Below are 57,671 nucleotides of genomic sequence, written 5' to 3'. Positions count from 1 at the left end.
TCCCGCCCGGCGCAGACAGGCCCGGTCCAGCGCGTCGACAGCCCATTGCAGTTGTTCGGCGTCCGCCGTCCACCGGCCCGAGCGGGTCGCCAGGTCGATCATGACCGGGGTGGCCACGAGGCCGGGCCTGGCCGGCCGCGCCTCCGCGCAGCCGGCCAGGATCAGGCAGCCGATCAGGACGCCGACCGCCCGTCGCCTCACCTGGGCGAGCACCAGTGGTTGGAGCTGATCGCGTCGTTGAAGGACGCGTCGTTCCACCCGACGGCCATGTCGTTGACCCGGTCGCCGATACTCAGGCTGTGGTATCGGCCCTGATAGTTGGCGTCGGTCCAGAAGTAGACCGTGCACTGCCTGCCCTGGTTCTCGACCGAGCTTATGCAGTCGTTCCAGGTCCCCGGGTAGCGGGTGCAGCCGCTGCTGTTGGACAGGTTCCTGTAATTCTCGTTGTCACCGGAGACCTTGCCCATCGTGCCACCGCGGTAGTTGTTGACCCAGAAGCAGGCGTAGCCGCTGTCCACCGGGCACGTCTCGGCCTGAACCCCGGCGCTCGCCTGGGCGGCGGGCGCGGCTCCGAAGAAGGCGAGCGCGAGGGCGGAGGCGGTTCCCACCAGCGTTGCTGTGGTCTTCCCTATCAGTGCCATCAGGTCGGATTCCCTCTCGGTCTTCGGCGCGTGCCGCAGTGATCTTGCCGTGCCTGCGGCAAGGTCCCGTTCGCACGCCGTGTCGTCATTGGCGAGTCACACCTTCCTGTGCCGCCGGGCACCGGGTCGATCCATTCGGCCCACCCCGAAAGGTGAGGCGTGCAGGCCGGACCGTGCGACGCCAGGTCCCCGGATCGGCCCCAAGGGCACCCCCCCCCGTAAACCGGAACCAAGGCCGTACAGCCGCCGACGGTCCCCCTGTCCCGATCAGCTCGTCGGGGCGCGGGTGCGGTTGTGGCACGATGTGCAGACCGCCACCGGTGACGTGCAGCTCTCGAAGCCCTGTTTACCGCGCACGGCCTGGCCGAACCGCTGACGCGGTGCCCCTGGACCATCGCCGCAGCCGTCGCGCAGCAGTGGCTTCAGTGGACGGCGGCCGGGCTTGAGGACTTGTGCTTCAAGAGGCTCGATGAGCCCTACCTGCCCGTGCGCTTCGATCAGCCTGGCCTACTGCGCCGAAAGCGCCCTCGTACGCCGCGGCCTCGAGGCGGCCGCCGCCGACGCCCGATCCGCCCTGGACACCGCGCTCGCCACCGAAGCAAGCCGCTGCATCAAGCTCGTCAACGACGCCGCCAAACGGATCACCCCTTACACAAACTACCCGGCCGTGCGGGACCTGCAGGCCCACATCCAAGCCCTCCCCCAGGCCGTCTCCTGGTCGCAACCGGCCACTGGAGCGTGCGGTTGATGCACCGGTCGATGGTGCTGCGCTCCCCCGGTGTGCGCGGTCAGCGGGGATGCGGGCGCTGCCCGGCTGTTTGCGGACGCCGCCTGTGCAGATCGTGTGCGCACGCGTGACGCGCTGTCCGACCCGTAGTTGACCAGGGCATCGCGACACGTCCGTCCCCCGAGCGGATACGCGAACAGGGTGTCCGGCCTTACCTCGGTCCGCACTCTCCTGGCACAGCGCCCGGCTCCACCCGTCAGCGTGGAGCCGGGCGCACCCTGCCGGCCAGGTCCGTACCCGCGTCCTCGGCACGGTGGTCGGTCTCCAGCGGCACCGGCACACCGACCACCGGTGCTGGCGGGCGGCTCTGTGTCCTTCGAACGGGTGAAGGTCCTCATCCCGCGCAACCACCGGACCCGGCATGGGTGTCGTGCACCAGCGACACCACCCGCTCGACTATGAGGAGCCCGCTCTTGCGCAAGAGCGTCGTCACGGCGGCCGCTGTTGCGGCCGGCACCCTGACCGCCGTTCCCGCGCACGCCGCCGAGTACAGCTCGGCGCTGAAGATCCGCGGAGTACAGTACGACGCGCCCGGCCGGGACTCCAACAGCTGCTCCTCGGGCAACACCGACCAGGAGTACCTGACGGTGAAGAACTACTCCTCCCGGACGACGATCAACCTCAAGGGCTACGTCGTCAAGGACGCCACCGGCAACCGCTTCACCTTCACTGCCAACCACTACCTGCAGCCCGGCGACTACGTGAAGCTGCGCGGCGGCCACGGCACCGACTCCGACACCCACAACGTCGTCTACCGCGACAACTGCAACTTCCTGTGGAACAACGACAAGGACACCATCTACCTGTACAAGCCCTCAGGAAGCCGCGCCGACGTCCACGCCTACACCAAGTCCAGCAACGACCCCGACGGCAACGGCTACATCAGCTTCCACTGACACGAAAAAGGTCGGGGCCCCGGCATTCCGAACCGGGGCCCCGGCCTTCCGTGGGGAAGAGGACCGCTCAGGCCGCGAGAGGCGCCTTCCGCACCGTGCTGCGAAGCCCCAGGGCACAGGCGACGCCGGCGGTGAAGGCGAACAGCACCATCACCGCGTTGACCAGCACGTCCGGTCCGGGCATCCTGCGCCAGCGCGTTGGACGTCGCCGCCCACACGCCGAGCACCTGCGTGACAGCCACGAGGCCGAATCCAGCGGCACGCGCCCACGAGGGGCCCTTGTCCGCGAAGGTGGCGAGCCCGAGCCCGGCCGCTCCCCAGAGCAGCAGAAGGACCGTCAGCCCTTCGGCGGCGAGGAAGAGGACGCCGCCGAGACCGCCGTACCCCGCCTCGTCCGTGTGGTCACACCACGGTGCCGTGATTGCTTGCGCGACCTCGCATGCTGATCACAGCGGCAGTTGTATACCGAGTTCCTGCACGGCGAGCGAGGGCGGCCCGCCTTCGGAGCGTTCGGTCTTTGAGCCCTTGATGCGGGGTTCGAGGGTGCGGGGGCCGACGGCTTCGGCCGGGGCGCTGTTGGCGTACAGGCCGTCGGGCTGGCTGTCGCGGTCGTGGGGCAGGAGCCAGAAGACGCGGCGGCGGAAGGTGCCGGAGGCGCGGGAGGCTTTCGCGTCGGGGCCCAGGACGGCGTAGCCGACCATGCGACCGTCGCGGTGAGTTTGGCGTTGCCGCGGTCGGTGAGAGTGTCCGGGAGCAGGCCGTTGGCGGTGACTTCACCGAGCGGCCGCTCGGTAGCGGCCTGGGCGGGTACCGGCACAGTGGCGGCTTGGTTGCGGATCTGTGCGGCGACGGTTTCGGGGTCGAAGTCGAAGAGGGTCTCGTTGCGGGGCGACGTCACAGGCACCTCCCGCTGGCGTGGAGGGGCCGTTGCATGCCGGCGGCGAGGCCGCTGCGGATGATCTGCTGGATGCGCTGCTCCTGGCCCGGGCGGGCGGCGGCCGCGGTGTCCTTGAGAACCTGTTCGGCTTCCTCAGGCAGGCGGCCGGCGGCGATGAGGCCTCCGAGGGTGTAGGCGGCACGGTGGAGAGTGTCGGATAACCCTGCGCCTTCGGCGACTTGACTGCAGGCCTCCACGGGCGCCAGGAGGGCGGCAAGGGTGTTCCCGGCTTCTAGGCGACTGCCGCCGGCAGCGAGGACGGCCTGCTGGGCGCGTGGCGGCACGGGCCGGTGGGTCGGGGACGCTGGGTGCCGGCAGGTGCCCGGTGCGGTCGAGTTCCTGAGCCAGCCAGAGCGGGAGGGCGGCGGACTTCACGACGCCGACGCCCACGTTGGATAGGGCGGGCTGGATCCAGTTTGCGAGCACTGAGCGGATCCGCTCCTCACCGCGGCCCCGGACCGGCTCGACGGGCCAAGTCATGTGCGTGGTCCTGCTTGCCGTCGTCGACGCCGATCACGATCATGCCGTCGATAGTGGTGGAAGTTCTTCTTTCAATCGAGGTCGAGGTCTTTTCGGATCTGGTTGTCGACTGCACGTAGCAGATTGTCCTCGGTGAGGTCGTCGGGGTGTCGCCCTAAGGGGGCGGTAAGCCATGCGGGCAGAGCCACTGCACTCCGACTTGTTCACCACGTGCTGCTGACAATCGCCAGCCGCGATGTGCAGCAAGTACCCGCACGTCATCAGCAGCACGCGACCGCCACCCTCCGGCGGTCGCCCGGCGGTCGTCGTGTCGACCGCTTCCAGGTGCTGGCATATGCCAACTGGTATGGATCCGTGCTGGCTGGGCCGATGCCGCAGCGCTGGGCCCCGGGGCGCGGCACTGCGTTCCAGGGCAGGAACTGGCCTGGCCGGCGCGCGGTGCCCGCATGCGGCAACCGCGTCCGGGATCGTCCTGCTCACCAGTTCCCGGTGAAGAGGTGGGCGAGGGCCTGGGGCGAGTTCGACGCGTTGGCGGCGTTGGAAAAGGCGATGACGAGCGCAACAGCCGCCAAGAGCGCTGTGACAGCGGCGCCCGTGCTCGACGCCTTCTTGGGCTGCCCGTCCAAGGCCCTCGACCGCTTCCACAACATGATGCTTGTGCCGGCCGATACGCAGGTGATCACGCCTGCCATCGCGGCCAGTACGGCGTGATAGACGGCGAATTCCCTGACCATGAAGGCGAAGACCGGGGAGGCACCTAAATCAGCTTGTGTGTTTGCTTGTTGCTGGACCTGGGTGAGGGTGGCGGCAAGTTCACCATCCGCGCCGCCGGTGGTCAGCGTGGGCAGCAATGAGGCATAAGGTGCGGCCGCGCCTTGCAGGTTGGCCATCAGCGCCACCAGGGCGAAGAGTCCGAGCATTGCCACCGTGAGAAAGGACAGCCGGCGGCGGAGGCGGGCGGACCGCCCACCGGAACGCTGCCGGAGGTGCCGCCACAGAGCAATACCCAAAGCCGCGGTCACCGCAAGGAGCAGCGCGGAGATGCCGGCCTTGACCAGGTGGAAGCGGAACCAGAAAGCGACCGCGGTCTCCAGTTGAGAGGGTAGATCCTGGCTGCCGGACTGCCAGTGGACGACGAATCCGCGGCGGAAGGAATGACTGACGTTCGCCGTGTTGACCGACGTCCGGGACAAGGCGTTGGGGACGAAGAAGAAGGACAGGAGGGCCACCCCGGACAGTGCGGCCAAGACGCTGATCTTCCGCTGTGGTGAAACATTCGTCCGGGCGATGGCGTCGAAGCGTTTCATCAAGATCTCTCGAGTCTGTCGGAAGGCGTCGTCCGCCCGCCGTGGTCGCGGACCGGGGGGTTGTGTCAGGAAGTTTGCCTCTCGATTCCCCCGCTGTCGCTGTGGCCGGCCTCAGGCCAGGAGGTGGGGGTATCCCTACCAGGGGTGACGGCGCGTCGGCCGAACCCTGGATGTGGTCGGCGACAGCTTCAAGTGGTACTGCGATGCACCTATGGCGTCGCCCCCTGCCAACGCCAGGATGCTCCGTTCCTTGAATTGCTGTCGCTGTGCCAGTGGGCTCAAGCATCGCCCGTCAGCTGCCAATCTTCGGACAGGAGTGGGCGACAACCCATGTAGCTGATGGTGGCGTTGCCGGCCGGGTGCTGGAGACACCCGGGCACGGAACCGTACGGGAGCTTCGATCGTGGCCGTGGTCCCCGACGAGGACGTGATCGCCTCCCCGAGGCCGGACCAGCCCCTGCGAGCCGGAGACGTCCCGTTGATCATCGGCACTCGCGAGGGCATCGCCGGGGTCCAGCGCATCGAGGGCTGACCAGTGCACACACCCATCGCCCTGTTGCTGGAGCTCGGGGTCATCCTGGCCGCGCTGAGTGTCCTCGGCGCGGTGGCACGACGCTTCGCCCTGTCCCCCCGTGCCGCTGTACCTGGTGGCCGGACTGGTTCTCGGCGACGGCGGCCTCACCCGCGGCCACTAACCCCAACCCACCGACCAGGCAAAACGGCCCTGACCAGCACAAACACCAACCGAGCCTTTACACGCTAGGACTACCTACAACCCACCCCGCCACACTCCACACCCCACACATAACCCCAGCTCACACACCCCGCCCACCCCGACCCAACCGCCCACTCGACTTCTCAGCGAACCCTCAACACCCCAGGCCAGCAAGGACTCGGCACACCAACAAACCCCCTCCGAGCGTTAGGGGCGTTCCGGCTGTGCGTTGGTGGTCACTCCTTCGCTGGCGAGCTTGGCGAAGCGGTGGAACGCCGCGTTGCGATCCGCCTGCGCCGTCAGGGGGTAGGTGCCGTGGACGGCCGGAACCGCAGTCAGGCTGGCTCAGCCCGGGTAGTGGATCGCCGGGCCCTACGACGGTCCGCTCAGAGCGGTGTGTCCTCCCGAAGGACACTGCAGACCCAGGGAGATGGGGGTGCGCGGAAGCTGGGCGTGTCGTTCTTTCAGCGGGAGAGCTGTCCGAGTCACGGCAGGCTCTGGGGACGCCCACACGGGACAGGTTGTCGCCACCCCTTTCGACGTAGGAGGCCGCTGCGCCAGGGCGCGCTGCAGGTCCTCGATGTGGGCGCCGCGTTCTCTCAGGCGTGCCTCGAGGTGCCGGGCTTCGGTCTCGGCGAGCGGGCGCTGCGTTCCTCGGCGAGCGCCAGTGCGTGTGCGTGGCGCGGCCAGGATCGTCGTGGCTCTTCGGGTCGGTCAGGGCATGTCCATGGGACGTCGTCCTGGCCGTCTGTTGTTGCGTGTTTCAGGCGACGGGTTGACCGGATGCTGCCTCCGTTTTAATGTGGGCGCATACGGAGGCAGCGTCCGTTTTGAGTGGGTCCAGGGGCCGCAGTGGTCGGAGAGAAGAGTATGAGCGTCGAGGGTCAGGGCCGCAGGCCTCGTGCGGACGTTCAGCGCAACCGGGCGGCCCTTCTCGAAGCGGCGCAGCGCCACTTCCTGAAGTACGGGGTCGGGACGTCTTTGGAGGCGGTGGCCAAGGAGGCGGGCGTCGGGCCCGGCACGCTGTACCGGCACTTCCCCACCCGGGAGGCTCTACTGGCGGCCGTGCTGCAGACGCGCTCGGAGGAGCTGGTCGCCCGCCGGGAGGAGATCGCCCGGCTCGGCGACGCCGGCGAGGCGTTGCGGCAGTGGCTGCGGGCCGTCGAGGAGTACTTCAGCGCCTTCAACGGTCTGCCGGAACCGCTCATCACCGCCGCGAGGGCGCAGGAGCCGGGAAATCCGCTCACTCTTCCATGTGACCACCTCATCGCCACCACCGATGAGTACGTGCGGGCGGCGCAGCGCGCGGGGCAGGTACGCCCCTCGGTGACGGGCTTCGATCTGTTTCTCGCGGCGTCTTCCGTTGCCTGGCTGATGGGCACCGGTAGCACTGATGCGGAGTCGCTGGGGCGTCTGCGCGGGCTCGTCGAAAGCGGATACCGCCAGCGCGACGACGCGGAATAGACCAGCGGCCCGGTCCCACCGACGGACTTTCACCAACCACTCGCCCTCACCGGGTACGTCCTGGCCGCCTCTGCGGGTGTGCCCGCCCCGGTTGTCACACCTCACCGCTCTGCCGCCGTGACACGGTCCACCCCCTGGAGGGAGAAAGCATGAAACTTGCCATTATCGGAGCAGGAGGGACAGGGGCGACGCCGGCCCCCGAGCCGCGTCGCGCGCTCCCGGTCGTCCCCGACTGTGAGGAAGCACGACGGCCGGACATGCGCCCGGTGGACGACAGCGGCCTTGACGCTTATGACGCCGGCGTGCCGGCCGATTTCTGGCGCCGGCAGCCGATGACGCCCGTCTTCTGCACCGAGCTGACCTGGAAGGACCTGGCACCGGCCTCCGCGACAGCGGCCGGGGCGAGGCCCCGCGCCACCGCGACCGGCAGATGAAGCGTTCCGCCGCCCTCCGGATCGTGCCCGTGCCGGACGAGCCGGTCAAGCTCAACCGCCCCTTCCACCACTGGCCCCCGGCCCAGGCCCTGGCGCTGCACGCCGCAGCCGTGCGGCAAGGCCGCGACCGGGACGAGTGAACACCCTCGAAAGGAATGTCTTGTCCACCCCCACGGCTTCGTTCTTCACCGACCTTGCGCGCGCCAGGTACTCCCCCCGGCAGTTCCTGCCCACCCCGCTGCCCGCCGCGGACATCCGCGGTGTGCTGGAGGACGCGCAGAGCGCCCCCTCCAACAGCAACACCCAGCCGTGGACGGTGCACGTCGTCTCCGGCGCGGCGCGAGACGCCCTGAGCAAGGAACTGCTCAAGGCCTACAAGGAAGACCGACCCTCCCCCGACTTCACCGCCGACTACGGCCAGGGCATCCACTACGAACGGGCCTTCCAGTTCGGCGCGAAGCTCAACGGAACCCGGGGCATAGCGCGCGAGGACCATGAGGGCAGGAAGGAAGTGATCCGCGAGAACCTGCGCTTCTACGACGCCCCCCACGTGGCCCTGCTGTTCATGCCACTGTTCGGCGACGGCGTACGGACGGCCGGCGACATCGGCATGTACGCCCAGAACTTCCTGCTCTCCCTGACCGCCCGCGGATACCGCGGCATCCCCCAGACCATCCTCGGTATGTACGCCGACACCGTCCGCCAGACCCTGGGCGTGCCCGAGGACCTCAAGCTGTTGTTCGGCATCTCCTTCGGCACCGACGACCGCACCTCCCCCATGCACAACGTCGGCGCGGGCCGCGTCCCGCTGCACGAGAGCGTCGTCCTGCACGACACCCCCGGCGTCCTCGACCGGCAGTAGCCCCTCCACCGGCAGACGCACGCCCTGCGGCTGGTGACGTCTGCGGCGGCCCCGCGGCGGGCCGGCCGCTGCCCCGGCCCTCTTGCCGACCGGGGCAGCACAGAAGACAGCGGCGGCACCGCGTCCTCAAACCGTGCCGCGCGGTCCGCTCATGATGTCTACCGCGCACCAGAAGAGAAGCTCCACGCAGACCCCACCGCTCGCCGACGTACGCCGCACTTTCGGGGCCTGTCCCACCGGACTGGCGCTGATCGCCGCCGAGGTGGACGGCCACGACGAAGCCATGCTCGCCAACTCCTTCACCAGCATCTCGCTCGACCCGCCGCTGGACTCCATGGCGTTCCCCCACACCTCCACCACCTGGCCACAGCTACGCCAGGGGCAGGAACTGGGACGCGCCGATCGTGGTGCGGATCATGGACGGTGGGGCCGAGTCAGCGCGCGGGTCGCGGGACTCGCCTGGCACCGCTGGTACGCCGCGCTGCTGAGTTGCCGTCCCGAGGACCTGGGGCGGGGTTTCGCGCCGGTGCGGTGAGGTGAACTGTTTCGCCCGCTCGGGTCACAGAACACGGCCAGCTCGCGTATGACGTCTGCCGGGTCGTCGGCGGTGTGCAGCATCGTCAAGGCGCGGTTCGGGTTGCCCGCCACCGCCCGCGCCGCGCCCGTGCCGACGGTCCACACCACCATCAGCCCCGGCCCCGGCGCAGCGGCAGCGTCCAGCAGGCCCGAATATCTTCCACGTCGGTCACCGTTGGATCGGCCGACACGGACTGGACCTTGCCCGAACCGATGCTGACCGTGGGAGTGCACAACCCCACCGAATCGGGCTCGTCGAGGTGGACGGGGAAACCCGGCTCAGTGCGGCGACTGCCCGCAACCGTAGCCACCGACGAGCCCGAGATAGCCATCAGAAACGGCGCACTGACGATCCCTCGGCCGGTTCCGGCGGCCGCCGGAGGTCCAGCCATGGGCTTCCGCCCGCCCAGGACATGGGCCTGGCGCGCCTGGTGTGGTCCTTCCAACCCTCGGCCACTCCCCGCCCCCGGACCCAGGGCGGACGTGCTCGCCCGCGACCTGTTCGCGCACGCGCTCGGCACGCAGTTGTCGGAACCCTTGGCGGGCGAGGTCCAGTTCGGCGCGCAGAGTGACGATAGCCGCTAAGGGTGGTGCGTCTCGATTATGACGTGTCGGGTGTTCATCTGCCGCTCCTCTCGCTTGACATGTAGACGCGGCATCCGCGAGCACACGGCGCTGCGATCCTGGTCCGCCCGGCCTGCGCCTGCTTGCGCTTGAGTCCGCCGGCGTGCCCCGTCAGGGCCCCACCGGCACCGACGACGCGTCAGATGTCGATCGAGATCTCTTCCGCAGCAGCCCGCGGTCGAATGCGGCTACAGTCGCGATCGAAAAGCGAACTTTGCTGGCGCTGAGGCAGGTTGGCGCACGCGACCGTGCCGCCGAGGATCTCCGCGATCTCGGCGTACGCCAGTCCCGCCACGCAGCGTCCGTGCCGTCGCCTACCGACCCGACGGCACGGGGTCGACGAGCGGCGGCCGGTCCAAGGGATGGTTGAAGCGCTCGATCCCGCAGAACTCCAGCGCCTGGTCCTGGCCGCCGAGCGGCGGGCTTCCGGCCACTCGCCGCGCGGCCGGCGCGGCTGGAGCGGTGCGGGATCCGCGCGCTGTGGGCGTACATGTGCCGTTGGGCCACGGTGGAGCGGCTGATGCACTGATCCGCGGACGGCATCCGCGGCGCGATCACGGGTGGCACGGCACCGACTGCGCCGACACGGTGATCGCCCCGGCGGCCACGGCCTCTCCCCCGGCCTCCGGCGGGAGGGGCTACGTCGTCCACGAAGCCCGGCGGGGCCTTCATTGTTCTGCGGGCGGCCGCCCGTCCGGCTCCCACTTCGGCACCGACGGGCACAGAAACCGCCACAGGGCCGGGCGCCGGATCGGCCACCGTGAGCGGACCCGCGGCGTGGCGATCCGTCACGCCGAGCCCGCCGCGCGCTACGAGACGGCTGTGCGAATCGCCCTGATACGGCAGCCGCCGTGACATCCCAATCCGCGTTGCGAAGAGAATCTAGGTGTTTCCCTGAAGAAAGGGAGAACCGGGATAGCGCCGCTCCTGGACCACGTTTAGGGAATTTCCGCAACTTCCTCCCGGTGCTTCCGCGCGAGTGGAATCCGCCGCTCTCGGTGATGCATTCTCGGACGACGCCGAGCCCTGGGGCGGTGTTTTGTGGCAGACCGCCACCACGGCGTACGCAGAACTGAGGAAAGAGAGCAGCGACATGCACTGTGCGCGATGTCCGGCCGAGACGCTGCACGTCCGGCCGATGACGCCGAGCACCGCAGTGGTCTCCCGCGCTCGGCGCGATCGCCTCGGCGCGTGGGACCGCCGCGCAGGGTGCTCGACGCCCCCACCGGGGCGGATCCGTCACCGCGCACGTGTGCCGGCTGCGCGGGGACGGTGGGGGAACCGGCCGTGTCCGCCGGACGAGGCCGGGTCCGGGTGCGCCGCCGAGCCGCTGCCGGTGCAGGCCGCGGTGTCCTCACGGCTGATGGCGCACCGTCCCGCGAGGCGGTCGGTGCGGGCCTTGGCAACACCCCTCCCGGGAAGCAGGCGCCGACATTCCCGGTACGAACACGGACCAGGGGCTGGACCGCGAGCGCACAGCGGGGCTCATCCGGCCGGAGAAGCGGGGCGGATTCTCGACATGGACAGAGGTGGACATTTATGAGCATGGATTCGTGGCGGCGTATCAGCGAAGGCGACCCGAAGAAGACGATCCTCGCGGTCGATTTCGGATCGACGGCACGGTCGGAGGCGGACTTCCGCCAGTTCGCCGCGCTGCTGCAACCGAATCGTGAGATCTGGCAGAGCGTCCAGCCGGACGCGGCCGAGAACGAATTGCTGACCGCCGAGACGTATCTGCAGTGGTGGGAGTTGCCCGAGGAGGTGTACGGCCACGTGGACACCGTCATGGGCTACTGCGTGGGCGGCGTGTTCGCCTCGGCGCTGGCCGACAGGATCGCCGAGGACACGGGCACCCGGCCAGCTCTCCTGCTGTTCGATCCCGAGCCGGTGGACCGGTTGTCCCTCTACCGCGACTTCGAAAAGGCGGTCGGCACGATGTCGACCTTGTCCGAGGAGGAACGGGCCGGCCACGTCGCGGAGGTGCGGGCCCTGTGCGAGGCGGAGCAGGACGACTTCCACGCGGTCGCCACACAGGTGATCAAAGTTTACGAGACCGCCGTGGGCGTCGTCTTCGACCGGCTGGGCCTGGACGAGGAGGCGAGCGAGGATCTGCGGGGGGTCTTCCGCTCGTACGTGTCCTACCTGTTCGCCGCCCGGCAGCTGAGCCCGGAGGAGGGCTGGGCCACGGCCGGTGCGCTGACCTCGGCGCAGTCGAGCCCCGGTGCCCCGCACGCCCTCTGGGAGCAGAGCTTCCCCATCGGCACCGGAGACCTGCTGAGGAACCCGGACGTGGCCGACACCGTGCACCGTTTCCTCCAGAAGCGCGGTGCGTGATCGGGATGGAGGAGATCCGAACGGAACGGAGCACCACGGACGTGCTGGGCGTGGTAATGCCTCGCGAGATCCCCATCGAAGGCCTCCTTGAAGTCGCCTCGCCTGACTGGACCGACTTGGCGGTCGCCGCCGCGGCGGCCTATCGGCACCGGATGACGGCGGCCCGCGACATCGTGCTCGCCGTGGACTCGGTGCCCGTACGGCTGACCGTCGAGCCCTCGGCCACCGTTTCCGACCTGGTGGCCGAGGTACGGGAGCGCCGGTCGCAGGTCGGCGGGGGCGAGTCGCCGCAGCCGCCGGCGCGTGTCCGGGTCGTCTGCGTGGATGCCCCGGCGCCCCTGGACGACCTGGCCTTCGTGTTCGAACACCGCGGAGGGACGCTGCGAGCCCGGGCCGAGGGCGGTCCCAGCCGCTCGGACGACGGGCAGCTGGCCGAACACACCGAGCGCATCGGCCACTTCGCCCGTCGCCTGTTCGAGGCCGGCGCGGCCGCCGAGGTGGGCGAGGCGGACCTGCTCACCCCGGCGGAGTACCACCGAATCATGCACGAGTGGAACGCCACCGCTCACGAGGTCCCGCAGCTCACACTCCCGGAACTGGTGGAAGCGAATGCGGCCGCCCACCCGGACCGGCTCGCCATCAGCCACCACGACGAGCGGCTGACCTACGCGGAGCTGGACGCACGGGCGAACCGGATCGCCCGGCTGCTGATCGGCCGCGGCGCGGGCGCCGGGGACATCGTGGCGATGGTGCTGCCCCGTTCGATCGACTACGTCGTCACCGCGCTCGCCATCGTCAAGACGGGCGCGGCCTACCTGCCGGTGGACACCGGCTACCCGGTGCAGCGCATCGACCAGGTGCTATCCGACGCGGCCGTCTCGCACGTGGTGACCGTCACCCCGCTGTCGGACTCGCTCCGGGTGGGCGCCGCCCGGATCGTGCTCGACCAGGAGGCCACCCGGGCTCTCCTGGCAGACACCGACCCCAGCCGCCCGACCGATGCCGACCGGCGGGCGCCGCTCACTCCCGACGCCGCGGCCTACGTGTTGTACACCTCGGGCTCCACCGGTAGCCCGAAAGGGGTCGTGGTCGCCCACCGTGCGATCACCAACCGGCTGCACCACATGCAGCACCAGATACCGCTAGGACCGGACGACAGACTGCTGCAGAAGACTCCCGCCGGGTTCGACGTCACCGTGCGCGAGGTCTTCTGGCCGCTGCTGGCGGGGGCGTCGATCGTGGTCGCCGACCCCGACGGCCACCGCGACCCCGCCTACCTGGTCGAGACGATCGTGGCCGAGGACATCACCATCGCCCACTTCGTGCCGTCAGGGCTGAAGGTGTTCCTCCAGGAACCCGATGCGGCCAAGTGCGTCAGCCTGCGCCGTGTCGTGTGTGGCGGCGAGGCCCTGCCCGCCGACCTGCAGGCCTGGTTCGCCTCCGTGCTGGAGGCCGACCTGTTCAACGTGTACGGCCCCACCGAGGCCGCCGTGGACGTTTCGTCGATGCTGTGCCCGAGGAACCCCGAGCCGGGGCCGGTGCTGATCGGCCGTCCGGTGTGGAACACGAAGCTGTACGTCCTCGACGAGCAGCGCCGCATGCTGCCGCCCGGGGTGACCGGCGAGCTGTACATCGCCGGCGTGCAGCTCGCCGAGGGCTACCTGGGACAGCCCGAACTGACGGCCGACCGCTTCGTCAGTGATCCGTTCGGCGAGCCCGGCTCCCGTATGTACCGCTCCGGGGACGCGGCCCGCTGGCGTGCCGACGGCGTCGTCGAGTTCTTCGGCCGGCTCGACCACCAGGTGAAGATCCGCGGCTTCCGGGTCGAGCTCGGGGAGATCGAGTCGGTGCTGCTGCGGGACGGGCAGCTCAGCCAGGCCGTCTGCCTCGTACGCGAGGACGTGCCCGGCGATCAGCGGCTGGTGGCGTACGTCGTCCCGGTGCCGGGCAGCGTCCCGGACGTGGACAAGCTCCGCGCACATGCCGTGGCGACGCTGCCCGACTACATGGTGCCCACCGCGTTCGTCGTTCTGGACGAGCTGCCGCTCACCCCGAACGAGAAGCTGGATCGGAAGGCGCTGCCCAAGCCGCAGGCGCCGGTGCGACAGGCCGGCCGCGAGCCGTCCACGCCCGAGGAAGTCCTCGTGGCTGAGCTGTTCAGCGAGGTACTGGGGGTCTCTTCGGTCGGCGCCGACCAGGAGTTCTTCGAGCTGGGCGGCGACTCCCTGCTCGCCAGCCGGTTGATCAACGAGATCCACCGGCGTAGTGGCGTCCGGCTGCGGCTCAAGAAGATTCTCGAGGACTCGAGCGTGCGGGCGATCGCCGCGCTCATCACCGTGTAGCCCTCTCCGGAACCGCCGGCCCGGCGCGGCGTCCGCGCGCCGGGCCGGGACCTGCGCCACCTTCGCACGCACATCGACACGGGCCCTGAAGTGGAGTGGTCGGACATGCGCACGTTGAAAGCAGCGCTGCTTGGCTGCGGAACCGTCGGCAGCGACGTCGTCCGCTACATGACGAGGCATGGCGCCGACCTCACCGCCCGCATCGGGGCCCAAGTGGAGTTGGCCGGGATCGCGGTCCGCCGGACCGGCCTGCCGCGCCCCGGTGTGCCGGAGCACCTCATCACCACCGACGCGGACGCGCTGGTGCGGCGAGGCGACATCGATGTCGTGATCGAGGTCATCGGCGGGATCGACCGCGCCCGTGACCTGATCACGACCGCGTTCGAGTACGGCGCGTCCGTGGTCAGCGCCAACAAGGCGCTCATCGCCGCGGAAGGCGCCGCACTGCACGCCGCCGCCGCGGCACACGGCGTGGACCTCTACTACGAGGCCGCCGTGGCCGGCGCCATCCCGTTGCTGCGACCGCTGCGCGAGTTCCTGGCGGGAGACCGGGTCAACCGCGTCCTCGGCATCGTCAACGGCACCACCAACTTCATTCTCGACAAAATGCACTCCTCCGGCGCGGACTACCCCCAGGCGTTGAAGGAAGCCACCGCTCTGGGCTACGCAGAAGCCGACCCCACCGCCGACGTCGAGGGGCACGACGCCGCCGCCAAGGCCGCCATCCTCGCCGGTTTCGCCTTCGGCACCCGGGTGCGTGTCGAGGAGGTGCACCGCGAGGGCATCACCGCCATCACCTCGGCCGACATCGACAACGCCAAGGCCGCGGGCAGCGTGATCAAACTTGTGGCCGTCTGCGAACGCGGCGCCGACGGATGCTCCGTCAACGCCCGCGTTCACCCGGCGATGATCCCGTCGGGTCACCCGCTCGCGGCGGTGCGCGGCGCGTTCAACGCCGTCCTGGTGGAGGCCGACGCGGCAGGACAGCTGATGTTCCACGGCCCCGGCGCGGGCGGGGCGCCCACCGCCGGCGCCGTCCTGGGCGACCTGGTCGCGGTCTGCCGCAACAGGCTGGCCGGCGTCACAGGGCCCGGCGACGCGGTCCACAACCGGTTCGCCGTGTATCCCATGGCGGATGTCGTCACCCGGTACCACCTCGGCCTCGACACGACCGATCAGCCGGACGCCCCAGCCGAGGTAGCCGCCGTCCTCGGCCAGCAGGGTGTGTCCATAGCGACCCTCTCCCGGCAGCGCCGGGAGGGCGGGTTCTCGCTGACCGTGTCCACACACCACGCCACGGACGCCTCGCTGTCCGCCGCGGTCCGCGCCCTTCGCACCGCGGACCATGTCCGGTGCGTCACGAGCGTCATCCGCATCGAGGGGATCTGATTCCCCGGCCAAGTGGTCCGGTACCCGGCGCGTGGAGTGAGCGCAGCGATCAGGCCTCGCCCCCCCCGCCCCCGGGCCGCCCCCGGGCCGCCCCCGAAGCGTATCCGGCCGTGTGCTCGCCGCAGCCGGGAAGCCCCACCGGGAAGCGCGGGCGGTGTTCCAGCGGAAGACCAGAACACGCCGGACGGCCCGCGGGCCCCTCCTCGCCGTTCGAGCATCGGCCGCAAGCGCAGGACGCCCCCCGGCTCAGCGGCGAGAAAGCACCACACGACCTGCGGATCCCGGACGAGATCGGTGCCGGGACCGCCGCCTCGAAGCGGGCCCAGCACCGACGCGGACGCCACTGCCGCCGTGTGGCGGGCGTGGCTACGCCTTGTGTCAGATCAGTTCGATACCGATGTCCATCTCCGTCCGGTCGAGAGCCGCGTAGCAGTACGCTGCTCTCACCGCGGAGATGAGTGGCGCTTCCCATGCTTTGGCCAGTAACGCGGAGTGGCAGGCCGCCAGGACCTCGGCACCCGTGACGCGGCAGTCCAGACAGCCGGCGTACAGCTTTCCAGCCGAAACCGTCTCCGCGGGAGTGAGATTGACCATCTCAACGCCCCCGAGCTCCAGGAACTTGCGAACCGGCTGGCCCGTGCCGTCTTTGTGGCTCTCGTCGCACGACTCGTCCCAGCAGGTGCGCATACCGCAGGCGACTGCGAACGCCACTGTGGGCGTGACGAGGCGGATCCTTCCGACCCGCGCCGCTTCCCCGAGAGCCGCTCCGTCCGGCGTGTGCCCCACAGCGATCCGGTACAGCGAGAACGAGTCGACCACGGCGACTTCGGCGGTTTGCAAAAAGTCATCCAGAATGACCACTGTAAATCTCCTGAGGGTGACGCCACATGGAATGCGAGCGGCCTCGCTGCTCCCTCCGGGCCGGCCCCCGGACGCACCGCCGAAGGCCAGCCCGGCACCATCGGGCGGTGAGCGGAGTCCCGGCGGACACCGTGGTCGGGGTGAACGTCACGCTCACGCGGTGCTCCTGGGATCCGCCCCGGTGTTCGGCATACCGCCCGTGCCGGTTCGCCCGGGAGGGGCGGTGGGCAGCGAGCGGCGCGCGGCGCGGCCGAGCGGGCGCGCGGCGCGCGGGCGATGCCGGCCAGACGCGGTCCCGGATCCCGCCCGAACCCGCGGACCAGGACCGCGGGCTGGTCGCGCCGGGCAGCAGCGGTGCGCCTGGACAGCGGCAGCACCGGGCATTTCGTCGGTGGCCGGTTGCCGGCCCGTCCTGCGGTTCGGTGCTCTCAGGCACGGCCTCGGTCCCTCCCGTGCCGTGCGGAGCGGCGGGCGCGGGCCGCGCGCTGCCGCTGGGCCTGCTCCTTGGCGCGGTCCAGGCCGCTGGACCCGGTGGTCCTCGCGGCGGGGCTGAGCGGCGCCCGGGGCTCCGCTTCGGCGGCCGCCTCGGTGTTTCCGGAGCCGGTGAGGGTCGACAGGTGGCGGGCCAGGTCGCGCACGGTGGGGTGGGCGAACAGGTCGACGACCGGCAGGTCGGTTGCGAAGGTGCGGTTGACGGCGCTCTGGGCGGCGACCAGCAGCAGCGAGTTGCCGCCCAGGTCGAAGAAGTTCTCCTCCCGGCCGACCCGGTCGCGGCCCAGCACCTCGCTCCACACCTCGGCCAGGCGGCGCTCCAGGTCCCGCAGGTCCTCGCCCGCGTCGTCGAAGGACGCCGTCGCCCGGTGGGCGGTCCCGGCCGCGCGCAGCACCCAGTGGTCGGACAGGCCCACGCCGGCGGCGATGTCGGCGGCCCCCCGGTAGAGGGCGCCCAGGTCGGTGCCCTCGTCCAGGGCGACGCGGGCGGCCAGGCGTCGGACCTGCCGGGCGGGGGCGGCCAGGTGGCTGCGGACCCAGGGGGCGCTGCGGTCGGCACCGATCAGCAGGTGGGGCTCGTCGAGGGTGCGGGCCAGGTCGAAGGAGCGCAGCGCGGCACCGGTGTCCAGCAGCCGGTAGCCGCGGGCCTCGGTGAGCGCGCTCAGGCGGTAGCCGCGGCTCATGCCGCGCTCGCGCCACATGCTCCAGGCCAGGCTCTGCGCGGGCAGGCCGAGGGCCCGGCGGTGCACCGCGAGCGCATCGAGGTAGGCGTTGGCGGCGGCGTAGGCGGTGTTCAGCGCACCGCCGAAGTAGCCGTTGACCGAGGAGAAGGTGACAAAGGAGGCCACCGGGTGCTCCTGGGTGAGCTGGTGCAGGGTCCAGGCCCCGTGCACCTTCGCCTCCAGGGCCCGGCGCCAGGCGGCGGAATCCAGGTCACCGACAGGGCGCTCGATGAGGCTGCCGGCCAGGTGCAGCACCACCGTCAGCGGCGCCTGCCAGTGTTCGGCGGCGTCCCGGACCGCCTCGCGTACCTGCTGTTCGTCGGTGACGTCGGCACACGCGTAGCGCACCTCGCCCAGCTCCCGCAGCCGCCGGTAAACCTCGATACGGGCGGCCCCGGCTCCCTCGGCGGCCTCGGTTCCCTGGGCGGGCAGCGGGGTGCGGCCCAGGATCAGCAGCCGGGTGCCGGGGGTGCGCAGCAGGTAGGCGGCCAGCTCGGCGCCGACCCCGCCCAGGCCGCCGGTGATCAGGGTGAAGCCGTCGGCGGCGGGCGGCTGGCTCTGCGCCGGCGTGTCCGCCAGCGGGGCCAGGCGGCGCACGTAGCGGTGTCCGCCGCGGTGGGCGACCTCGGTGTCGGCCGTGCTGCCGGCCGCCTCGGCCAGCAGCCCGGGCAGCGGGTCCTCATCGCCGTGCGGGTCGAGGTCGAGGTGGACGCACCGCAGCCCGCTCAGCTCCTCCCCCAGCGACTTCAGCACGGCACCGGCCATGGCCCGCACCGGAGATGGCCGCTCGCCGGCGCCGACCGCCTGGGCGCCCGCCGTCACGTACAGCAGATCGACCGGACGCGATGAGCCGGACCGGGCGGCGAGAACCCGGCCCAGGGCGAGCAGGCGTTCCGTACCGGTTTCGTCGGCCGGTGCCGTCTCCGGCGCCCCGGCGTTGCTCAGCCCGTCGAGGTGGAGGATGGCGTCGACCGGCCGCAGGTCGGTCTCCAGTTGGCGCAGCAGCGCCGTGTAGTCGGCCTCCTCGGCGGGCCGGACGCGGTAATGGGCGGCGTCGAGCCGGGTGCAGGACGTCCCGTAACGCACCACGGTGCACAGCCCGCCCTCGGCCCGCAGCGCGTCGGCGACCCGCTCCGCGAGCCGGTGAACGCCCGGGTCGCCGCCGGCCAGCAGGAGGGTGTGCCGGCCGGCCGCCGCGCGGGGGCGGTGGTGTTCGGCGCGCTGCCATACCGGTTGCAGGAACCAGTCGGGCAGGGTGGCGGCGCTGCCCAGCAGCAGCTGGGTCTCGCGGACGATGTCGTCGAAGGCGCCCGCCTCGAAGCTCTTGCGCAGCCTGGTGCGCTGGATCTTGCCGATCTCGGTCTTGGGAATTGCCCCGGGCTCCACCGGGATCAAGAAGGCCGGGCTGACACCGATCTCCCGGGTCACCTTGCCCGCGATCTCCCGCAACACGGCAACACGATCCTGCCCCCCAGCGGGATGGAAGAACAAGGCCAGCTCATCGGTAGTGGCTGCCGGGTCGGAGCGCACGGCGACGGCGGCGGTGAAACTGCGCTCCACGTAGGGCAGTTCCTCGACGCACGCCTCGATCTCGTGGCTGTAGTGGTTGACGCCGTTGACGATGATGACGTCCTTGGCGCGGCCGGTGATGTACAGCTCGCCGTCGCGCAGGAAGGCCAGGTCGCCGGTGTCGAACCAGCCGTCCTCGGTGAACGCCTCGGCGTTGGCGGCCGGGTTGTCGTGGTAGCCGCCGGTCACGGAGGTGCCGCGGACCTGGAACCGGCCCGCCTCACCCTCGTTGAGGAGCCTGCCCTGCTCGTCCACGATCCGCATGGCGAACCCGGGGTAGGGCAGGCCGCAGCTGACGAACGTCCCCTCGCCCGCGACGGGTTCTCCGGGCAGGACGGCGTCGGTGACGACGGAGCAGGTCTCGGACATGCCCCAGCCGGGGTGCATCACGTCCTGCGGCAGGCCGAACGGCTTCAGCGCGTGCAGGAACCGGCGGGCGGCCGAGGCCACGACGACCTCGCCGGCGTTCATCACCAGCCGCATCGGGGACAGGTCCCAGGCGCGGTCGGTGAAGCGGCCGGACTGCTCGGCGAGGAGCCCGAAGGCGAAGTTGGGCGCCCAGGTGACGGTGACCCGGTGCCGGTCGGCCAGGTCCATCCAGCGCAGCGGGTCCTGCAGGATGTAGGAGGTCGGGGCGTGGATCTGACGGCAGCCCAGATACACATCCCGCAGGTGGAACATCACCACCCCGGTGACGTGGTCCAGCGGGATCCAGTTCAAGGAGACGTCCCGCTCGCCCAGCCGGTTCATCTGCTCGGTGGCCGCCGACCGGGTCAGCACGTTGCGGTGGGTCAGCCGCACCGCCTTGGGCAGTCCGGTGCTGCCCGACGTCATCAGCATCAGGATCAGGTCATCGGGCCCGGCCGCATGCCAGTCGCGGTCCTCGGGCGCCTCGCGCAGCGCGTCGGCCGTGGTCAGCCGCAGCCCGGGCCAGTCCTGCCGGGCAGCCAGGGCGCGCAGCCCCGCCTCCAGCGTCGCCGAGCACACCATCGAGGGCCGGCCCAGCATCCGCCAGATGCCCTCCAGCTTCGTCAACGCCGCCGACGGCGTGTCGTAGGAGGCCGGCACGGTCAGCGGCACCGCGACGAAACCGCCCAGGATGCAGCCCCACAACACGGCCAGGAAATCCTCGCTGGCATCACACTGCAGGATCACCTGATCGCCTGGGCGCAGCCCGGCCCGCCGCAGCCCCGCCAGCACATGGGAGGCCTCGTCCAGCAGGGAGGCATAGCTGCGCCGGTGCTCACTGCCATCGGTATGCACGTGCACGATGTCGCCCTGAGCCCGCTCCGCGGCCCGCACCAAGGCCTGCGCCCAGCCGGACACCGAAGGCTCGACCAGTTCCGGCCCCTCACTGAGCGCCGGAGCGGCGGAGACGGACCCGGTGCCGGTGGGCTGGGCGGGCGGCTCGGCGCGGCCGGGCAGACCGACGTGCCGACGGCCCAGCTCCTCTGGGGTGTTCTCCACCGACACCTCGACGCTGGAGACGCCGGGGAGGCGGGTCAGACGGTCCCGCCAGGCCTCGGCCGCGGTGCGGTCCACCAGGGGCAGGGCGCGCAGTTCCTCGGTGTCGAGCGCTCCGTCACCGTCGAGCGGCAGCGTGTTGACAGCCGTGACGCGGACCGTGCCGAGGCCCGCGCGGTGCAAGACCTCCTCGACACGTTCCGTGGCGTCCGCGCGGCCCGGCACCACGTACAGGCGCAACGGCTCACTGCCGGCGCCGGGCAGGGCGACCGCGTCACGGATGCCGGGCACGGACAGCGCGGTGTCCTCCAGCTCCGCGGTGCCGGGACGCGACGGAGCGGGGGTGCGCTCCGGCAGCGCCGGGAGCTCACCGACGCGGACACCAGGATCGGCGCACACCGTGCGCAGGACGTCGTTCAGGGCGCGGGCGAACGCCTCGGCGGTAGCGGCGTCGTACAGGTCCGTGGCGTACTCGACGTGCAGGTCCAGGCCGGCGGGGGCGCCCCCGTCGAGGTGCCGTTGGAAGACGTCGACGAACAGGTCGAACTTGGCGGTGCCGGTGGCCGTCGGCCGCAGCGGCACCTCGTGCTCCCCCAGCCGCAGCACGGCGGGCTCGTTGTTCTGCAGGGCCAGCATGACCTGGAACAACGGGTGACGGCCGGGCCTGCGGGGCGGGTTGAGCTCCTCCACCAGCCGGTCGAAGGGCAGGTCCTGGTGGTCCAGCGCCGCCAGGTCGCCCGTGCGCAGCCGGGCGAGCAGGTCCCGGAAGGCGGGATCGCCCGAGGTGTCGGCCCGCAGCACCAAGGTGTTGGTGATCAGGCCGATCATCTGGTCCAGGGCGGGTTCGGTGCGGCCGGCAACGGGGGTGCCCAGGACGATGTCCTCGCCCGCGCCGCAGCGGGTGAGCAGGGCGCTGACCGCGGCGTGCAGCAGCATGAACAGGCTGGCGCCCTCCCGGTCGGCCAGTGCCAGCAGGTCGCGATGCAGGGCGGCGTCCACAGCCACGGTGACGTGGGCGCCGCCACCGCGCAGGGCTGCGGGACGGGACCGGTCGCCGGGCAGGGTGCACTCCCCGGGCAGACCCGCCAGCGTCTCGCGCCAGTGCCCGGTCAGCCGCTCCAGCCGCCCCGGACCGTCTGGGGCGGGCGCCAGCAGGGCGCGCTGCCACAGGGCGTAGTCGGCGTACTGCACCGGCAGCGGCGCCCACTCCGGTGCCCGGCCCGCGCGCCGCGCCGCATAGGCGGCGGTCAAGTCGTCGGCGAAGGGGCGCATCGACCAGCCGTCGGCGACACTGTGATGGAGAACGAGCAGCAGAGTCCGCTCCTGTTCGGGCCCGAACAGGAAAGCGACCAGAGGGCTCTCGCCGGTCAGGTCGAAGCGGTGCCGGCAGGCCGCCGAGACGTGGGCGGCGACCTCGTCGGCCGGGCAGTCCACGCGGTGCCACCGGGGGCGCAGCTCGCCCGGCGGCAGGATGCGCTGGTGGAGGTCGCCGTCCTGCTCGGCGAAGACCGTGCGCAGGCTCTCGTGCCGGTCGACCAGGTCGCCGAGCGCTGCGCGCAGCGCGTCGGCGTCCACGTCCGGCACCAGCGGCACGACCAGAGGGATGTTGTAGGTGGCCGCCGAGTCGTCGAGTCGGTTCAGGAACCACATGCGTTCCTGGGCATAGGACAGCGGCACGCGCTCCGGACGCTTCACGGCGCCGAGGGCCGAGCGTGCGGAGTCCTTCCCGGGCCGGTCGGCGAGCCGCTGCGCGAGCGCATCGGGAGTCGGCCTTTCGAAGAGGGTGGTGAGGGACACTTTGACGCCGCTGTCCTGGCGCAGCCGGGCCAGCAGGCGGGCGGCGAGCAGCGAGTCGCCGCCCAGGTCGAAGAAGTCGGCGTCGGTGCCGACCGTGTTGGGGGACAGCTGCAGGAACTCCTCGAAAAGGGAGCACACGAGGACCTGCTCGGGTGTGGTGGGGCGTGTGTCGGCCGCGGCGGCGGTGACCTCTCGGGGTGCGGGCAGGGCACCGGTATCGAGCTTGCCGTCGGCGGTCAGCGGGAGCGCCTCCACAACGATGCAGGCTGCAGGGACCATGTGCTCCGGCAGGTGCGCGGCGGCATGGGCGCGCAGCTCCGCCGAGCTCGGCGGCTCCTGTCCGGCGGGGACGGTGTAGGCGACGAGCTGCTGGGCGCCGCTCTCGACACGGCGGACCACCACGGCGGCCCGGGAGACCTGCGGGTGGGCGGCCAGGACGGCCTCGATCTCACCCGGCTCGACGCGGAAACCATGGATGTGCACCTGTGCGTCGGCGCGGCCGAGGTAGTCGAGGGTGCCGTCGGCTCGGCGCCGGGCCAGGTCGCCGGAGCGGTACATCCGGGTGCCGGGCGGGCCGAAGGGGTCGTCCAGGAAACGTTCGGCGGTCAGCTCGGGCTGGCCCAGGTATCCGGCGGCCACACCCGCGCCGGCCACGTACATCTCGCCGGTCGCTCCGGGCGGCACCGGGCGCCCCGCGGCGTCCAGCAGGTACACCCGCAGATCCGCCAGGGGCCTGCCGATCGGGCGGCCATGGGGATCCGCCAGGTCTGCCGGTGTGATGCGGTGGTGCGTGACGAATCCGGCGGTCTCGGTGATGCCGTACATGTTCACCAGTGCCGGGCTGTCCAGGCCGTGCCGCTCGGCCCACGGTCGCAGCCGCTCGGGGCGCGCGGGCTGTCCGCCCAGGATGACGTAGCGCAGTGTGTCCGCCGGGGTCGGCGCGGCCTCAGCCCTCCGCTCAGCGTCCGCCTCGATGAGCTGTTCGAAGGCGGAGGGCGTCTGGTTGAGGACGGTCACCCCCTCGCGGTGCAGCAGTTCCAGGAAGTCGCGCGGCGAACGGCTGACTGCGTGAGGGACCACCACGAGCCGGCCGCCGTGCAGCAGGGCACCCCACATCTCCCACACCGAGAAGTCGAAGGCGTGGGAGTGGAACAGCGTCCACACGTCGTCCTCACCGAAGTCGAAGTGCTCGGCCGCGGCGGCGAACAGACGCACCACGTTGGCGTGCGCCACCGGCACACCCTCGGGTCGGCCGGTGGAATCGGAGGTGTGGATGATGAACGCGATGTCCGACGGGCTCGTCGGGCCCCGGCGTTCGGTCTCGGCCAGTTCGTCGGCCGGCCGCCCGGCCAGCTCCTCCTCGACGGCCGGATCGTCCAGCAGCACCACGGGGACATCGCCGCCCGGACGCGGAGCGAGACCTGCCTCGGTGACCAGCAGCACGGGCGCGGCGTCGTCCGTGACCAGCCGCAGGCGCTCCGCCGGATGCCCCGGCTCCAATGGCAGGCAGGCGGCACCCGTCTTGAGCACGGCCAGCAGCGCGGGCAGCAGCCGCGGACCCCACTGCACGGCCAGCGCCACCACCCGGCCCGGCCCCGCACCCCGCTCGGCCAGCAACCGGGCCAGACGGTTGGCCTGTGCATCCAACTCGGCGTAGGTGAGCTGTTCGCCCTCGTGCGTGACCGCGACGCGCTGCGGCCCGGCTTTCGCCTGCCGTTCGAACAGGTCGGTGAGGGTCGCGGTGACCGGGAAATCCCGCACCGGGGCCTCGCGCGGGTGCTCGCCTGGCAGCAGCAGGTCCAAGTCCGCCACAGACGTCGCGGGCGAGGCCTCGGCGAGCCCGCGCAGCAGGGCCAGGAACCGGTCGCGATGCAGGGTGAGTTCGTCCTCGTCGTACAGGCCGGGGTTGGCGTCGAAGGCCAGCCACAGCCCGTCGGGCCCGGCCCCGGGCCGCACGCTGATCTGAAGATCTTCGATGACGCCGCCGGAGAGGTGGTGCCAGGTGGCCGGATGACCGCCGAAGTCCAGGGACTCGGTGAACGGCACGATGTTCAGCACCGGCCCGTACAGCCGCCGCCCGCTCCCCAGCAGGTTCAGATCACGACGGATGAACTCACCTCGGTACTGCTGGTGCCGGCGCAGCGCCTTCACCTCCCCGGCAACCGATCGGACCAGCTCACCCACGCCCGGACCGGGACCGGCAGCCACCCGCAGCGGCAGAACATCCGAGGCCGTACCCGGAGTGCGCAGGGCCGCACTGCCGGACCGGCTCATCGTGGCCATGCCCAGCACCAGGTCGTCGGCACCGGTCATCCGGTGCAGATAGGCGACCACGGCGGCGGTCAGCAGATCGGTGCGCGTAACACCCAACCGGGCCGCAGCATCCGACAGGGCCTTGACGTCGGCGCCCTGCAGTTCCAGTGTGCGGCGCAGGAAGCGGGCGGCGGACGCGGCGGTGCGGCGGCTGAGCCGCGCGGGTTCGGGCAGCCCGGCCAGCCGCCCCGACCAGTACTCCCGGTCCCGCACGCAGCGCTCGGAGGCCAGATAGGCCGCCTCCTCCCCCTGCAGCCGGCTCACGGAGGCGAAGGTGCCCGGGGCGGGCTCACGGCCTGCGGCCAAGGCGTTGTAGACATCGGCGAGACGACGGCCGAGAAGCTTGTAGCTGTAACCGTCGAGCAGAATGTGATGGGCCCTCAGCAACCAGACGTACCGGTCCGGGGCGAGGGTGAACAGGGTGTTGGCGAACAGCGGGCCCTTGTCCATGTCCACCGGAGTGGCCAGCTCGGTACGGACCGCCCCCCAGAGGGCTCCCTCCGGATCGTCTGCGTCGCTGACGTCGATCCGGCGCAGTGTCCAGTCGTCCGCGTCGGGGGCAAAGTGACAGCGAGGGCCGTCGTCGGTGTCGAGGAAGCGCAGGGCGAAGGTGTCGGCCTCGCCCACGGCCCGGCGCAGCGCGGTCTCGAACAGGTCCGTGTCGAGGGCACCATGGATCTCCACCGCCTCTGCGGTGTTGTACGCAGCGCTGTCGGACGCGAGCCGTCCGGCGTACCAGAGTCCCTCCTGGGCTCCGGACAACGGCCGATGGTCCTCGTGGAGTGACATAGCACAACCCTCACGTGGCAGATCGTGACGTCCCGGCCGAAGATGGCCCGGCCGGGCGGATGTGGGTGCGGCCCGCGGAGCGGGGAAGAGGTGGTCGCACGCCGAGAGCGTGGGATCGGTACGGCCCCACCGCCGGTCCTGCAAGTGTCCTCAGCATGCGACGGGACGGCGAAACCGATCAAGCCCAGGACCGGCCTGCGCCGGTGATCCAGGTATTCACCTGAAGTACGGGAAGACCGGGATAGCGCTGCTCCAGGCAGGCTTTGATCGTGTTGCCTTCGAGCGCTGCGAAGGCATCGGTCGGAGCGGGGACATCGAGAGGAGCCGCCTGACACCTCCTGCTTGTGGTGCGCGAGAGTTTTGGCCCTGTTCGTCGCGCTGACGGTTGTGCCCGCGGCAGCACCACCTCGCCCGCCGCCCGCGCACTGCTGCACCTGCGGCGTGCGGGTGCGCTCGCGATACTCGGCGACCGTTCCGCCACCAGCCGTGCTCTCGTCGCCGCCGCGCAGTACCTCGAGCGGGCCCAGCCCATCACCACTCCGCCCGGGGCCGGATGGATGTGGCCTGCCGACCTCACGATCGACGCCAGCCGCTGCTGGCTGACCCTCGGCTCACCGCAGCGTGCTGAACAGTGCCTGACGGACGGCGTCGGCATGCTCGCACCGTCACGGCAACGCACCAGGTCACTCGCCCTGGCCTACCGCGCCGTTCGCCGAGGGCGCCGCCCTCGGCGCGCCACAAGCCATCCAGGTCGCGGACCGGTGGCACCTCTGGCACAACCTGAGCGAAGCCGCCGAACGGGCCGTCGCCCAGCATCGCCGCTGCCTTCGATTCCTGGTCCCTGCGGCCCGCGAGACCGAGCCAGAACCCGCCACTGCCGAGGAAGCAAACGGATCACCCTGGCCGCGAGGACACCGGTTCGCCGACCGGACCCGGGCCCGGCACGCCGCCGTTCACGCGCTGTTGGAGGCCGGGCACAGCCGCCGCTCGACCCAGCGCCAGCTCGGCATGACCTACCGCACTGTCGAACAGTTCGCCGACGCCGCGACACCAGAAGAGCTCTTCGTCGGCCAGTGGCAGCACCGGCACTGCGTCCTGGATGAGTACAAGCCCTACCTCGACGACCGCTGGAACGAGGGCTGCACCAACGCCTGGAAGCTGTGGGAGGAGATCGTGCCGCTCGGCTACAAAGGCAGCTACCAGCGTGTTCGTGCCTACCCGCACGACAAGCGCACCTCACCACGGCCGGTGACCGCCCGGCCGCCCTCGCCCCGGACGGTCGCCGGATGGATCTCCGCCGCCCGGAAACCCCCACCGAGCCCGAACAGTTCCAGCTCAAGACTGTCCGCGGCCACTGCCCCGAAATCGAGGCCCTCACCCGGCACGTCCGCTCCTTCGCGACCAGGCTCACCGAGCGCCAGGGCCGAGCCGGCTTCAAGCTGCTACGCACGCGGGTACTGCTCGCGTGAGCCGGCTGGCTGAGTTCCGGCTACTTTAGAAGCCGGAAACCAGGCTGTTGGGCCCACGCTTGGAGGAATTCCGCCGAGCCATACACGGCGGGCCACGGATCGGTCATCGTTGCAACGATGCCGCGAAGGCCGGCCACGATTGAAACCTGATCTTCTCGCAGCTCGGCGTTGGCGACACCACCGATGGCATCCATGACAGCGGCGGTCAGCAGGGCTATGACGAGGTGGTCGACAGCACGGTTGCAGAACGCGATGACGCCGACCGCGTGGGTGGGAGTGAAACCAATGAGGGGTTCCTGGTCGACTTCGTCGGCGTGCTCGGCCTCGAAGACGGCCTCGTCACCGATTCTAGGCCCCATGAGAGAGACCAGGACGGGCCGACGTCCGTCTACGTCCACGGCATCCGTGATCCCAGGGCTCTCCGCGTGAATGTTCAGGTCGTCCTCGCCGACCCGCTTCTCCTCGAACCGTGCAGAGGCGCCGAGCAGGAACTCGCGGAGCCGCTGGATCGCCACGCGAGGGACGGCCTCCGCCAACTCGATCACCAACACCGGTCCGCTCATAAGCCGGAGCCCAACCAGCCGGCGGCTAAGGTTCAGTCATCGAATACGTTCAGGAACTTGGTAGACGCCCACCGGAACTCCTCGTCATCGTCGCGCGACTCCAGCAAGCCGGCGTCCACAAGCGCCAAGAGGGTGGCGTGGAGAGCTCGCCCAGCCGGGTTGTCTTCCCAGAAGATCCTCTTGCTCTTCGAAAAGGAAACGTCAGGCGTGAGCAAACCGAGGCTCAACCCCAGCTCGTATGCGGCCTGGTCCCAGTAGACCCAGTCCTCCAGCGCTTCCGAAAAGACCACTTCAGTCACTCACCCTTCTCCTCGTTACGGATCCATCCGAGTCCAGAGGTCGCTCGCCGGACCGTGAGTGACTCCCAAACTTATCGAAATTGATCATGGAACAGAACCGCGCGGTGACTCCCGAAGCCGTAGACGGACGACTTCGGTTCTGGCGGACAAAGCCACCAGCCCGCACACCAGCGGTAGGCGTGGGCCGTGCCCGGCTGGTCGAGGTGGCAGGCGACCACAGGAGCACCGACCGGCGCCTCCGCTCCCGCCCCCCGTCGGCCCGCCGCAGTCGGTCCGGCTGCGGCCGACACGCCCTGCGCACGCCGAGGACCATGCCCTGCACGATCAAGGAAGTCGAGCACACCTGCTCAGCTCCCACACGCTGCCAACGCACGCAGACAACCCACCTGACCGTATGAGTGACACCTCTCCCGCAATCGGATGATCACTTCGGGGAACGAACCGTAGCCGCGAGAAACCCTCTCTCGACCAGGGCCAGGCAGGCCGTCTCCGGACTGCGACATGCTGCCCCGCTTCTCCGGAACCGGCTTCCGCCTGGCTCAGCTCTTCTCCCGCAGCGGCAGGGTCACGGTGAAGCGGGCGCCGCCCTCCGGCCCGTGACCGACGACGGTGATCCGCCCCCCGAGGCGGGTCGCCAGCCGGTGAGCGATGGCCAGGCCCAGCTCGCTGCCGACCGGGCGGGTCGTACGGTAGCGGTCGCGCGGTACGCCCCGCTGGAACGCCTTCGCCTCGTCCTCGGGTTCGAGCCCGGGTCCCCCGTCCCTGACTTCCAGTTGCGGGCCAAGCGAGCCGTCCTGACTGTCGGCACGCAAGACCAGGACGACGGGCGCACCGGCTGGAACGACGCGCGGGGCAATGCCGATGAAGCCGTCGAGTAGTTGCCGGACACGGAACGCATCGGTCACCGCCATGACCGGACCACTGGGCGATTCGGTCCTCAGCGTCACCCCGTAGCCGTCGGCCGCTGTCCGCCAAGCCGCAGCAGCCTGCCCGACGAGGGCTGTCAAGTCCGTTATTACAGGTTGAGTTGGAAGTCGTCGGCCTCCAGGCGGGCCAGCGCGAGGAGGTCACTGGTGAACGCTTCGAGGCGGCCTGTTTCGGCCAGCAGCGTGCTGCCCACCGAGGCGTCTCGGCACTTCCGATCACACAGTCGACCGCCTCGGCCGTGCCGCTCGGCGGCTCCTGAGGCAGTCGACCTCCGTGAACAGGCCGATGAGCAGTGGGAGGATCAGGGCTCGCCGGGTGCCGTCAACGGCCTCCTGGGCGTGGGTGGCCGGACGGGTGATTACGGCCGCGCCTCGGTCCCGGCTACCGGTCGGCGTCGGCGTCCTCGCGGCCCGGGGCGGGTCCGGTGCCCTCGGCGGCGCGGCGGCGGGCGTCCTCGTCGGTGTGGGCGTCGTAGCTGATGAGCTTGGGCAGAGCGGCGGCGAGCAGGCCCACCGCAGCGACGCACGCGAGTCCGCCCGTCCAGATGGCGGGGCGGACGCCGGTCCAGCCGGCCATCGCCCCGGCGCGGACCTGGCCCAGCTGCGGGCCGACGCTGTAGGAGAGGACCTCGATGCCGGCGAGCCGGCCGCGCAGCCGGTCGGGGATGGTCTGGTTCCAGATGGTGGAGCGGCCCAGGCCGCTCAGCATGTCCCCCGCTCCGGCCAGTGCGAGGCACAGCAGCACCAGCCAGACGTTCGACGTCCACCCGGCCACCGCCATCGCCAGCCCCCAGCCGGCCGCGCCGAACACCACCAGCAGTCCGTGTCGCCGTGTCCGGGACACCCAGCCGCTGGTCAGGCTGACCAGCAGCGACCCGACGGAGCCCGCCGCGTACATCAGGCCCAGCGACCAGTCGGCGTCGAGCTCGTCGGCGAGGAAGGGGAAGACGGTGTTGGGGAAGGCGAAGAACATCGCCGCCAGGTCGACCGCGTAGGTGCCCAGCAGCACCGGCCGGGACCAGGCGTACCGGGCCCCTTCCGCGATGCCGCGCAGCGACGGCCTGGCCGCCTGCTCGACCGGTGGCACCGGGGACAGCCGGCGGCACATCAGGACCGACACCGTGAAGCTCACCACGGTGATGGCGTACGCGGTGCTGTTGCCCGCGTACGCGACGACGAGGCCCGCCAGCGCCGGTCCGGCGATCGCGCCGGTCTGCCAGCGCAGCGAGTTCAGCGCGGCCGCGGCGGCGAGCTGATCGTGCGGGACGATCCGGGCCAGCAGCGAGTCCAGCGCGGGCCGCTGGAGTCCGGCGAGTGCCGCGACACCGGCCGCGACCACGTACAGCGGCCACAGCATGGGGCTGGGCAGCAGCGCGTTCAGCAGCAGGACCGCGGCCAGCAGTCCCAGTCCCGCCTCGGTCAGCACGATGACCTTGCGCCGGTCCACGGCGTCGGCCAGTGCCCCGCCGTACAGGCCGAAGACCATCAGCGGCACCAGTTCGACGGCGCCCATCGCGCCCACCGCGAGCGGTGAGCCGGTCAGTTCCTTGATCTGCAACGGCAGTGCGATCAGCGCCATGACGCTGCCGACGTAGGTGACGACGCCCTGCGTCCAGAGCAGGCGGAAGTCGCGGGAGGAGTGCCAGGGCGAGAGGTCGGGCAGTACGGCGGCGATTCTGGCGTGCACGGTCAGCGGCTCCCGGCCGGCTCCGACGCGGGAGCGGCTGCCGGGCCTTCGGTCCTCGTGTGGTGGCGTCCGAGCGGCAGGACGAGGGGCTTGCCCGAGACCGGGTCCTCGATGACGCGGCTGTCCATGCCGTACAGGGCCCGGACCGTGTCCTCGGTCATCACCTCCTCGGGCGTTCCGGTGGCGTGCAGCCGGCCGGCGGCCAGGGCGACGAGCTGGTCCGCGTAACGGGCGGCCAGGTTGAGGTCGTGCAGGACCATGACGATCGTGGTGCCGCGGGTCCGGTTCAGGTCGGTCAGCAGGTCGAGGACCTCGATCTGGTGGCTGATGTCGAGGAACGTGGTGGGCTCGTCGAGCAGCAGCAGGTCGGTCTGCTGGGCCAGCGCCATCGCGATCCACACGCGCTGGCGCTGGCCGCCGGAGAGTTCGTCGACGGCCCGGTCCACCAGTTCGGTGGTATGGGTGGCCTCCAGCGCGGCGGCCACCGCGGCGTCGTCCTGGGCCGTCCAGCGGGAGAAGGCCCGCTGGTGGGGGTGGCGGCCGCGGCCGACCAGGTCGAGGACGGTGATGCCCTCGGGGGTGACCGGTGACTGCGGCAACAGCCCGAGGGTGCGGGCGAGTTCCTTGGCCGGGGTGCGGTGGACCTCCTTGCCGTCCAGGACGACGCGGCCGGTGCGCGGGACGAGCAGCCGGGACATCGAGCGCAGCAGTGTCGACTTGCCGCAGGCGTTGGCGCCGACGATGACCGTGACGCGCCCGGCCGCGAGGGTCAGGTCCAGGCCCTGGATGACGGCGCGGTCGCCGTAGCCGAGCGTGAGGTCCTCGGTGGCGAGGGTGTGGGACGCGGTCACAGTGAGCCTCCGGCCCGGTTGGTGCGGACGATCAGGTAGACGAGGTAGGGGGCGCCGAGGACGCCGGTGACGACGCCCACGGGGTAGCGGGTGTCGAAGGCGTACTGGCCGGTGAAGTCGGCGACCAGGACGAGCAGGGAGCCGACCAGGCCGGCCGGCACCAGCAGGGAGCCGCCGGTTCCGGTGAGCCGGGCGGCGATCGGCCCGGAGAGGAACGCGACGAAGGCGATCGGCCCGGCCGCCGCCGTGGCGAACGCGATCAGCCCGACGGCGGCGACGATCACGGTGACGCGCGTGCGTTCGACGCGGACGCCGAGCGCGGAGGCCGTGTCGTCGCCCAGGCTCAGCGCGCTCAGGTTGCGGCCCTGGAACAGCAGCACCGGGCCGAGCGCCAGCACGGCCAGGACGGTGGGCACGGTCTCCTCCCAGGTGGTGCCGTTGAGGCTGCCGGTGAGCCAGCGCATCGCCGCCTGGAGGTCCCACTCACCGGCCCGGGACAGCACGTAGGAGGTGACGCTGTCGAGCAGGGCGGCGATGCCGATGCCGATCAGGATGAGCCGGGTGCCGGCGACCCCGTCGCGGAACGCGAGGACGTACACCAGCAGCGCCACCCCGAGCGCGGCGGCGATCGCCAGCGCAGACACCTGGGTCTCGCTCAGCGAGAAGGTGACGATGGCGATGGCCGCCGCCGCGCTCGCCCCCGCGCTGATGCCGATGATGTCGGGGCTGGCGAGCGGGTTGCGGAGCATCGTCTGGAAGGTGACGCCGGCCATGCCGAAGCTGAACCCGGCGGTCAGGGCGAGCACCGCGCGCGGCAGCCGCAGCGTGCCGACGGTGAAGGAGGCGCCCGGCACCTGCTCGCCGGTGATCACGCGCAGCACGTCGGAGGCCGGGTAGAAGGTGTGCCCGGCCATGAGCGTGGTGGCGAACGCGGCGACGACGAGGACCAGCAGGGCGCAGACGGTCAGCCGTCGCCGGTACGCGCGGCGGACCCGCGCGCGGGTGACCGTGTGCACTGTGGTCGGGGCGGTGACGACGGGGGCGCTCACAGTGATCTGACCTTCTGCCGGCGGACGATGTGGATGAAGAAGGGGGCGCCGACGAACGCGGTCACGATGCCCACCTCGATCTCGGACGGCCGGGCCACGACCCGCCCCACCACGTCGGCGACCGTCAGCAGGACGGCGCCGCTCAGCGCGGAGAACGGCAGCAGCCAGCGGTGGTCCACGCCCACCAGCAGCCGGCAGGCGTGTGGTACGACGAGTCCGACGAAGGCGATGGGCCCGGCGACGGCGGTGGACGCGCCGCACAGCACGACCGCGCCGAGCGCGGCGGCGGCCCGCACGAGGGCCACCCGCTCGCCGAGTCCGGCGGCCAACTCGTCGCCCAGGGCGAGGGAGTTGAGGGCGCGGGCGGAGGCCAGGCAGACGACGAAGCCGGCGGCGAGGAACGGCAGGACGCTGCCGAGCTGGGCGTGGGTGGCGCCGCCGACGCCGCCGATCTGCCACAGCCGGAAGGTGTCGGAGACGTCGTTGCGCGGCAGGACGACGGCGCTGACCAGTGAGGCGAGCGCGGCCGAGGTGGCGGCACCGGCGAGGGCCAGCTTCAGCGGGGTGGCGCCGCCCCGGCCCAGCGAGCCGACCGCGTACACGAAGCCCGCGGTCACGGCCGCTCCGGTCATCGCCGCCCAGATGTATCCGGACACCGACGCCAGGCCGAAGTAGGCGATGCCGGTGACCACGGCGAGCGAGGCGCCCATGTTGACGCCGAGGGTGCCGGGGTCGGCCAGCGGGTTGCGGGTGACGCCCTGCATCACCGCGCCGGACAGGCCCAGGGCGGCGCCCACGATGACGGCGAGGAGGGTGCGAGGTACGCGGTTGGCGACCGCGGCCTCCTCCAGGCTGGCCTGCGCTCCGCCGAGCGCCGACCAGACGTCGGCCCAGGCGACGTCGCGGGAGCCGAAGGCGAGGGAGGCCGTCATGGCGGCCAGCAGGACGGCGGCGACGGCGAGGAGCCAGATGACGCGCACGCGCGCCGGACGCCGCAGCGGGGCGGTGTCCGGCGCGGGCGGGGTCTCGGTGACGGTCACGCGGCCTTGTCCGCGGCCTCGGCGAGCGCCTTCACGTAGTCCTCAAGGACGTACGGGATGGACAGCGGGGTCGGGTTGGCGGCGGTGGCCAGCGGGGTGCTGCCGGGCAGCAGGTAGATGGAGTCCCGCTTCACGGCGGCCAGCTTGGAGGTGAGCGGGTCCTTCTTGAGGGCCTTCAGCAGCTCGCCCTTGTCGTCCCCGTAGCCGGTGATGATGTCGACGTCGTTGAAGTCGTCGATGTGCTCGGCGCTCTTGGTGAGGACGAACTTCTTCGTCGCCCCGGACGGTCCGGAGACGCTGGCGGGGATCTTCAGGCCGAGGTCGGTGAAGAATTGCGTGCGGGTGTCGTGGGTGGTGTAGAAGCCGACCTGGCTGACGTTCTTGGACGACACGTGCGTCATGAACATCGCCGTCTTCCCCTTGAGCTGGGGGTACTTCGCGGCGGTCTTCTCGATCTGTCCCTCAAGGTCGGCGATCAGTTCGTCGCCCTCGTCGGCCAGTCCGATGGCCTTGCTGTTGAGGCGGATGATGTCGCGCCACGGGGTCGCCCAGGCGGCCTCGGGGTAGGCCACGACGGGAGCGATCTGGCTGAGCGTCTCGTAGTCCTGCTCCGTCAGTCCGGAGTACGAGGCGAGGATGACGTCGGGCTTGGTGTCGGCGACGGCCTCGAAGTCGATGCCGTCGGTCTCGTCGAACAGCACCGGGGTCTCGGCGTTCAGTTCCTTGAGCCGCTTCTCGGCCCAGGGCAGCACGCCGTCGCCGTCGTCGTCGCCGAAGTTGGCCTTGGCCATGCCGACGGGGACGACGCCGAGGGCGAGCGGGACCTCGTCGTTGGCCCAGTTCACGGTGGCGACGCGCCGGGGCTTGGAGGGGATCTCGGTGGTCCCGAGCGCGTGCTTGATCGTCACCGGGAACTGGCCGGCACCGGCGGCTCCGGCGGAACCGCTGTCGTCCTTGTCCGCTGATCCGTCGCCGCAGGCGGTGAGTCCGAACAGGAGTGCCGCCGCGAGGGCGAGCGCACGCAGGCGTGGGGTTTTCATCGACCCGGTTTCACTTTCGGTCGCGGGTGCCAGGACTCGCACGTCCGGACCGCGGACTGTGGGTCGTGGAGCAGGGCACCGAGCTTGGCACAGAAGATTAGGTAAGGCTTACCTGCACAGAGTATGGAGGGAGGGCGCGTTGATCAATCGAGCCTTTTCGACAGCCCTTGTAGCGATCGGGACACGCACGCGGTGCCTCCCCCGCGCGGGAAGACGTTCACCCCGGGGTTCTCAGCGCGCCCGGAACTTGCCGGGCGTCATGCCGGTCGTCCGCCGGAAGGCCGCGCCGAAGGCGCTCGCCGAGCGGTAGCCGACCGCGTCGGCCACCACGTCGACCTCGTGTCCGAGGGAGAGGAGCTGCACGGCGTGCTGGGCCCGGACCGAGGCGACCCAGCGGGCGAAACTCGTGCCCGTCTCGGCACGGAAGGCGCGGGCCAGCGTGCGCGCGCTGCAACCCAGCGCGGCGGCCCAGCCGTCCAGTGTCCGCTGGCCCGCCGGGTCGGCCCGCACCGCCTCCACGATCGGCCGCAGCAACGAGGACGTGGGCAGCTGCACCAGCAGCGCCCGGGGCGACGGCCGCAAAACATCGAGCACCATCGCCTCGGTCACGGCCCGGGAGCGCTGCGTCAGTCCCACCTCTTCGAGCCGCTCCAGGAGCAGCCGGAGCAGCGGGGTGATCTCCACGGCCACGGGCACGTCGGGCAGCGCCGACTCCGTGCCGTGGCGGAAGAAGTGGGCGCGGTAGGAGGTGCCCGCGACCGCGGAGGCGGAGTGCAGCTGCCCGGCCGGCATCCACAGTCCCAACGTCGGCGTGATGCACCACACCTGGGAGCCGACCACGGCGGTGGACGTGCCGTGCTCGTTCCACAGAAGTTCGTGCCACGGGTGCGAGTGCTCGTTCCACGCGGTGTCGGCGTTGACGACCTCCTCGTACCCCTGGATGACGAAGGGGACGTCCACCTCGCCGGCGGCGAGCGTCGGCAGGTCCCTGGTGACACGCATGCGCTCAGGCTAACCGGAGCCGGATCCGCACGGCCGGGCGTCCCCGCCCCGGGGCGCGCCGGAGGGCGGATCAGGGCTGGGCCATGGCGCCGGAGGGAGCAGAGCCGCCCCCGCCGCCGGGTCGAGCGGTCCACTGCCGGACGCGGCGTCCAGTGCCGGACGCGGCGTCCAGTGCCGGCGGAGCACCGGTCCCCCGGCAGCCTCTGACCGTCCGCCGCACGGGGACCCTCGCCCGCCGGTACCGGCGACCGGGCCGCCGGCCCAGGCGGGCCGCAGGGGATGGGGGGCCTTGACGGGCCTTGCCCCCGGATGTTGGACGCACCAGACACTGGGTCCTGAGCGAACTGAGGACGGACATCTCTTGGTCATGAGGAACTACCCGCCGCAGTTCAAGGCGGATGCGATCGTGCTGTACGAGTCGCGGCCGGAAGCAACGATCCGGTCGGCCGCCGCCGATCCGGGGATCGATCCGAAGACGCTGCGGAACTGGGTGAGGGCAGCCGGTGTGAGCCGTCCCCGGGGGCGGCGGACGCAGGAACCGGCCCAGCCGCCGCCCCGCTGGAGGCGGAGAACGCCGCCTTGCGGAAGAAGGTCCGCGAGTGACGGTCACGTCCTGAGCAGTGTCTTTGCGGTCATCCGATCGTTCGACTGGTCATGCGGGACGGGGCGATAACTGACCCTGCCTGGGCGGTGATCGAGCCGTTGTCGCCGCCCGTGGGCCGGGCCCGTGGACGGTGGAGGGATCACCGCCAGGTCCGGGTGGCTTTGTCCACGGGTAGCGGTTCTGGCTCAGGTTCTGTGGAGTGGTCACGGCGAGTGAGCGAGCCGCTGCGGGATCGGATGCGCTCGGAGCTGGGGTGAGGTGAGCTCCAGAGCCCGGTTGTCCTGTCCGGCAGCCATGTGGTCGAGCCATCGTTCATACCAGGCGAGAAAGTCCGGGGCTGAGGAGACGTTCGGGCCCCAGAAGCCGTCTGCGTTGCCGATGAGCATGCGCCCGGTGAGAGGACCGGTTATGCCTATGAGGACGAGATCGCTGCAGCCGCGTTCGATGACGTGCAGGAACAGGTCACCACGGCGGGTGGGGCGGTAGGCCCGGCTGAATCCTCTTGAGCCCGTGCTGGCGTTTCTGGAGTTCATCGTGAAGAGCGTGCAGTCCTGCAACGAGATCAGTCCGTAGTACGGAGCCGCACCACTGCCGCCCATGTTGGTGAGGAAGTCCCGGTAGGGCTGCGGGAGTTCCACGTCATGCTCGGCCTGAAAGGCATCTGCCTGACCTTTGGTGAGGCGGGGGCCGAGACGAAATTCGTGTCGCTCCTCCCCAAAGGAGTGGCTTCGGTTGGGCGCGTAGGGGATGCGTGCCAGCTTGCGTCGCAACCGCGGGATGCGGGAGTCCATGCGAGCTCTTCTCTCGTGTCGCCCGCAATCTATCGCACGGCACCAGAGCTCATCCTGCGTGCAGGACTCGCTTCCTCAGCAGCTGGAAGCCGGCCCGGCCGAACATCTGGCGCTTGAGCATCTTGATCCGGTTGACGTGCCCTTCGACGACGCCAGAACTCCACGGCAGAGTGAGGCCGGCGATGACGGCATCATGGTCGCGGTCGATGCCCGCGGCGAGGGTGTGGAGGCTGGGCAGGTCGTCCTGCCGGACGGCGTCGAGCCAGTCGGGCAGGCGCTCGCCCTGGCGCTCGGTGAGCATGGTCGCGAAGGAGCGGACGTGCCCGGTGAGGGCGTCGAGTTCGGAGCAGTGCGTCCGGACAGCCTTGAACTGGAGTCGCTCGGTCTCGGTGAGGGTGTCCGGACGGCGGAGGATCCATCCGGCGACGGTCCGGGGCGAGGGCGGCCGGGCGGTCACCTGCTGCGGTGAGGTGCGCTTGTCGTGCGGGTAGGCGCGAACGCGCTGGTAGCTGCCCTACCTGCCGGCGGCGTCTGCCGCGGTGGCAGCAAACTGGGCTCTCTGTCCGGCTGCACCGCATGCTGCTCGCCGAACTGAATGCGGTCGGTGAACTCGACTGGTCGAGGGCGTGTGCGGGCGGCTCTCACATCCGTGCGAAAACGGAGGAGGCAACTGCTGCCCTTGGAGGCGGGGTTCGGCTTGGGACAGGTCCGCCACCGGCCGAGGCCCTGGTGATCGCTCCGGCGTTACAAGCTCCGAGGCCGGGGTGCAGTTGTGGAAGTGTGGAACGGCAGTTGGGTGAAGCCGCTGACGGCTGCTCCGGGCCTGCGGACTGCCTGTCCCGCCGGGTGCAGTTGCGGCAGTCGGTTCGCCAGGGTCCTGAGCGCTGCCTCTCCTGTCAGCCGGGCCAGTGAGACCGCGAGTTTCATCGAGCCGTTGGCAGTGAGGAGGCTGGGTCGGGAGCTGCGTGTGAGGTCGAAGCGGGCAGGTTCGGGAAACCGGTTCGAGTCGCGTTGGGCCGCAGCGAGCATCACGAGGATGCCGTTGCCGGGTGACACCGTGTGACCTGCCAGCTGCACTCGCGCAGTAGGGGTACACAGTGTGAACTGGTGCGGAGGATCGAAGCGCAAGGTCTCTTCGACTGTCTTGCCCGCCAGTCGAGGGGTTGATCGGAGCGTCTGCCATTGGTCGGGGTGGGCCGCGAGTGCGGCTACCGCGTTGCCGATGAGGCAGGCTGCGGTGTCCAGGCCGGAGGCAACGAGGGTGCTGCAGACCTGGGCGATCTCTTCCAGATTCAGTTTGCCGGAGGCGGCGCCTGGCCGTCCGGCCACACCAGTTTCCTGTTCGTCCTGACGGTCACCATGCCGATGCACGTATGCGAGCAGGCTGCGTAGATCGACGTCTGCCTTGTCTGCGTCGCGGGGAGCGGTGAGCCGGCTGATCAGGTCGCTTCCCGGGCTGTGTCGCCGCTCGTGTTCGAGCCGGATGACCAGGGCTGCCAGGTCTTCGTGCGCATCGTGTGCAGCTTCGGCTGTGGACTTGGAAGGCGTGCTGTGGAGGGGTTTACCGATGACGTCGCATATCTCGGCGAAGCGTGGTGAGTAGGCCTCCGGGATGTCCAGCAGTTCACTGAGGCACGCAACGGCCAGCGGGAAGGCGAAGTCGTTGATCAGGTCCAGGGAGTCGGCGTCGGCATGCCGACGGAGCAGGTCATGGGCAGTGGTGTCGATGCGGGTGGCGGACCGGTGCAGTGCCGGCCGCAATAGCGGAGCGGCGGCTGCGCATGCCTGATCGAATTCCTTCACCCGTGATCCGCCGGGACTGTCCTCGGCCACCTGTGGCGTGGACGTGGGCATCCGGGCCGGGCGAGCGGCGGGCTCGCATATCGAGAAGCTGGCGTCTCGGAGAACTCGGCTGCAGTGGTCGTACGAGAGGACGGCCAGCATCCCTGTGCGGCTGCGGTGGACTGGTCCTCGGGACCGCATGCGCTCGTACAGCGCATAGGAGTCGCCGCGGAAGCCTGGTTCGAGGAGCTTCGCCACGGGGTCGCCGGTGCGGGCCAGGAACCACATCCGCATGCTGCGCGGACCGGCCTTGTCGGTGTAGGTCCGAGTGATGTCGGCGGGGCGATTGCTCATTGTCTTCCCCTCAGCGGGTTGCTGTTGGCAGGGCTCTGGAGGCGGCTGTCGGCGGGCGTCGGGCTTTCCGGGGCCGTCTTGGTTCCTGTGGCCGGGACTGACGCACCGGAGACGGTGCCCTGGGTCGCCTGCGGTGCAGGGGCACCCAGGGCGGTCCGGTCCCGCTGGGTCGAGTAGGCGCCGCCGCTGGTGTCGCGGTCCTCCTCGACCGGGACGAGGTCCCAGCCGGCCCGTTCCAGCCACTGTGCGGCGGAGCCGCCGGCGACGCGGACCCTGGCCGCCAGGCCCTGCCTGCCGGTGGGGCTTCTGCCTGAGACGGCGGGCGCGGCTTCCAGTGTTCTTCTCACTTCTCAGTGCTGGACAGGACCGTTGCTCAGCTTCTGACCGCGCAGCAGGAACCAGGCGACGGCGGAGGCGAGGAGCAGTAGGCCGGCACCGACGCCTGCGGCGAGTGCCACGCCGTCGACGAAGGACTCGCGTGCCGCCTGCAGCAGGGCGGCGGCCGCGTCGGCGGGCAGGTGGACTGCGGCTACGACGGCTCCTGCCAGGGACTCGTGTGCGGCTTGCGGGGTTCCGGCCGGTCCGGTGAAGTCCTGGTAGATGTTGGTGACGACCGATCCCAGCAGAGCGATGCCCAACGCGGTACCCAGTTCGTACGCCGTTTCCGAGACAGCGGAGGCGGCGCCGGCCTGTTCCTTGGGGACGGCGGTGAGGATGATGTCCGAGGTGATCGTGAACGACAGTCCGGCGCCGAAGCCGACGACCAGCAGGGTGGTACCGATCAGGGGGTAGCCGGTGGTCTGGGTGAGCGTGGTCAGTGCGGCCAGGGACAGGCCGATGACAGCCAGGCCGCTGGCTACGACCGCGCGCACTGAGAAGCGCCGTGCCGCGGCGCCGGCGATCAGACCGGCCACGACCGCGCCTGCGGCGGCCGGCAGTTCGGCGATGCCCGCTTCGATGGGCCGCCGGTCCTGGACCAGCTGCAGGTACTGGGAGAGGAAGAACAGCAGACCGGACAGCCCGAGGATGGTCAGCAGGTTCGCCAGGACGGCGCCGCTGAAGCCGCGGTTGCGGAACAGGCGGACGTCCACCAGCGGGACGGGCAGGGCGCGCTGGCGCCGGACGAACCCGTGGAGTGCGGCCGCGCCGAGCACTCCCGCCGCGAGGATGGGCCAGGTGAACCCGTCGGCGGCGGCCTCCTTGATGGCGTAGACGACGCCGACCATGCCGATCAGAGAGAGGAAGACACTGGGCAGGTCCCACGGTCCCGGGGAGGGGTTGCGCGATTCCGGCAGCATCTTGATCCCGACGGCGACCAGCACCGCCATGACGGGCAGGTTGATCAGGAAGACCGAGCCCCACCAGAAGTGCTCCAGCAGCAGCCCGCCGACAATCGGGCCGACCGCCATACCCGCCGAGGCGGCGGCGCTCCAGATACCGATGGCGAGACTGCGCTCACCGGGGTCGTGGAAGAGATTGCGGATCAGGGCGAGGGTGGACGGCATCAGTGTGGCGCCGGCGACACCGAGCAACGCCCGGGCGACGATCATCATCTCGGGTGTCTGTGCGTAGGCGTTGAGTACCGAGACCAGGCCGAACGCGGTCGCTCCGATCAGCAGCAGGCGCTTGCGGCCGATGCGGTCGCCCAGACTTCCCATGGAGATGAGCAGGCCGGCGATCACGAACGAGTAGGCGTCGCCGATCCACAGCAGCTGGGTGCCGGAGGGCTGCAGGTCCTCGCTGAGGTAGGGCGTGGCCAGGCCGAGGACGGTGGCGTCCACCGCGACGAGGAGCACGGCCAGGACCAGGACGCCCAGGGCTATCCAGCGGCCCGGAGCCCGCGGTGTGCTGCCCTGCTCAGCCGTACGCAGGGGATGGGTCATGATGCGTCCCTTCGCATCGTGCCGCCGAGCAGCAGCTCGACGATCATGTGGCTGAAGTCGTTGCGGGCCACCCGGCCCTCGATGACGGCCCAGCCGCCGGCGGCCAGCAGGCCGTAGAGGGCCTCTGTGAGCCACACCGCACTGAGGTCGATGCGGAACTCGCCGGCTTCCTGGCCCCGGCGGAACAGGGCGGTGAGGCGCTCATCGATCCGGGACCAGCCCGCGTGCTGCTCCTCGCCCTCGAAGAGTTGGTTCTCGGAATAGAGGAAAGCGAGCAGGCTTGTGCAGGACTCGAGGGAACAAACCAGGCGGCGTACCGCGTCTTCCGCCGTCCCCTCCTCCAGGCGGGCCGCGTCCAGGGCCGCCTCGCACTCGGCGATGCCGAGGTCCTCCAAGGCGCGCACCAGGGCGTCACGTCCGGGAAAGTGACGGTTCAACGTCGCCCTGCTGATCCCGGCGGCCCGGGCGACCTCTTCCGTGGTCGCTGTGGCTTTGCGCGTCAGCAGGTCGGCAGCGGCACGCAACACGTGATCACGATCAAAGCTCATGAGACAACAGTAATCCATGTGAGACATTGATGTCTCATGCGCGACACGAGCGCATCCCGCGCGAGCGAAGAACAGGAGCAGCCGCAGCAAGCGCCACCATGTCGGCACCCCCTCGCCCCCTCGACGAGAGTGACGAGACACGAACCCTCTCGATGCGGCCGCCGGCCGTCTCGCACGCGCACAACCCGGCCAGGTCGACCCAAGAGCCTCTGACCGCCCGTGCGCTCACGCGAGGCCCACTCACGGGAGTCCGGCCGCCCCGAAGCCGCCCAGTGCACCACCCGCCCCCACTCCCGGACACCCGGGAGGGAGCTGCGCCTCCAGCCGAGGCTGCCCCGCCCGCATTGACACGCCATCACCTTCCCCCGTTACTGTACTGACAAGTCAGACTAGTTTTGGAGGAGTGTATGGCATCCGAGGTCGTGGGACCGGTCCGTCGGCGGGCTCTCGTGGTGGGCTGCGGGATGGCCGGGTGCGCGGCGGCGTGGTGGCTGGAGCACGAGGGATGGGAGGTCGTGCTCGTCGACAAGGAGGTCGAGCCGTACCCGAGCAGCTATCTGCTGCAGCTCGACGCCCAGGCGACCCGGGTGCTGCGACTCATGGGCGGCGAGGAGATCATCGACCAGGTGACCTTCGCTGCGCCGGCGATGTCGGTGCGGTGGGGCACGCGCAAGGTCCGCGAACTCAAGATCGACGGTGACAGCGAGTGGCGCCTTGCCCGCCGTTCGGCGCTGCTGTCGAGGCTGTTCGCGCACGTGCCGGACACAGTCCACAAGCGGCTGGGCATCGGGCTGGAGGCGCTGGAGCACCGTAGCGACGACGTCCTGGCCAGGTTCAGTGACGGTTCGACGGAGTCGTTCGACGTGGTGGTCGGGGCGGACGGGCTGCACTCGACGGTGCGCCGGCTGACGTTGGCGTCCGAAGCACGCAGTGTGTACCGCAACGGCCTCACGCACGTGTGGATCAACGCCGACGCACCCCTGCCTGACGGGCGTGCGGTGATCGCGTCCCGCGAGGGGATGCTGTCACTGATCTACCCGTTCCTGGACACCGACCAGACATCGGTCATGGTGGTTGTTCCCGTGCCGGCCTCGACCAGGCCGGACGAGCCGATGCTGGTCGCGCGGGTCTGTGACATGGTCGAGCGCCTGGGCCCGGACCTGCGCGCGGTCGCGGCGGCAGCACGGAAGTCCGAAGACACCAAGCTGACCCGTTTCTCACAGGTGCGGCTGCCGCGCTGGTACACCCGCCGGGTCGTGCTCCTGGGCGACTCCGCGCACTGCATCGACCCGGTGTCCGGCATGGGGGCACACGCGTCGTTGCCGGGTGCCAAGGTGCTGGCCGAGTCCCTGCGGGACACCGACGACGTCACTGCGGCCTTCGCACGGTTCGAGGCCGAGGTCCGGCCCTTCGCCAGGACGGCGCAGAGCATCACGGCCCGGGCCGTGGAGTTCAGCACCAGGGCCGAGGGACGCAGCCGTGCGGCCACCCTCGCCGGAGGGGTCGGCGATCTGCTGGCCACCATCCCGGCGACGCTGACGAGGCGCAGCAACCGCAGACAGGCCGCCCTGCGAGCATGACCCCCTGCCCCTGACAGGTCGTCGATCGACATCAGGTCGCGTTGCAGCCGGGCACACTGGTCGCCCAACGATGTCGCTACTGCACATGAGAGAGAGCAATGGGACGCACAGCAGGACGAGGTCCGGAGAACACCAAGCGGTTGATTCTTGACGCCGCGAGGGGCGTCGTCGTGGCCCAGGGAGCCCGGGCGACCCTCGACGACGTGGCGGCCGCGGCCGGACTGACCCGCGGAGCAGTGATCTACCACTACAGCTCGAAGAACGCGATGTGGATCGCCCTGGCCCACGATGTGCTCGCCCAGTTCCGTCAGGCGGTGCAGGACCGCATCGAGGACGGCCGAGAGCCAGGGCGTCTGGCGCGCGCCTACATCCGCGCGTCACTGGAAGGCGATGAGATCGACGCCGTCGGCGAACGGCAGTTCCTCCTGGCCGCCCTCGCGGTCGCCCCCGGAGTCGCCGACATCGTCGCCGAAGACGGTGCGCGCTGGAAGGCCGAGATGGCCGAGGACGGACTCTCGGTCGGTGCACGCACCGTCATCCTCAACGCCGTCGACGGCGCCGGGCTGATGACCGGATGGGGACTCAAACCCGACCGAACCGAACTGGCCGCCCTGCGCACCGAGTTGGAGAAACTCACCACCCCCGGCGGTTAGCGCCGCATCGCCCTCCCAGCCCGGCGCCGCCTGGCTGTGCACACGCCCGCCCTGTCAGCTCGTCGGGCGATGACCTCGTGCACTGCCGGCCCCGATCCGGCCTTACAGGCACAGGAAGTCGCAGAAGCACACCTTCCCCCGCAGGAAAAGCACGGCGCCGGGTTCACAGAAGGCATTCAAGGCGTCCGCACCGCCGCCCTTGCCCTCGGGCCGGCCGAACATGATCATGACGGGCTCGATGTGAGCATGCGGCGGGGGAGGACTTCCCTGCCATGGCCCAGCCCGAGGACGAGCAGCCCCGGCGTTGGCAAGGCGGTGGCGACGGCGGCCCCGATGCCGACGAGCTGTTTACGGCCGGGGTGCGGTGACGGCGAAAACCCGGCAGCACCCGCTGGCGCCCTGAGCAATCGACGATCACGGCGAAGGACGCGCCTGCCACCCGGCCCGGACGAAGCCCTGCGCGCGCGATCCGCGCCTGCCGGTGCGGCGCCGGTCGCAGCTCGGCCGCCGTGTCCGGCAGCACGGCGCGCGGGACCGTCTCGTCCGCCGCGGTCGTGAGCGGGCGGGCACTCAGCACGGCGCCCGCCGCCGTCCGGGCCACAGCCCTGCCACCGCAGGCGCCGGCAGATGGGGCGGTCTCCGTCACATCCTTCCCCCTTGTACCGGCGGGCGACTCACCACCTTGAGAACTGTACTGACATGTCAGTACAGTAATTCGCGGAGGAACCAGACGGCCTGCAGGCCGCATACGAACGGAGCACGACCATGAACAGTGCCAGCAGCCGATCCGCCGACGTCCTCGTCGTCGGAGCCGGGCTCGCAGGACTCACGGCAGCGGACCAGCTCTCCCGAGCCGGGCACGACGTCGTCGTCATCGAGGGCCGTGACCGCGTCGGCGGACGGATCCACACGGTCGAGGTCGCGGGCGTCCCCGTCGATGCCGGAGCGACCTGGGTCGCACCGGGTCACACCGCCGTACGCGACCTCGCGCGCCGGTTCGGCTGCGAGTTCGTGCCCCAGGCCCAGCCGGGCAAGGGCGTCATGTCCTTCGGAGGCAAGCGCAAGATCGAGAGCGCCACGTCCATGGCGCCCTGGGCGATGCTCGACCTCACGCGGATCATGGGCATCCTGCAGAAGATGGTCGACGGCCTTCCCGTCTCGTCTCCCTGGGAACACCCCCATGCCGAGCACTTCGATTCGATGTCGCTCGGCGAATGGCTGACGTTGAAGCACGCCCTGAAGGACACCCGCAAGTTCATGAACATGTTCAGCCTGGTGCACTGGGGCGCACCCGTGGGCGAGGTGTCACTGTTCAACGTGATGCGGTACATCAAGAACCTGGGCGGCATCGAGCACATGCTCGCCGTCGAGGGCGGCGACCAGCAGGACCGGTTGCTGGGAACGATGCACACGCTGGTCAGCAGGCTCGCCGGCACGCTGGAGGACCGCCTGCTCCTCGCCTCCCCGGTGGAGCGCATCACCACGGCCGGAGAACGCGTCACGGTCGAGACCGGCAATCACACCATCGATGCCCGGTACGTCATCGTGACGGCATCGCCGACACACCGATCGACCATCGAGTTCACGCCCGCACTCCCGGAGCGTCACTACGGGCTCGCGCGCAGCTGGCGACTGGGCGCCCTCAGCAAGGCTTTCGTCGCCTACGACCGTCCCTTCTGGCGAAGCGAAGGTCTCTCGGGAGAGGCAATGTCCGACGACGAGACCGCCTTCCTCACCTTCGACGTCAGTCCGGACGCCGACGGCCCCGGCATCCTCATGGTCTTCTGTGACGCACGCGGGTTCGACGCATACGACGAGGCCGAGCGCCGCCGCCGCGTGATGCGGCACCTCATCCACCTGTACGGTGAGCCGGCCCGCCACGCCATCGACTACACCGACTTCTCCTGGGGCAACGACAGCTTCGCGCCCGGCGGGCCGAACCCGGCAGTCGGGCCGAAGACGTGGACCACCTTCGGACCGTACCTGCGCCAGCCGGTCGGACGCGTCCACTGGGCCGGCACCGAAACAGCCGACGAGACATCCGGCACCATGAACGGCGCCATCCTCTCGGGCCAGCGCGCGGCCACCGAAGTGGCAGCACGCCTCGACACCGGGCAGTGACGACACCCGCCCTCGCAATCCCCCGAACCGCCATGCGTAACCTCCCGCAAGGCACCTGACCGCCGGACTACCGGCCCTGCGCGGTCCGCTACCGCGGGCCGCCGTCGTGCACGGTCTGCTCTTACGCCGCGCTCTGCCAGGCGGGATCTCGCCGCCGCATCCGCCGTCCCCATGTCCCCGGCCGCCGCATCACGTAGCGGATCCGAGTCACGGACCCGCACTGCAGAGGAGAGACCCCCAGTGAACAGCACCTCACCCCGAGCTCTGGTCGTCGGCATGGGCATCGGCGGCCTCGCCACGGCGATGCGCCTGTACGAGATCGGCTGGGAGCCTGTCATCGTCGAACGGGCCCCCGAGCGCCGCGCCGCCGGCTACTTCATCGGTCTCTTCGAAACCGGCCGCGCCACCGCCAAGCGCATGGGCATCCTCGACGCCATCGGCAACCGCACCGACCCCACCAGCATCACCTACGACGTGAGACGGGACGGACGCCGCCGTCCCGGCATGGGCTACGGCGACCTGCCCGGCGGCCCCCGCCTGATCCTGCGCGGTGACATCGAGACCGCCCTCTACAACGCCGTCGCCCCCCGCACCGAGATCCGCTATGGCACCACGCCCACCGCGCTTGACGAACACCCCGCAGGAGTCGACGTCACCCTGCAGACCACCACCGGCGCGGACATCGCGCCCACCACCGAGCGCTTCGACCTCGTGGTCGGCGCAGACGGCCTGCGCTCCACCATCCGCCGCCTCACGTTCGGCCCCGACAGCCAGTTCATGCGGCCGCTGAACCACATCGTCGCCGCCACCATCATGAAGGAACCCGTGCCCGGCTACCGGCCCCAGGACGGCATCGTCCTGGCCGAACCCGGGCGCTCGGTGTGGACCTTCCCCTTCACCGACCACCAGCCCGGACTGCTGTTCAACTACCGCACCGACAACGAGGACGCCCAGTTCCGCCGCCCGCCCATCGCATCCCTGCGCGCAGCCTTCGGACCGGAGCCCACCGGCCCCGTGCTGGAACACCTGCTCCAGCAGTTCGAGCAGGCAGACGACTACATCTTCGACTCCGCCCACCAGATCGAGATGGACACCTGGCACACCGACCGGATCGTACTGCTCGGTGACGCCGCCTGGTGCCTGACGCTCTACTCCGGTATGGGCGCCTCCACCGCGATGGCAGGCGCAGACCTGCTGGGCACCCTCCTCCAGCGCAACCCCAACAACACCCCCCGCGCCCTTCGGGAATGGGACCAGAAATTGCGCCCCTTCATGACCCTCCAGCAGAAGTCCGCCCGCACCGAGGGCCTGACCACGTTCGTCCCCCAAAGCCGCGGGGACGCGATGATGCGCACCGCCATGCAGAGGGTGCTGGCCACCCAGACAGGCAAGAAGGTCATGTCGGCACTGCTGGCCAAAGCGTTCAAGGAAATGTCCATCGACATCGCCGCCGTCTGACCCCGCCCCTTACCAGGCGACAAGCGCCCCGCCTTCGAGACTGACGACCGCCCCGCAACGCACGAGAGGCCCGCACGATGACCCGCGACTCAGCCGCTCCGGCACACTCGGAGTGCGACGAGCCCCCACTGTTCGACCCGTTCGCGCAGGGGTTCACCGACGACCCTTATCCGCAGTACGCACGCATACGGCAGAGCGCCCCCGTACATGAGCACCCGCTCGGCTTCTGGGTGGTGTCCACCGACGACGACGTCTCGACGTTGCTGCGCTCCGGCGCCTCCGTCGAGCTGCGAAACGTGACCGGCCCGGAGACCCGCCGGCAGGATCAGACAGCACACGCTGCCCTGCAGCCGACCGACAGCATGTCGATGCTCGACCGTGATCCGCCCGACCACACGCGCCTTCGTCGCCTCGTACAGAAGGCCTTCACCCCCAGGGCCATCAGCGCGCTCGAACCCCGAATCCGCACCATGGCCGATGAATTGCTCGACCGGATGGACGCCGCGGAAAGCGCGGACCTGGTCTCCGCACTGGCCTTCCCCTTGCCGTTCGCGGTGATCGCCGAGATGCTCGGCACGCCCCCCACCGACCATGCCCGGATCCGCGAGCTCAGCGGGATCGCCGTGCGTTCACTGGAACCGGTGGTCGATCCGGAAGTGACGAGCAAGGTCCAGGCGGCGCATGAGGAACTCGTCGGCATCACGGCCGAAATGATCGCGTGGAAGCGCACTCATCCCGAGGACGACCTGCTCACCGCGCTCATCACCGCCGAGGAAGGCGGCGACGTCCTGAACGAGGAAGAACTGGTCGCTCAGGTGCTGTTGCTGTACATCGCCGGCCACGAGACCACCGTGAATCTGCTCGCCAACGGCACCGCCGCGCTGCTGCGCAACCCCCATCAGATGAAGACACTCCGCGCCGACACTGCTCGCCTGCCAGGAGCCGTCGAGGAGTTCCTTCGCTACGACAGTCCTGTGCAGGCGAGCGGTCGTGTCACGTTGGAACCGACCGTGCTGAGCGGCGTCGAGATCCCGGCGGGCTCCTTGGTCATGGCACTGCTCGGCTCGGCCAACCGGGACGAGCGGCACTTCGGTCACGACGCCGCGCGGCTGCGCGTCGACCGACAAGACGCCCGCCACCATGTCTCCTTCGGGGCCGGCCCCCACCACTGCCTGGGCGCGGCCCTGGCGCGCCTGGAAGGACGAGTGGTGTTCGAGCGGCTGCTGGACCGTTTCCCTCGTATCTCCCTGGCCGGGGACGTCACGTGGAACGGCCGGATCAACCTGCGCGGTCCCGCGACACTCCCGGTGACGTTGCGTTGACCCTGCTTGGTCGGCCGCGCGAGGCAATCGCACTCGTTCAAGTCCATTTCTCTTGCGATGCTTCAAGTCGTTCGTTTCTACGTGCGGCCCTTTGGGTCACACCATTTCGGTGAGGGTCTCGGTTCCGATGGGTTGGGCTTCATGAACGCGGAGAATGATGAGCAGAAGATGGTCACAGCGACGGTGACCGCTGATTCCGCTGCGGGGAACGATCGGGCGACGGAGCCAGAACTGGGTACGCGGGCCCCCGGATTCATCCAGAAGTCGAGTTTGCTCCGGCTGGGCTGGCAGGTCGGAATCTTCGTCGTCGGCCTCGCCGTAATCGGGGCTGGCATCGCGATGCTGGTACTGCCCGGCCCGGGCTGGCTGGTGATCTTCGCAGGCATGGCCATCTGGGCGACCGAATTCGCCTGGGCGCAGATCGTCCTGCGCTGGACCCGGCGCAAGGTCACCGAGGCCACCCAGCGCGCACTCGACCCCAGGGTACGGCGGCGCAATATCATTCTCACCACGGCGTTGCTATTGATCATCACAGCGCTGGCAGGGATCTGTCTCTGGAAGTCCGGCCTTATCACACTGTGAAAGCTTGTGCAGCGATTCGCCTGATCACCTGATTCCGAAGCCACGAGTTGGGCAGTCAGGGCGCACTGCGGCACCTGCGGCCCTCCAGGCGGTGCTCAAGACGTACCGGACGCGCCTTTGGCAACCCCCTCGCGAGTACGGGACACACGCCGCTGATGGTGCGACTTCCGGGCCTTCATCTCCTTGGCGTCCGGATGCGGGGGCGCGGGCGAAGGAACACACAGGACCGTGGCGACCGGTTCAGCCCGGAGCCACGGTCCTTCAGCGCGTCCGGAAGACGGACAGGGTGGATGCTGTCAGCTCAGGAGAGGTTGGTTCACTCCCACCCACACGTGCGCACGGCTCAAGTGACGCTGATGGCGCCGGTGACGACGGCGAAGAGGATGTAGGCCGCGGAGACGAGGACGCCCCAGCGCAGGGCGTGCTTCTGGAAGTCGCCGAGTTCGGCCTTGACCAGTCCGAGGAGGACCCAGAGCGGGGCGCTGGTGGGACCCATCATGTGGAGGATCTGGCCGATCGCGCCGGCGCGGGCGATCTCGTTGGCGGGGATGCCGTAGTGCGCGGCGGACTCCGCGAGCACGGGGACGACACCGAACCAGTACGCGTCGTTCGACATGAAGAAGCCGAGCGGCAGCGCCAGGACAGCGGTGAAGAGCGGGATGATGCTGCCCCAGCCCTCGGGGACGATGGCGAGGGCGGCGTCGGCCATGGCCTTGATCATGCCGGAGTCGGTCATGATGCCGGTGAAGACGCCGGCGGCCAGGACGAGGATCATCACAGGGACGGCGTTGGCGGCCTGGCGCTTGATGAGGTCCTGCTGAGCGCCGATGGAGCGGATGTTGACGAGCAGGGCGATGACGAACGCCACCATGAACAGCACGAGCAGGTCGGCGACCTCGGCAATGAGCAGCACCATCAGCGCCAGGGTGAGAGCGGCGTTGAACCACATGCGCCAGTCCGCTTTGACCGGCTCGAAGGCTTCACCGGAGGCGATCTCCAGCCGGTAGGCCGCGAGCTTCTCGGCGTCGATCTTGTGTCGTTCGCGCAGGCCGAGCCAGTAGGCGACGGTGACGATCGTCAGACTGGTGAGGGCCATAGGGCCGATCATGTGGACGAAGTACTCGGTGGCGCTCAGGTGCAGGACGCTGATGCCGCGGGTGGCGGCGCCGCCCCAGGGGGTGGTGCCGGAGATGGTGCCCAGCGCCATGGCCGCCAGCGTTGCCAGGATGAGGGGGTTCATTCCCAGGCGCCGGTAGATGGGCAGGAAGGCGGAGCAGACGATCATGTAGCTGGTGGTGCCGTCACCGTCGAGGGCGACCAGCAGGGAGAGCACGGCGGTGCCGACCACGATGCGGACCGGGTCGCCCTTGGAAGCCCGGAGGATGGTCTGCACGATCGGCTCGAAGAGCTTGACCTCCATCATCAGGCCGAAGTAGAGGACGGCGAAGAGCAGCAGCGCCGCGGTGGGTGCGACGGTGTCCAGACCGTTCATGATCATGTCGCCGAGTTTCGTGCCCTTGCCCGCGATGAGGGCGGCCACGATCGGTGTGAGCATGATGGCGGTGAACGCGGAGAGGTACTTCCGCATCACGAGCAGCATGAAGCTACCCAGAGTGGCGAAGCCGAGAACGGCGAGCATCGTTGCTCCTTGGGGCAGGGCTCAGGGCCGCCGGGCGGGCGGCGGCGCAGGACGGCGCGCAGGGTTCAGTGCGTGCGGGGCTCGATGGCGACCGGCAGCGCACGCGGGGCCGTGCTCGGCTCGTGCGTCGGGTCGGTCATGGTACGGGCGATTTCTGTACGGCGGCTCGGGGCGCGTGATGACGGCCGGTGTCGCTTGCTCGCAGCGGCGGGGCTGCGCCGGCGCGGGTGGGGCTCCGGAGAGTGGCTGGTGGGGGAAGGCGCAGGTGCTGTGCACCAGCCACGCTTCCGGACAACCGGTTTACCGGATTGCCGGTAGGTAACTAGAATCCGGCCATCACGTCAATACCGAAGTGAGGAATTCGATGGCCGAACTCGCCAGAATCACGGTCGAGCCGCGTGAGCCGCTGGCCGCAGAGGTCTCCCGCCGCCTGATCGACTACCTGATGTCCGGCGAGGTCCAGCCCGGCGACCGCATTCCCTCCGAGCGGCAGCTGACCGAGATGCTCGGGGTGAACCGGCCCACCGTCCGCGAGGCGATCAAGTCGCTCGGCTTTCTCGGCCTGCTGGAGATCCGGCAGTCCAGCGGCACCTACTTCCGCGGCACCGACTCCGACGTGCTGTACCGCCTGTTCGAGCTGGGGCTGGTTCTGGGCGAGCGGGGCGCCCGGGACATGGTGCAGGCGCGCGCCGAGCTGGAGGTGATCGTCGCCGGCCTGGCCGCGCAGGCGCGCGACGAGGCGGGCGTCGAACTGCTGCGGGCCCGCCTGACGGCGATGCGGGAGTGCCCGGACGAGGAGTTCCCCGAGGCGGACACGGCTTTCCACGCCGCCCTCGGTGAGCTGGCCGGCAACACGGTGCTGCGCGACATGCTCAAGGGCATGCGCGCCATGATCCAGCGCGGCTGGGTGGAGCGCACCGGCGCCGTCCGCTCCCGCGAGGTTGCCTACGCCGACCACGTGCCGATCTTCGACGCGGTCGCGGCAGGGGATGCCGCCGCCGCCCGGACGGCGATGGCCCGGCACATGGAAGGTGCGTCCCGCCGCCTGATGGAAGCCCTCGAGCAGCGCGAGAGGTAGCCGGGCGCCGCGGGCTTACCGGGTGTTCTCCGGTGTCCCGCGGCACCACACACCATCAACCGGTTGACCGGTTTACCGGTTGGGCCTACAGTGGCGACACGGCACCGCTCGAAACGCTGCCGCACCCCATCCCGGGCTCCTTCTCCTGCTGTCACGGGTGTGACCCGTGACCGGAGCAAGCCCGCGGTCGGGACCCCTACCGGTCCCCGCCTACCGGAAGAGGAAGAACCCGGTGATCGAACCCCACCCTCTCGTCGCCATGATCCATGCCGTGCCGAGCGGCGCCCGCATCGCCCAGGAGGCGTTCGCGCGGGAGTTTCCCCAGGCCACGGTCTGGAACGTGCTGGACGACCGCCTCCTGGACGACGCCCGCGCGGCCGGTGGGCTCACCAACGTGCTGCGCCGGCGCATGCTCCGCCTGATCGGCCACGTGATGGACGGCGGCGCCCAGGGCGTCCTGCTGACCTGCTCCTCCTACGGCGAGGTCGTGGACACCGCCCGCGCCCTGTGGCACGTACCCGTCCTGAAGTCCGACGAGGCGATGTTCAAAGCCGCCCTGGCCGGTCCGTACCGGCGTATCGCCGTCGTGGCCTCGACGCCGCCCGCCGTTCCGGCCGCCGTCACCCAGCTGGAAACGCTCGTCCCGACGGTCCGCTCGGACCGCCCGCTCGACATCGTGACCGCCCTGAGCGAGGAAGCCGCCGCAGCGGACAACGCCGAGTCGGCCGCCCGGCATCTTGCCGACGCCCTGCATGCCGCCGACGGCACCGATGTCGACGCGGTGCTGCTGGCGCAGTACTCACTGACCCCGACACGCGAGGTACTCGCCGCCTTGCTGGGAGTGCCCGTTCTGGACGGAGCGGGCGCCGCCGCGCATGAACTGCGCCTCCTGCTGACGCCCGACCGGCAGCCGGTGAACCCGGCCGCGGCGGTCACGCCGTGACGGCGGGACTGCCCTGGCCGCTGGCCTACACCGTCTCGGGCGACGACTGCGCGGCCTTCATGCCGCTCGGTTTCGACGCGCGGCTCGCCGAAGCCGTCCGCCACCTGTCCGAGCTGGGATACGACGGGGTGGAGGTGCAGGTCCGCGAGTCCGGAGCGCACAACGCCGAGGCGCTGGCGCGGACCGTCGAGTCGGCCGGTCTGAAGGTTCTGGGCATCGGCACCGGACCGGTCGCCGCACAGGACCGGCTGACGCTGACCGACCCCGCACCGGACGTACGCCGTCACGCGCTGGGCCGCCTGCTGGACGCGGCCCGTCTGGCCGGCGCGCTCGGTGTTCCGGTCACCCTCGGGCAGACGCGCGGCACCTTCCTGCCGGGTCTTGAGGACATGCAGCGGCTGTGGGCCGAACGCGCTGTTCGGCAGCTGGCCCGAGAGGCGGCCGAGCGCGGCAGCCGGCTGCTGCTGGAGCCCCAGTCACGGTCCAGCACCTCGCTGTGGCACACACCCGAAGAGGCCCTCGCCGTCATCGACTCCCTCGATGCCCCGGCCGGTCTGGTTCTGGACACCCACCATCTCGAAGCCGAAGGTGCCGACGTGATCCGGGCCGTCACCGGGCACGCCGAAAACACGGGCTGCCTGCAGCTCGCCGCACCGGTCACCCGAGGCCCCCTGACCGTCGGCGATCCCCGTCTGCCCGCGCTGTTCACCGCTCTGCGCCAGGGCGGCTTCACCGGCTGGCTGACCCTGGAGCACACCCAGGACGGCAACAGCTTCAAGGCCGCCGCCCGCTCCTGGACCGCGCTCACCGGCGCCGCGCCCACCCCGTCCTGACCCGCCTCACTTCCCACCCCCATGTTCTGAGAGGAACCCGCACCATGAGCACCAAGACCTACCGCCTCGGCGTCCTCGAAGGCGACGGCATCGGGCCCGAGATCGTCCCGTCCTCCATCGAGATCGCCACCGCCGCCGCCCAGGCCGCCGGCGTCTCCGTCGACTGGGTGACCCTGCCGCTCGGCGCTGCCGCGATCGACTCGCACGGCACCCCGGTCCCCGAGGAGACCAAGGAAGCCCTGGCCGGCCTGGACGGCTGGTACCTGGGCCCGCACGACTCGGTCAGCTACCCCGAGCCCCACAAGTCCGCGCTCAACCCCTCGGGCACCCTGCGCAAGCACTTCCAGCTGTTCGCCAACATCCGTCCCGCCAAGTCCTTCCCCGGCGCGAAGGCCGTCTGCGACAACGCCGACCTGGTCATCGTCCGCGAGAACACCGAAGGCTTCTACGCCGACCGCAACACCTTCGCCGGCACCGGCGAGTTCATGCCCACCCCGGATACCGCCATCATGCTGGGCATCATCACCCGCGAGGCCACCGAGCGCGTCGCCCGCGTCGCCTTCGACCTGGCCCGCGCGCGCCGCAAGAAGCTCACCATCGTCCACAAGGCCAACGTCCTCAAGCTCACCACGGGCCTGTTCCGCACCGTGTGCCAGGAGGTTGCCAAGGACTACCCGGACGTGGCGGTGGACGACTTCCACATCGACGCCATGACCGTCCACCTGGTGCGCCGCGCCCAGGACTTCGACGTCATCGTCACCGAGAACATGTTCGGCGACATCCTCTCCGACCTGGCCGGCGAGATCTCCGGCTCGCTGGGCACCGCCCCGTCCATCAACGCCTCCGCCACCACCGCCATGGCCCAGGCCTCCCACGGCTCCGCCCCCGACATCGCCGGGCAGAACATCGCCAACCCCGTCGCCATGATCCTCTCCGGCGCCATGCTCTTCGAGTGGCTCGCCGCCCAGCACGGTGACGACGCTCTGGCCACCGTCGCGAAGATCATCGAGAAGGGCGTGGCCGACGCGATCGCCGCCGGCACCTCCACCCGCGACCTCGGCGGGACCGCCTCCACCACGGACTTCACCGCCGCCGTCATCAAGGCCATCAACGCCGGCCAGAACTGACACCCCGATTCCGGGGCGGGCGACTTGGCAGCCCGCCCCGGTCCCCACGCTCTGCCCGTACGCCCCAGGAGAGGCCCCGACCATGACCCTGCGCATCGGCTGCATCGCCGACGACTTCACCGGCGGCACCGACGTCGCCGCCGCCTTCCGGCGCGCGGGCCTGCGCACCGCCCTGGTCTTCGGCACCCCGGACACCGCCACCGAGTTGCCCCCGGACTGCGACGCCGCCGTGGTGGCACTGAAGTCCCGCTCCGCCCCGGCCGGCGAGGCTGTCGCCGACTCCCTCGCCGCCCAGCGCTGGCTGTGGGCCAAGGGGGCGGCACAGACCTACTTCAAGTACTGCTCCACCTTCGACTCCACCCCCCAGGGCAACATCGGCCCCGTCACCGATGCCCTCCTGGACGCCGCAGGATCCTCCGTCACCCTGCACTGCCCCGCCTCCCCGCCCAACGGCCGCACCGTCTACCAGGGCCACCTGTTCGTCCACGACCAGCTGCTGTCCGACTCGCCGCTGCGCCATCACCCCCTCAACCCCATGACGGACTCCGCCCTGACACGGCTGCTGTCCCCGCAGACACGCCACCGCGTGGGCCTGATCGACTGGGCCACCGTGCGCCGCGGGGTCCAGGCGGTGCGCGAGGCGGTCACGGCGCACCAGCAGACCGGTGTCCGGCACATCGTCGCCGACGCCCTCACCGACGACGACCTCGCCGTGCTCGGAGCCGCGGCCCTGGAACTGCCGGTGGTCGCCGGCGCCGCGGGCCTGGCCGAAGGACTCGGGCATGCGTATCCCGCCACCGCACCGGCCACCACCGAATCGACGCCGTCCCGCGGACGGGCGGCCGTCCTGGCAGGCAGCTGCTCGGCCCGCACGCTGGAGCAGATCGCCCAGTTTTACGCCGCCGGCCTGCCCTCCCTCCACCTGGACGTCCTCGCCGCCGCCACAGGCCGCGACGTCACCGGCGAAGCACTGGCCTGGTACGACGCGCAGGAACCCGCTCTGCCCGTGCTCATCTACGCTTCCGCCTCACCCGAGGAGCTGGCGGCCGTCCAGGCGCAGCTCGGTGTCGCCGAGGCCGCCGCGCAGGTGGAGGAACTCCTCGGCACCCTCGCCACCCACCTCGTCGAGCGCGGCGTACGCCGCCTGCTCGTCGCCGGCGGGGAAACCTCCGGCGCCGTCACCACCGCCCTCGGCATCCGCGCCGTCCTCGTCGGCGAGGAAGCCGACCCCGGCGTGCCCTGGACGTACGCCACCACCGGCGACAGCGACCTGGCCCTCATGCTCAAGTCCGGGAACTTCGGCGCCCCCGACCTGTTCACCCGCGCCCTCGCCGCCCCGGCCCAGGAGAGCACGTGATCGGCTACACCGACGAGTCGGCCGCCCGCACACGCATCGTCCGCGCCGCACGGTCCCTGTTCACCCGTGGCCTCACCCACGGCTCCACCGGCAACCTGTCCCTCCGCCTGGCCGACGGCAGTCTGCTGCTCACGCCCACCGGGTCCAGCCTCGGCACGATGGAGGAAGCCGACCTGGCGCGCACCGACCTGCACGGCAAGCACCTCGACGGCCCCCGGCCCACCAAGGAGGCGTTCCTGCACGCCGCCTTCTACCGCGCCCGGCCCAGCGCCCACGCGGTCGTCCACCTGCACTCCACCCACGCCGCCGCCGTCTCCTGCCTCGCCGACGTGGACCCCGCCGACGTTCTGCCCCCGCTCACCGCGTACTACGCCATGCGCGTCGGCACCCTGCCCCTCCTGCCCTACCACGCGCCCGGCGACAGCGCCCTGGAACCGCTCGCCGAGCGGACGGCCCGCACCCACCACGCCGTCCTCCTCGCCAACCACGGACCCGTCGTCGCCGGCGCGTCACTGGAACAGGCCGCCGACGCCATCGAGGAACTGGAGGAGACGGCCAAGCTGCACCTCCTCCTGCGAGGCCACGCCACCCGTCCCCTCACCCCCGAGCAGGCTGCCGCGCTCGCACCCCCATCCCCCTGACGGCCGGATGAGAAACGGGCGCGGCAGCCCCCAACAGCGAAGGAGCACCACCGTGCCCGCCACGGTCACCCCCATCCCCACCGCCGACCTCGTCGACCGGTACGACACCCACCTGCGCATCTGCGACCTGCAGTTCCGCCAGTTCGGCAGCCACCGTGCCTTCGCCGGCCCGGTGCGCACCGTCTCCTGCCACGAGGACAACGGCCTGCTGCGCGAGCTGCTGCGCACCCCCGGCGACGGCGCGGTCCTCGTCGTCGACGGCGGCGGCTCCCTGCGCACCGCTCTCGTCGGTGACCTCATCGCCGGCGCCGCCCAGGACAACGGCTGGGCCGGGCTCGTCCTGCACGGCGCCGTCCGCGACAGCGCCGCCCTGGCCGGCCTGCGGCTCGGCATCAAGGCGCTGGGCACCATTCCCCGCAAGAGCGCCAAGAACGCCGAGGGCGCCGTCGACGTGCCCGTCACCTTCGGCGGCGTCACCTTCCGCCCCGGCGACCTCCTGCACGCCGACGACGACGGCATCGCGCTCCTGCCCGAGAGCACGGTGAACCGTCCGTGATCATGAAAACCTTCGGGTGGTCGTTCGCGGTCACCGCGCTCGGCCTGGTCGCAGCGGTCTTCTACGGAGGGTGGACCGCGTTCGGTGTCGTAGCGATC

At 70.5% G+C, this 57,671-nt stretch carries 47 protein-coding genes and 3 pseudogenes (1 of these 50 running past the window's edge); 26 read left to right on the top strand and 24 right to left on the bottom strand.

What is annotated here, in order from left to right; genetic code table 11:
* Together ACF07N_RS34490 and ACF07N_RS34485 are read right to left on the bottom strand one after the other, a co-directional pair.
* Positions 1 to 213, bottom strand: the start of a protein-coding gene (locus tag ACF07N_RS34490) for a hypothetical protein (RefSeq protein WP_392120630.1). The gene continues 702 nt to the left of window position 1, outside the view; only the first 213 of its 915 coding nucleotides appear in the window; it begins with the start codon at positions 211 to 213; its stop codon lies beyond the left edge, outside the window.
* Positions 198 to 641, bottom strand: coding sequence for a peptidase inhibitor family I36 protein (locus ACF07N_RS34485; protein WP_392120629.1), 444 nt, complete (start codon positions 639 to 641; stop codon positions 198 to 200). The genes ACF07N_RS34490 and ACF07N_RS34485 overlap by 16 nt, the downstream gene beginning before the upstream one ends.
* Positions 642 to 1,110: 469 nt before the next feature.
* Between ACF07N_RS34485 and ACF07N_RS34480 the strand changes: the two genes are divergently transcribed.
* Both ACF07N_RS34480 and ACF07N_RS34475 read left to right on the top strand, forming a co-directional pair.
* Positions 1,111 to 1,389 carry a hypothetical protein gene (locus ACF07N_RS34480; RefSeq protein ID WP_392120627.1) on the top strand — a complete coding sequence of 93 codons (279 nt, stop codon included), beginning with the start codon at positions 1,111 to 1,113 and terminating at the stop codon, positions 1,387 to 1,389.
* Positions 1,390 to 1,826: 437 nt separating this feature from the next.
* On the top strand, positions 1,827 to 2,324 hold the full coding sequence (locus ACF07N_RS34475; protein WP_392120625.1) for a lamin tail domain-containing protein: 498 nt from the start codon (positions 1,827 to 1,829) through the stop codon (positions 2,322 to 2,324).
* A 446-nt stretch (positions 2,325 to 2,770) separates the two neighbouring features.
* Here the strand turns inward: ACF07N_RS34475 and ACF07N_RS34470 are convergent.
* From ACF07N_RS34470 to ACF07N_RS34460, 3 genes and pseudogenes are all read right to left on the bottom strand, one after another.
* A pseudogene (locus tag ACF07N_RS34470) lies at positions 2,771 to 3,040 on the bottom strand (DUF6009 family protein); the annotation flags it as partial.
* Positions 3,041 to 3,218: 178 nt separating this feature from the next.
* A complete protein-coding gene (locus ACF07N_RS34465) occupies positions 3,219 to 3,545 on the bottom strand; it encodes a hypothetical protein (protein WP_392120624.1) in 327 nt (108 codons plus the stop codon).
* 672 nt (positions 3,546 to 4,217) lie between these two features.
* Complete coding sequence (locus ACF07N_RS34460; protein ID WP_392120622.1) at positions 4,218 to 5,048, bottom strand: tat (twin-arginine translocation) pathway signal sequence; 831 nt, start codon at positions 5,046 to 5,048, stop codon at positions 4,218 to 4,220.
* A gap of 379 nt (positions 5,049 to 5,427) precedes the next feature.
* Here ACF07N_RS34460 and ACF07N_RS34455 point away from each other — a divergent pair.
* The 6 genes and pseudogenes from ACF07N_RS34455 to ACF07N_RS34430 all read left to right on the top strand — a co-directional run.
* Positions 5,428 to 5,580: pseudogene (locus ACF07N_RS34455) on the top strand (cation:proton antiporter regulatory subunit); the annotation flags it as partial.
* Between the two features lie 1,053 nt (positions 5,581 to 6,633).
* On the top strand, positions 6,634 to 7,227 hold the full coding sequence (locus ACF07N_RS34450) for a TetR/AcrR family transcriptional regulator (protein WP_392120620.1): 594 nt from the start codon (positions 6,634 to 6,636) through the stop codon (positions 7,225 to 7,227).
* A gap of 302 nt (positions 7,228 to 7,529) precedes the next feature.
* Positions 7,530 to 7,661, top strand: a complete 132-nt coding sequence (locus tag ACF07N_RS34445) for a hypothetical protein (protein WP_392120618.1) — start codon at positions 7,530 to 7,532, stop codon at positions 7,659 to 7,661.
* Positions 7,658 to 7,801, top strand: coding sequence for a hypothetical protein (locus ACF07N_RS34440; RefSeq protein WP_392120616.1), 144 nt, complete (start codon positions 7,658 to 7,660; stop codon positions 7,799 to 7,801). The genes ACF07N_RS34445 and ACF07N_RS34440 overlap by 4 nt, the downstream gene beginning before the upstream one ends.
* Positions 7,802 to 7,821: 20 nt before the next feature.
* On the top strand, positions 7,822 to 8,523 hold the full coding sequence (locus tag ACF07N_RS34435; RefSeq protein ID WP_392120615.1) for a nitroreductase: 702 nt from the start codon (positions 7,822 to 7,824) through the stop codon (positions 8,521 to 8,523).
* A 151-nt stretch (positions 8,524 to 8,674) separates the two neighbouring features.
* Positions 8,675 to 9,058, top strand: a complete 384-nt coding sequence (locus ACF07N_RS34430; RefSeq protein ID WP_392120613.1) for a flavin reductase — start codon at positions 8,675 to 8,677, stop codon at positions 9,056 to 9,058.
* An 804-nt stretch (positions 9,059 to 9,862) separates the two neighbouring features.
* On the opposite strand, the gene ACF07N_RS34425 is transcribed toward ACF07N_RS34430, so the two are convergent.
* Positions 9,863 to 10,018 (bottom strand): hypothetical protein, encoded by a 156-nt coding sequence (locus ACF07N_RS34425; protein WP_392120611.1) that lies wholly within the window; start codon positions 10,016 to 10,018, stop codon positions 9,863 to 9,865.
* A 1,244-nt stretch (positions 10,019 to 11,262) separates the two neighbouring features.
* On the opposite strand from ACF07N_RS34425, the gene ACF07N_RS34420 reads away from it, so the two are divergent.
* From ACF07N_RS34420 to ACF07N_RS34410, 3 genes are all read left to right on the top strand, one after another.
* Complete coding sequence (locus ACF07N_RS34420) at positions 11,263 to 12,057, top strand: hypothetical protein (RefSeq protein ID WP_392120609.1); 795 nt, start codon at positions 11,263 to 11,265, stop codon at positions 12,055 to 12,057.
* 5 nt (positions 12,058 to 12,062) lie between these two features.
* Entirely contained in the window at positions 12,063 to 14,399 is a 2,337-nt protein-coding gene (locus tag ACF07N_RS34415) for an amino acid adenylation domain-containing protein (RefSeq protein ID WP_392120608.1), read from the top strand.
* A 105-nt stretch (positions 14,400 to 14,504) separates the two neighbouring features.
* Positions 14,505 to 15,788 (top strand): homoserine dehydrogenase, encoded by a 1,284-nt coding sequence (locus ACF07N_RS34410; protein ID WP_392120606.1) that lies wholly within the window; start codon positions 14,505 to 14,507, stop codon positions 15,786 to 15,788.
* A gap of 378 nt (positions 15,789 to 16,166) precedes the next feature.
* Here ACF07N_RS34410 and ACF07N_RS34405 read toward each other — a convergent pair whose 3' ends face one another.
* On the bottom strand, positions 16,167 to 16,649 hold the full coding sequence (locus ACF07N_RS34405) for a hypothetical protein (protein ID WP_392120604.1): 483 nt from the start codon (positions 16,647 to 16,649) through the stop codon (positions 16,167 to 16,169).
* Positions 16,650 to 17,077: 428 nt separating this feature from the next.
* Positions 17,078 to 25,795: an amino acid adenylation domain-containing protein gene (locus ACF07N_RS34400; RefSeq protein ID WP_392120602.1), complete on the bottom strand. Its 8,718-nt coding sequence runs from the start codon at positions 25,793 to 25,795 to the stop codon at positions 17,078 to 17,080.
* Between the two features lie 1,286 nt (positions 25,796 to 27,081).
* On the opposite strand from ACF07N_RS34400, the gene ACF07N_RS34395 reads away from it, so the two are divergent.
* Positions 27,082 to 27,264 (top strand): hypothetical protein, encoded by a 183-nt coding sequence (locus ACF07N_RS34395; protein WP_392120600.1) that lies wholly within the window; start codon positions 27,082 to 27,084, stop codon positions 27,262 to 27,264.
* Between the two features lie 20 nt (positions 27,265 to 27,284).
* Here the strand turns inward: ACF07N_RS34395 and ACF07N_RS34390 are convergent, their stop codons facing one another.
* From ACF07N_RS34390 to ACF07N_RS34350, 9 genes are all read right to left on the bottom strand, one after another.
* Positions 27,285 to 27,827 carry a DUF6368 family protein gene (locus tag ACF07N_RS34390; protein WP_392120598.1) on the bottom strand — a complete coding sequence of 181 codons (543 nt, stop codon included), beginning with the start codon at positions 27,825 to 27,827 and terminating at the stop codon, positions 27,285 to 27,287.
* 32 nt (positions 27,828 to 27,859) lie between these two features.
* Entirely contained in the window at positions 27,860 to 28,126 is a 267-nt protein-coding gene (locus tag ACF07N_RS34385; protein ID WP_392120596.1) for a hypothetical protein, read from the bottom strand.
* 539 nt (positions 28,127 to 28,665) lie between these two features.
* Positions 28,666 to 29,133 carry a sensor histidine kinase gene (locus ACF07N_RS34380; RefSeq protein ID WP_392120594.1) on the bottom strand — a complete coding sequence of 156 codons (468 nt, stop codon included), beginning with the start codon at positions 29,131 to 29,133 and terminating at the stop codon, positions 28,666 to 28,668.
* 301 nt (positions 29,134 to 29,434) lie between these two features.
* Positions 29,435 to 30,739, bottom strand: coding sequence for an MFS transporter (locus ACF07N_RS34375; RefSeq protein WP_392120592.1), 1,305 nt, complete (start codon positions 30,737 to 30,739; stop codon positions 29,435 to 29,437).
* A gap of 2 nt (positions 30,740 to 30,741) precedes the next feature.
* Entirely contained in the window at positions 30,742 to 31,590 is an 849-nt protein-coding gene (locus ACF07N_RS34370) for an ABC transporter ATP-binding protein (RefSeq protein ID WP_392120590.1), read from the bottom strand.
* Positions 31,587 to 32,639, bottom strand: coding sequence for a FecCD family ABC transporter permease (locus tag ACF07N_RS34365; protein WP_392120588.1), 1,053 nt, complete (start codon positions 32,637 to 32,639; stop codon positions 31,587 to 31,589). Before ACF07N_RS34365 ends, ACF07N_RS34370 begins: the two co-directional genes overlap by 4 nt.
* A complete protein-coding gene (locus ACF07N_RS34360) occupies positions 32,636 to 33,679 on the bottom strand; it encodes a FecCD family ABC transporter permease (RefSeq protein WP_392120586.1) in 1,044 nt (347 codons plus the stop codon). The genes ACF07N_RS34365 and ACF07N_RS34360 overlap by 4 nt, the downstream gene beginning before the upstream one ends.
* Positions 33,676 to 34,719 carry an iron-siderophore ABC transporter substrate-binding protein gene (locus ACF07N_RS34355; RefSeq protein ID WP_392120584.1) on the bottom strand — a complete coding sequence of 348 codons (1,044 nt, stop codon included), beginning with the start codon at positions 34,717 to 34,719 and terminating at the stop codon, positions 33,676 to 33,678. The genes ACF07N_RS34360 and ACF07N_RS34355 overlap by 4 nt, the downstream gene beginning before the upstream one ends.
* 231 nt (positions 34,720 to 34,950) lie before the next feature.
* Positions 34,951 to 35,721, bottom strand: a complete 771-nt coding sequence (locus ACF07N_RS34350; RefSeq protein ID WP_392120582.1) for an AraC family transcriptional regulator — start codon at positions 35,719 to 35,721, stop codon at positions 34,951 to 34,953.
* Positions 35,722 to 36,088: 367 nt separating this feature from the next.
* Between ACF07N_RS34350 and ACF07N_RS34345 the strand changes: the two genes are divergently transcribed.
* Complete coding sequence (locus tag ACF07N_RS34345; RefSeq protein ID WP_392120580.1) at positions 36,089 to 36,394, top strand: transposase; 306 nt, start codon at positions 36,089 to 36,091, stop codon at positions 36,392 to 36,394.
* 134 nt (positions 36,395 to 36,528) lie between these two features.
* Here ACF07N_RS34345 and ACF07N_RS34340 read toward each other — a convergent pair whose 3' ends face one another.
* From ACF07N_RS34340 to ACF07N_RS34315, 6 genes and pseudogenes are all read right to left on the bottom strand, one after another.
* Positions 36,529 to 37,116, bottom strand: a complete 588-nt coding sequence (locus ACF07N_RS34340; RefSeq protein ID WP_392120579.1) for an SMI1/KNR4 family protein — start codon at positions 37,114 to 37,116, stop codon at positions 36,529 to 36,531.
* A gap of 49 nt (positions 37,117 to 37,165) precedes the next feature.
* A pseudogene (locus ACF07N_RS34335) lies at positions 37,166 to 37,630 on the bottom strand (transposase); the annotation flags it as partial.
* Between the two features lie 230 nt (positions 37,631 to 37,860).
* Complete coding sequence (locus ACF07N_RS34330; protein WP_392120577.1) at positions 37,861 to 39,252, bottom strand: cytochrome P450; 1,392 nt, start codon at positions 39,250 to 39,252, stop codon at positions 37,861 to 37,863.
* Positions 39,249 to 39,599 carry a hypothetical protein gene (locus tag ACF07N_RS34325; RefSeq protein ID WP_392120575.1) on the bottom strand — a complete coding sequence of 117 codons (351 nt, stop codon included), beginning with the start codon at positions 39,597 to 39,599 and terminating at the stop codon, positions 39,249 to 39,251. The genes ACF07N_RS34330 and ACF07N_RS34325 overlap by 4 nt, the downstream gene beginning before the upstream one ends.
* A 3-nt stretch (positions 39,600 to 39,602) precedes the next feature.
* The gene (locus tag ACF07N_RS34320; protein ID WP_392120573.1) at positions 39,603 to 41,135 is read right to left on the bottom strand and encodes an MFS transporter; all 1,533 of its coding nucleotides are present in this window, start codon (positions 41,133 to 41,135) and stop codon (positions 39,603 to 39,605) included.
* The gene (locus ACF07N_RS34315) at positions 41,132 to 41,683 is read right to left on the bottom strand and encodes a TetR/AcrR family transcriptional regulator (protein ID WP_392120571.1); all 552 of its coding nucleotides are present in this window, start codon (positions 41,681 to 41,683) and stop codon (positions 41,132 to 41,134) included. Before ACF07N_RS34315 ends, ACF07N_RS34320 begins: the two co-directional genes overlap by 4 nt.
* Before the next feature lie 407 nt (positions 41,684 to 42,090).
* On the opposite strand from ACF07N_RS34315, the gene ACF07N_RS34310 reads away from it, so the two are divergent.
* The 6 genes from ACF07N_RS34310 (at position 42,091) to ACF07N_RS34285 (ending at position 49,399) form a co-directional block, all read left to right on the top strand.
* Positions 42,091 to 43,263 carry an FAD-dependent oxidoreductase gene (locus ACF07N_RS34310; protein ID WP_392120570.1) on the top strand — a complete coding sequence of 391 codons (1,173 nt, stop codon included), beginning with the start codon at positions 42,091 to 42,093 and terminating at the stop codon, positions 43,261 to 43,263.
* Between the two features lie 98 nt (positions 43,264 to 43,361).
* Positions 43,362 to 43,916 carry a TetR/AcrR family transcriptional regulator gene (locus tag ACF07N_RS34305; protein ID WP_392120568.1) on the top strand — a complete coding sequence of 185 codons (555 nt, stop codon included), beginning with the start codon at positions 43,362 to 43,364 and terminating at the stop codon, positions 43,914 to 43,916.
* Positions 43,917 to 44,681: 765 nt separating this feature from the next.
* Positions 44,682 to 46,037: a flavin monoamine oxidase family protein gene (locus ACF07N_RS34300; protein ID WP_392120566.1), complete on the top strand. Its 1,356-nt coding sequence runs from the start codon at positions 44,682 to 44,684 to the stop codon at positions 46,035 to 46,037.
* Positions 46,038 to 46,277: 240 nt separating this feature from the next.
* Complete coding sequence (locus ACF07N_RS34295; protein WP_392120564.1) at positions 46,278 to 47,495, top strand: FAD-dependent monooxygenase; 1,218 nt, start codon at positions 46,278 to 46,280, stop codon at positions 47,493 to 47,495.
* Between the two features lie 77 nt (positions 47,496 to 47,572).
* Positions 47,573 to 48,817, top strand: coding sequence for a cytochrome P450 (locus ACF07N_RS34290; RefSeq protein WP_392120562.1), 1,245 nt, complete (start codon positions 47,573 to 47,575; stop codon positions 48,815 to 48,817).
* A 141-nt stretch (positions 48,818 to 48,958) separates the two neighbouring features.
* On the top strand, positions 48,959 to 49,399 hold the full coding sequence (locus ACF07N_RS34285) for a TIGR02611 family protein (protein WP_392120561.1): 441 nt from the start codon (positions 48,959 to 48,961) through the stop codon (positions 49,397 to 49,399).
* Positions 49,400 to 49,742: 343 nt separating this feature from the next.
* Here ACF07N_RS34285 and ACF07N_RS34280 read toward each other — a convergent pair whose 3' ends face one another.
* Complete coding sequence (locus ACF07N_RS34280) at positions 49,743 to 51,038, bottom strand: CitMHS family transporter (RefSeq protein WP_392120559.1); 1,296 nt, start codon at positions 51,036 to 51,038, stop codon at positions 49,743 to 49,745.
* Between the two features lie 364 nt (positions 51,039 to 51,402).
* On the opposite strand from ACF07N_RS34280, the gene ACF07N_RS34275 reads away from it, so the two are divergent.
* The 7 genes from ACF07N_RS34275 to rraA all read left to right on the top strand — a co-directional run bounded on the left by ACF07N_RS34275 (position 51,403) and on the right by rraA (position 57,573).
* Positions 51,403 to 52,116 (top strand): FadR/GntR family transcriptional regulator, encoded by a 714-nt coding sequence (locus ACF07N_RS34275; RefSeq protein WP_392120558.1) that lies wholly within the window; start codon positions 51,403 to 51,405, stop codon positions 52,114 to 52,116.
* Between the two features lie 232 nt (positions 52,117 to 52,348).
* Positions 52,349 to 53,059 (top strand): aspartate/glutamate racemase family protein, encoded by a 711-nt coding sequence (locus ACF07N_RS34270; RefSeq protein WP_392120556.1) that lies wholly within the window; start codon positions 52,349 to 52,351, stop codon positions 53,057 to 53,059.
* Positions 53,056 to 53,892, top strand: a complete 837-nt coding sequence (locus tag ACF07N_RS34265) for a sugar phosphate isomerase/epimerase family protein (protein WP_392120554.1) — start codon at positions 53,056 to 53,058, stop codon at positions 53,890 to 53,892. Before ACF07N_RS34270 ends, ACF07N_RS34265 begins: the two co-directional genes overlap by 4 nt.
* Before the next feature lie 44 nt (positions 53,893 to 53,936).
* Positions 53,937 to 55,019, top strand: a complete 1,083-nt coding sequence (locus tag ACF07N_RS34260; RefSeq protein ID WP_392120552.1) for an isocitrate/isopropylmalate dehydrogenase family protein — start codon at positions 53,937 to 53,939, stop codon at positions 55,017 to 55,019.
* Positions 55,020 to 55,101: 82 nt separating this feature from the next.
* Positions 55,102 to 56,376: a 3-oxo-tetronate kinase gene (otnK, locus tag ACF07N_RS34255; protein ID WP_392120550.1), complete on the top strand. Its 1,275-nt coding sequence runs from the start codon at positions 55,102 to 55,104 to the stop codon at positions 56,374 to 56,376.
* The gene (otnC, locus tag ACF07N_RS34250; RefSeq protein WP_392120548.1) at positions 56,373 to 57,017 is read left to right on the top strand and encodes a 3-oxo-tetronate 4-phosphate decarboxylase; all 645 of its coding nucleotides are present in this window, start codon (positions 56,373 to 56,375) and stop codon (positions 57,015 to 57,017) included. The genes otnK and otnC overlap by 4 nt, the downstream gene beginning before the upstream one ends.
* A 52-nt stretch (positions 57,018 to 57,069) precedes the next feature.
* Positions 57,070 to 57,573, top strand: a complete 504-nt coding sequence (rraA, locus tag ACF07N_RS34245) for a ribonuclease E activity regulator RraA (RefSeq protein ID WP_392120546.1) — start codon at positions 57,070 to 57,072, stop codon at positions 57,571 to 57,573.
* Positions 57,574 to 57,671 lie beyond the last annotated feature (98 nt).

Origin of the sequence: Streptomyces sp. NPDC015242 (genome assembly GCF_043079125.1) — a bacterium.
Taxonomy (GTDB): domain Bacteria; phylum Actinomycetota; class Actinomycetes; order Streptomycetales; family Streptomycetaceae; genus Streptomyces.
This window is presented reverse-complemented; position numbering and strand designations above follow the sequence as displayed.

Excerpts from the sequence above, each read along its gene's own strand:
- ACF07N_RS34320 (WP_392120573.1), bottom strand. The coding sequence starts at position 41,135 with ATGACCCATCCCCTGCGTACGGCTGAGCAGGGCAGCACACCGCGGGCT.
- ACF07N_RS34460 (WP_392120622.1), bottom strand. The coding sequence starts at position 5,048 with ATGAAACGCTTCGACGCCATCGCCCGGACGAATGTTTCACCACAGCGG.
- ACF07N_RS34290 (WP_392120562.1), top strand. The coding sequence starts at position 47,573 with ATGACCCGCGACTCAGCCGCTCCGGCACACTCGGAGTGCGACGAGCCC.
- ACF07N_RS34280 (WP_392120559.1), bottom strand. The coding sequence starts at position 51,038 with ATGCTCGCCGTTCTCGGCTTCGCCACTCTGGGTAGCTTCATGCTGCTC.
- ACF07N_RS34395 (WP_392120600.1), top strand. The coding sequence starts at position 27,082 with ATGGATCTCCGCCGCCCGGAAACCCCCACCGAGCCCGAACAGTTCCAG.
- ACF07N_RS34390 (WP_392120598.1), bottom strand. The coding sequence starts at position 27,827 with ATGAGCGGACCGGTGTTGGTGATCGAGTTGGCGGAGGCCGTCCCTCGC.
- ACF07N_RS34340 (WP_392120579.1), bottom strand. The coding sequence starts at position 37,116 with ATGGACTCCCGCATCCCGCGGTTGCGACGCAAGCTGGCACGCATCCCC.
- ACF07N_RS34480 (WP_392120627.1), top strand. The coding sequence starts at position 1,111 with ATGAGCCCTACCTGCCCGTGCGCTTCGATCAGCCTGGCCTACTGCGCC.
- otnK (WP_392120550.1), top strand. The coding sequence starts at position 55,102 with ATGACCCTGCGCATCGGCTGCATCGCCGACGACTTCACCGGCGGCACC.
- ACF07N_RS34315 (WP_392120571.1), bottom strand. The coding sequence starts at position 41,683 with ATGAGCTTTGATCGTGATCACGTGTTGCGTGCCGCTGCCGACCTGCTG.
- ACF07N_RS34345 (WP_392120580.1), top strand. The coding sequence starts at position 36,089 with ATGAGGAACTACCCGCCGCAGTTCAAGGCGGATGCGATCGTGCTGTAC.
- ACF07N_RS34355 (WP_392120584.1), bottom strand. The coding sequence starts at position 34,719 with ATGAAAACCCCACGCCTGCGTGCGCTCGCCCTCGCGGCGGCACTCCTG.
- ACF07N_RS34420 (WP_392120609.1), top strand. The coding sequence starts at position 11,263 with ATGAGCATGGATTCGTGGCGGCGTATCAGCGAAGGCGACCCGAAGAAG.
- ACF07N_RS34350 (WP_392120582.1), bottom strand. The coding sequence starts at position 35,721 with ATGCGTGTCACCAGGGACCTGCCGACGCTCGCCGCCGGCGAGGTGGAC.
- ACF07N_RS34260 (WP_392120552.1), top strand. The coding sequence starts at position 53,937 with ATGAGCACCAAGACCTACCGCCTCGGCGTCCTCGAAGGCGACGGCATC.
- ACF07N_RS34450 (WP_392120620.1), top strand. The coding sequence starts at position 6,634 with ATGAGCGTCGAGGGTCAGGGCCGCAGGCCTCGTGCGGACGTTCAGCGC.
- ACF07N_RS34300 (WP_392120566.1), top strand. The coding sequence starts at position 44,682 with ATGAACAGTGCCAGCAGCCGATCCGCCGACGTCCTCGTCGTCGGAGCC.
- ACF07N_RS34275 (WP_392120558.1), top strand. The coding sequence starts at position 51,403 with ATGGCCGAACTCGCCAGAATCACGGTCGAGCCGCGTGAGCCGCTGGCC.
- ACF07N_RS34310 (WP_392120570.1), top strand. The coding sequence starts at position 42,091 with ATGGCATCCGAGGTCGTGGGACCGGTCCGTCGGCGGGCTCTCGTGGTG.
- ACF07N_RS34485 (WP_392120629.1), bottom strand. The coding sequence starts at position 641 with ATGGCACTGATAGGGAAGACCACAGCAACGCTGGTGGGAACCGCCTCC.
- ACF07N_RS34285 (WP_392120561.1), top strand. The coding sequence starts at position 48,959 with ATGAACGCGGAGAATGATGAGCAGAAGATGGTCACAGCGACGGTGACC.
- ACF07N_RS34400 (WP_392120602.1), bottom strand. The coding sequence starts at position 25,795 with ATGTCACTCCACGAGGACCATCGGCCGTTGTCCGGAGCCCAGGAGGGA.
- ACF07N_RS34430 (WP_392120613.1), top strand. The coding sequence starts at position 8,675 with ATGATGTCTACCGCGCACCAGAAGAGAAGCTCCACGCAGACCCCACCG.
- ACF07N_RS34440 (WP_392120616.1), top strand. The coding sequence starts at position 7,658 with ATGAAGCGTTCCGCCGCCCTCCGGATCGTGCCCGTGCCGGACGAGCCG.
- ACF07N_RS34330 (WP_392120577.1), bottom strand. The coding sequence starts at position 39,252 with ATGAGCAATCGCCCCGCCGACATCACTCGGACCTACACCGACAAGGCC.
- ACF07N_RS34415 (WP_392120608.1), top strand. The coding sequence starts at position 12,063 with ATGGAGGAGATCCGAACGGAACGGAGCACCACGGACGTGCTGGGCGTG.
- ACF07N_RS34475 (WP_392120625.1), top strand. The coding sequence starts at position 1,827 with ATGAGGAGCCCGCTCTTGCGCAAGAGCGTCGTCACGGCGGCCGCTGTT.
- ACF07N_RS34410 (WP_392120606.1), top strand. The coding sequence starts at position 14,505 with ATGCGCACGTTGAAAGCAGCGCTGCTTGGCTGCGGAACCGTCGGCAGC.
- ACF07N_RS34305 (WP_392120568.1), top strand. The coding sequence starts at position 43,362 with ATGGGACGCACAGCAGGACGAGGTCCGGAGAACACCAAGCGGTTGATT.